General features: G+C 71.6%; 47 protein-coding genes and 2 pseudogenes (2 of these 49 cut by a window edge). 26 read left to right on the forward strand and 23 right to left on the reverse strand.

The window, feature by feature from the left end; translation table 11 throughout:
* From ACZ9QC_RS08745 to ACZ9QC_RS08775, 7 genes are all read left to right on the forward strand, one after another.
* A protein-coding gene (locus ACZ9QC_RS08745; RefSeq protein ID WP_472919633.1) for a non-ribosomal peptide synthetase crosses the window boundary here: on the forward strand, positions 1–379 show its 3' end. The gene continues 2,129 nt to the left of window position 1, outside the view; 379 of the gene's 2,508 nt are visible here — the last part of the coding sequence; its start codon lies off the left edge, out of view; the stop codon is at positions 377–379.
* Complete coding sequence (locus ACZ9QC_RS08750; protein ID WP_472919634.1) at positions 376–1,509, forward strand: TauD/TfdA family dioxygenase; 1,134 nt, start codon at positions 376–378, stop codon at positions 1,507–1,509. Before ACZ9QC_RS08745 ends, ACZ9QC_RS08750 begins: the two co-directional genes overlap by 4 nt.
* Complete coding sequence (gene sbnB, locus ACZ9QC_RS08755) at positions 1,506–2,549, forward strand: 2,3-diaminopropionate biosynthesis protein SbnB (protein WP_472919635.1); 1,044 nt, start codon at positions 1,506–1,508, stop codon at positions 2,547–2,549. The genes ACZ9QC_RS08750 and sbnB overlap by 4 nt, the downstream gene beginning before the upstream one ends.
* 45 nt (positions 2,550–2,594) lie before the next feature.
* Positions 2,595–3,605: a 2,3-diaminopropionate biosynthesis protein SbnA gene (sbnA, locus tag ACZ9QC_RS08760; protein ID WP_472919636.1), complete on the forward strand. Its 1,011-nt coding sequence runs from the start codon at positions 2,595–2,597 to the stop codon at positions 3,603–3,605.
* Positions 3,606–3,717: 112 nt separating this feature from the next.
* Positions 3,718–5,361: an acyl-CoA dehydrogenase family protein gene (locus tag ACZ9QC_RS08765; protein ID WP_472919637.1), complete on the forward strand. Its 1,644-nt coding sequence runs from the start codon at positions 3,718–3,720 to the stop codon at positions 5,359–5,361.
* A gap of 370 nt (positions 5,362–5,731) precedes the next feature.
* On the forward strand, positions 5,732–7,060 hold the full coding sequence (locus tag ACZ9QC_RS08770) for a helix-turn-helix domain-containing protein (protein WP_472921639.1): 1,329 nt from the start codon (positions 5,732–5,734) through the stop codon (positions 7,058–7,060).
* A gap of 193 nt (positions 7,061–7,253) precedes the next feature.
* Positions 7,254–8,654: a hypothetical protein gene (locus ACZ9QC_RS08775; RefSeq protein WP_472919638.1), complete on the forward strand. Its 1,401-nt coding sequence runs from the start codon at positions 7,254–7,256 to the stop codon at positions 8,652–8,654.
* Between the two features lie 19 nt (positions 8,655–8,673).
* Here the strand turns inward: ACZ9QC_RS08775 and ACZ9QC_RS08780 are convergent.
* The 9 genes and pseudogenes from ACZ9QC_RS08780 to ACZ9QC_RS08820 form a co-directional block, all read right to left on the reverse strand.
* Positions 8,674–8,878: pseudogene (locus tag ACZ9QC_RS08780) on the reverse strand (IS5/IS1182 family transposase); the annotation flags it as partial.
* A 98-nt stretch (positions 8,879–8,976) separates the two neighbouring features.
* A complete protein-coding gene (locus ACZ9QC_RS08785) occupies positions 8,977–10,512 on the reverse strand; it encodes a sensor histidine kinase (RefSeq protein ID WP_472921640.1) in 1,536 nt (511 codons plus the stop codon).
* Complete coding sequence (locus ACZ9QC_RS08790) at positions 10,512–11,255, reverse strand: response regulator transcription factor (RefSeq protein WP_472919639.1); 744 nt, start codon at positions 11,253–11,255, stop codon at positions 10,512–10,514. The genes ACZ9QC_RS08785 and ACZ9QC_RS08790 overlap by 1 nt, the downstream gene beginning before the upstream one ends.
* Before the next feature lie 50 nt (positions 11,256–11,305).
* Positions 11,306–13,489 (reverse strand): ArnT family glycosyltransferase, encoded by a 2,184-nt coding sequence (locus ACZ9QC_RS08795; RefSeq protein ID WP_472919640.1) that lies wholly within the window; start codon positions 13,487–13,489, stop codon positions 11,306–11,308.
* A gap of 17 nt (positions 13,490–13,506) precedes the next feature.
* A complete protein-coding gene (locus tag ACZ9QC_RS08800; RefSeq protein WP_472919641.1) occupies positions 13,507–14,796 on the reverse strand; it encodes a bifunctional glycosyltransferase family 2/GtrA family protein in 1,290 nt (429 codons plus the stop codon).
* A gap of 230 nt (positions 14,797–15,026) precedes the next feature.
* Positions 15,027–15,773, reverse strand: a complete 747-nt coding sequence (locus tag ACZ9QC_RS08805) for a response regulator transcription factor (protein WP_472919642.1) — start codon at positions 15,771–15,773, stop codon at positions 15,027–15,029.
* An 89-nt stretch (positions 15,774–15,862) separates the two neighbouring features.
* Positions 15,863–17,587, reverse strand: a complete 1,725-nt coding sequence (locus ACZ9QC_RS08810; protein WP_472919643.1) for a CotH kinase family protein — start codon at positions 17,585–17,587, stop codon at positions 15,863–15,865.
* On the reverse strand, positions 17,587–18,264 hold the full coding sequence (locus tag ACZ9QC_RS08815) for a DUF4956 domain-containing protein (RefSeq protein WP_472919644.1): 678 nt from the start codon (positions 18,262–18,264) through the stop codon (positions 17,587–17,589). Before ACZ9QC_RS08815 ends, ACZ9QC_RS08810 begins: the two co-directional genes overlap by 1 nt.
* Positions 18,261–19,103, reverse strand: coding sequence for a VTC domain-containing protein (locus tag ACZ9QC_RS08820; protein ID WP_472921641.1), 843 nt, complete (start codon positions 19,101–19,103; stop codon positions 18,261–18,263). Before ACZ9QC_RS08820 ends, ACZ9QC_RS08815 begins: the two co-directional genes overlap by 4 nt.
* Positions 19,104–19,723: 620 nt before the next feature.
* Here ACZ9QC_RS08820 and ACZ9QC_RS08825 point away from each other — a divergent pair.
* From ACZ9QC_RS08825 to ACZ9QC_RS08880, 12 genes are all read left to right on the forward strand, one after another.
* Positions 19,724–20,305: a GNAT family N-acetyltransferase gene (locus tag ACZ9QC_RS08825; protein WP_472919645.1), complete on the forward strand. Its 582-nt coding sequence runs from the start codon at positions 19,724–19,726 to the stop codon at positions 20,303–20,305.
* Positions 20,306–20,397: 92 nt separating this feature from the next.
* Positions 20,398–20,481: a putative leader peptide gene (locus ACZ9QC_RS08830; RefSeq protein WP_309486338.1), complete on the forward strand. Its 84-nt coding sequence runs from the start codon at positions 20,398–20,400 to the stop codon at positions 20,479–20,481.
* A 170-nt stretch (positions 20,482–20,651) separates the two neighbouring features.
* On the forward strand, positions 20,652–22,343 hold the full coding sequence (locus ACZ9QC_RS08835) for a nitrite/sulfite reductase (protein ID WP_472919646.1): 1,692 nt from the start codon (positions 20,652–20,654) through the stop codon (positions 22,341–22,343).
* The gene (locus tag ACZ9QC_RS08840; RefSeq protein WP_467339932.1) at positions 22,340–22,519 is read left to right on the forward strand and encodes a hypothetical protein; all 180 of its coding nucleotides are present in this window, start codon (positions 22,340–22,342) and stop codon (positions 22,517–22,519) included. Before ACZ9QC_RS08835 ends, ACZ9QC_RS08840 begins: the two co-directional genes overlap by 4 nt.
* Positions 22,516–23,286, forward strand: coding sequence for a phosphoadenylyl-sulfate reductase (locus tag ACZ9QC_RS08845; RefSeq protein ID WP_472919647.1), 771 nt, complete (start codon positions 22,516–22,518; stop codon positions 23,284–23,286). The genes ACZ9QC_RS08840 and ACZ9QC_RS08845 overlap by 4 nt, the downstream gene beginning before the upstream one ends.
* 83 nt (positions 23,287–23,369) lie before the next feature.
* Positions 23,370–23,915 (forward strand): adenylyl-sulfate kinase, encoded by a 546-nt coding sequence (cysC, locus tag ACZ9QC_RS08850; protein WP_472919648.1) that lies wholly within the window; start codon positions 23,370–23,372, stop codon positions 23,913–23,915.
* Positions 23,912–24,850 carry a sulfate adenylyltransferase subunit CysD gene (gene cysD / locus ACZ9QC_RS08855; RefSeq protein ID WP_472919649.1) on the forward strand — a complete coding sequence of 313 codons (939 nt, stop codon included), beginning with the start codon at positions 23,912–23,914 and terminating at the stop codon, positions 24,848–24,850. The genes cysC and cysD overlap by 4 nt, the downstream gene beginning before the upstream one ends.
* Positions 24,851–24,852: 2 nt before the next feature.
* A complete protein-coding gene (locus ACZ9QC_RS08860) occupies positions 24,853–26,187 on the forward strand; it encodes a sulfate adenylyltransferase subunit 1 (protein WP_472919650.1) in 1,335 nt (444 codons plus the stop codon).
* Between the two features lie 235 nt (positions 26,188–26,422).
* Positions 26,423–27,532 carry an aliphatic sulfonate ABC transporter substrate-binding protein gene (locus ACZ9QC_RS08865; protein ID WP_472919651.1) on the forward strand — a complete coding sequence of 370 codons (1,110 nt, stop codon included), beginning with the start codon at positions 26,423–26,425 and terminating at the stop codon, positions 27,530–27,532.
* A 35-nt stretch (positions 27,533–27,567) separates the two neighbouring features.
* Entirely contained in the window at positions 27,568–28,353 is a 786-nt protein-coding gene (locus ACZ9QC_RS08870) for an ABC transporter ATP-binding protein (RefSeq protein ID WP_472919652.1), read from the forward strand.
* Positions 28,340–29,254 carry an ABC transporter permease gene (locus ACZ9QC_RS08875; protein ID WP_472919653.1) on the forward strand — a complete coding sequence of 305 codons (915 nt, stop codon included), beginning with the start codon at positions 28,340–28,342 and terminating at the stop codon, positions 29,252–29,254. The genes ACZ9QC_RS08870 and ACZ9QC_RS08875 overlap by 14 nt, the downstream gene beginning before the upstream one ends.
* A 5-nt stretch (positions 29,255–29,259) precedes the next feature.
* Positions 29,260–30,003 (forward strand): sirohydrochlorin chelatase, encoded by a 744-nt coding sequence (locus ACZ9QC_RS08880; protein ID WP_472919654.1) that lies wholly within the window; start codon positions 29,260–29,262, stop codon positions 30,001–30,003.
* A gap of 113 nt (positions 30,004–30,116) precedes the next feature.
* Here ACZ9QC_RS08880 and ACZ9QC_RS08885 read toward each other — a convergent pair whose 3' ends face one another.
* The gene (locus ACZ9QC_RS08885; RefSeq protein ID WP_472919655.1) at positions 30,117–30,665 is read right to left on the reverse strand and encodes a DUF1697 domain-containing protein; all 549 of its coding nucleotides are present in this window, start codon (positions 30,663–30,665) and stop codon (positions 30,117–30,119) included.
* Between the two features lie 236 nt (positions 30,666–30,901).
* Here ACZ9QC_RS08885 and ACZ9QC_RS08890 point away from each other — a divergent pair, with 236 nt between their 5' ends.
* Positions 30,902–33,187, forward strand: a complete 2,286-nt coding sequence (locus tag ACZ9QC_RS08890; protein WP_472919656.1) for an MMPL family transporter — start codon at positions 30,902–30,904, stop codon at positions 33,185–33,187.
* Positions 33,188–33,296: 109 nt separating this feature from the next.
* Here the strand turns inward: ACZ9QC_RS08890 and ACZ9QC_RS08895 are convergent, their stop codons facing one another.
* The 5 genes and pseudogenes from ACZ9QC_RS08895 to ACZ9QC_RS08915 form a co-directional block, all read right to left on the reverse strand.
* Positions 33,297–34,241 (reverse strand): CDP-alcohol phosphatidyltransferase family protein, encoded by a 945-nt coding sequence (locus ACZ9QC_RS08895; protein ID WP_472919657.1) that lies wholly within the window; start codon positions 34,239–34,241, stop codon positions 33,297–33,299.
* Positions 34,242–34,478: 237 nt separating this feature from the next.
* Positions 34,479–35,712 (reverse strand): annotated as a pseudogene (gene mgt, locus ACZ9QC_RS08900) (macrolide-inactivating glycosyltransferase).
* 221 nt (positions 35,713–35,933) lie between these two features.
* Positions 35,934–37,217 carry an ABC transporter substrate-binding protein gene (locus ACZ9QC_RS08905; RefSeq protein ID WP_472919658.1) on the reverse strand — a complete coding sequence of 428 codons (1,284 nt, stop codon included), beginning with the start codon at positions 37,215–37,217 and terminating at the stop codon, positions 35,934–35,936.
* A complete protein-coding gene (locus ACZ9QC_RS08910) occupies positions 37,217–38,050 on the reverse strand; it encodes a carbohydrate ABC transporter permease (RefSeq protein WP_472919659.1) in 834 nt (277 codons plus the stop codon). Before ACZ9QC_RS08910 ends, ACZ9QC_RS08905 begins: the two co-directional genes overlap by 1 nt.
* Positions 38,047–38,994 (reverse strand): carbohydrate ABC transporter permease, encoded by a 948-nt coding sequence (locus ACZ9QC_RS08915; protein ID WP_472919660.1) that lies wholly within the window; start codon positions 38,992–38,994, stop codon positions 38,047–38,049. Before ACZ9QC_RS08915 ends, ACZ9QC_RS08910 begins: the two co-directional genes overlap by 4 nt.
* Positions 38,995–39,136: 142 nt before the next feature.
* Here ACZ9QC_RS08915 and ACZ9QC_RS08920 point away from each other — a divergent pair, with 142 nt between their 5' ends.
* Entirely contained in the window at positions 39,137–40,000 is an 864-nt protein-coding gene (locus tag ACZ9QC_RS08920; RefSeq protein ID WP_472919661.1) for a phosphotransferase enzyme family protein, read from the forward strand.
* A 54-nt stretch (positions 40,001–40,054) separates the two neighbouring features.
* On the opposite strand, the gene ACZ9QC_RS08925 is transcribed toward ACZ9QC_RS08920, so the two are convergent.
* From ACZ9QC_RS08925 to ACZ9QC_RS08935, 3 genes are all read right to left on the reverse strand, one after another.
* Positions 40,055–40,540 (reverse strand): GNAT family N-acetyltransferase, encoded by a 486-nt coding sequence (locus ACZ9QC_RS08925; protein ID WP_472919662.1) that lies wholly within the window; start codon positions 40,538–40,540, stop codon positions 40,055–40,057.
* The gene (locus ACZ9QC_RS08930) at positions 40,537–41,259 is read right to left on the reverse strand and encodes an exonuclease domain-containing protein (protein WP_472919663.1); all 723 of its coding nucleotides are present in this window, start codon (positions 41,257–41,259) and stop codon (positions 40,537–40,539) included. The genes ACZ9QC_RS08925 and ACZ9QC_RS08930 overlap by 4 nt, the downstream gene beginning before the upstream one ends.
* Before the next feature lie 148 nt (positions 41,260–41,407).
* A complete protein-coding gene (locus ACZ9QC_RS08935) occupies positions 41,408–42,655 on the reverse strand; it encodes an SAV2148 family HEPN domain-containing protein (RefSeq protein ID WP_472919664.1) in 1,248 nt (415 codons plus the stop codon).
* A 327-nt stretch (positions 42,656–42,982) separates the two neighbouring features.
* Here ACZ9QC_RS08935 and glgX point away from each other — a divergent pair, with 327 nt between their 5' ends.
* The 3 genes from glgX to ACZ9QC_RS08950 all read left to right on the forward strand — a co-directional run bounded on the left by glgX (position 42,983) and on the right by ACZ9QC_RS08950 (position 49,250).
* On the forward strand, positions 42,983–45,127 hold the full coding sequence (glgX, locus tag ACZ9QC_RS08940; protein ID WP_472919665.1) for a glycogen debranching protein GlgX: 2,145 nt from the start codon (positions 42,983–42,985) through the stop codon (positions 45,125–45,127).
* 177 nt (positions 45,128–45,304) lie between these two features.
* Positions 45,305–47,629: a malto-oligosyltrehalose synthase gene (treY, locus tag ACZ9QC_RS08945; RefSeq protein ID WP_472919666.1), complete on the forward strand. Its 2,325-nt coding sequence runs from the start codon at positions 45,305–45,307 to the stop codon at positions 47,627–47,629.
* Between the two features lie 361 nt (positions 47,630–47,990).
* Entirely contained in the window at positions 47,991–49,250 is a 1,260-nt protein-coding gene (locus ACZ9QC_RS08950; RefSeq protein WP_472919667.1) for a M14 family zinc carboxypeptidase, read from the forward strand.
* Between the two features lie 125 nt (positions 49,251–49,375).
* Here ACZ9QC_RS08950 and ACZ9QC_RS08955 read toward each other — a convergent pair whose 3' ends face one another.
* From ACZ9QC_RS08955 to ACZ9QC_RS08965, 3 genes are all read right to left on the reverse strand, one after another.
* The gene (locus tag ACZ9QC_RS08955) at positions 49,376–49,783 is read right to left on the reverse strand and encodes an SSI family serine proteinase inhibitor (protein WP_472919668.1); all 408 of its coding nucleotides are present in this window, start codon (positions 49,781–49,783) and stop codon (positions 49,376–49,378) included.
* A complete protein-coding gene (locus tag ACZ9QC_RS08960) occupies positions 49,780–51,171 on the reverse strand; it encodes a M14 family zinc carboxypeptidase (RefSeq protein WP_472919669.1) in 1,392 nt (463 codons plus the stop codon). Before ACZ9QC_RS08960 ends, ACZ9QC_RS08955 begins: the two co-directional genes overlap by 4 nt.
* 202 nt (positions 51,172–51,373) lie before the next feature.
* Positions 51,374–51,925 (reverse strand): FHA domain-containing protein, encoded by a 552-nt coding sequence (locus ACZ9QC_RS08965; RefSeq protein WP_472919670.1) that lies wholly within the window; start codon positions 51,923–51,925, stop codon positions 51,374–51,376.
* A 203-nt stretch (positions 51,926–52,128) separates the two neighbouring features.
* Between ACZ9QC_RS08965 and treZ the strand changes: the two genes are divergently transcribed.
* Entirely contained in the window at positions 52,129–53,874 is a 1,746-nt protein-coding gene (gene treZ, locus ACZ9QC_RS08970) for a malto-oligosyltrehalose trehalohydrolase (protein ID WP_472919671.1), read from the forward strand.
* A 219-nt stretch (positions 53,875–54,093) separates the two neighbouring features.
* On the opposite strand, the gene ACZ9QC_RS08975 is transcribed toward treZ, so the two are convergent.
* Positions 54,094–55,032, reverse strand: coding sequence for an aminoglycoside phosphotransferase family protein (locus ACZ9QC_RS08975; protein ID WP_472919672.1), 939 nt, complete (start codon positions 55,030–55,032; stop codon positions 54,094–54,096).
* A 48-nt stretch (positions 55,033–55,080) separates the two neighbouring features.
* Positions 55,081–56,193, reverse strand: coding sequence for an aminopeptidase P family protein (locus ACZ9QC_RS08980; RefSeq protein WP_472919673.1), 1,113 nt, complete (start codon positions 56,191–56,193; stop codon positions 55,081–55,083).
* 309 nt (positions 56,194–56,502) lie between these two features.
* On the opposite strand from ACZ9QC_RS08980, the gene ACZ9QC_RS08985 reads away from it, so the two are divergent.
* Positions 56,503–57,177 carry the 5' portion of a phosphodiesterase gene (locus tag ACZ9QC_RS08985; RefSeq protein WP_472919674.1) on the forward strand. It continues 81 nt past the right edge of the window, so 675 of the gene's 756 nt are visible here — the first part of the coding sequence; it begins with the start codon at positions 56,503–56,505; its stop codon lies beyond the right edge, outside the window.

Here is a 57,177-nt window from a genome sequence, read left to right on the forward strand (position 1 = left end):
GACCGCCAACGGCAAGACCGACCGTCGGACGCTGACCGCGCTGGCCGAGGAACTCGACGCGGCGCGCGGCGGGTCGGGGGACCCTCCGCTCACCCCTACCGAGGAGCGGCTGGCCGTCGTGTGGGCCGAGGTGCTCGGGGTGGAACGGGACCGGATCGGTCGGCACGACCACTTCTTCGACCGGGGCGGCACCTCGCTGTCGGCGGTGAAGCTGGCGATCGCCCTGGACCGGGCGGTGTCCCCCAAGGACGTGGCCGCGCATCCGACCCTGGCCGGGCTTTCGGGGCTGCTCGACAGGAGGGCCGGCGCCGACACCGTCGACGGGACGCCACGCTCCGCGTCCCGCTCCGCCACCGACACCACGGGGAGGTCGTCATGAGCTTTCTGAGCCGTCGACGCGGCGGAGCGCGCCGCGGGCGCGGGGACACGAGGGCGGAGACGGCGAACCCATCGACGCCGACACCGTCGCCGACGCTGTCGCCGTCTCCGGCCGCCGTCACCCTGCCGGACATCGAACTCTCCACCGACAAGCCGCCGCTCCTCACCGTCTCCCCCGCCGAACCCGCCGCCCACTGGGCCGCCGCTCACCGCGGTGCCCTGCGGGCCGCCGTCGCCGAGCACGGCTCGCTGCTGGTGCGCGGCCTCGGGCTGCGGGACGCGGCCGAGACCGGCGCGGTCTTCCACGAGGTGGCCGACACCCTGACGGCCGAGAAGGAGGCCTTCGCGCCGCGCCGGACGTACGCGGACGGGGTGCACTCCTCGACAACCTGGCCGTCGAACCAGCCGATGTGCATGCACCACGAGTCGAGCTACGCGCTGGAGTTCCCCGGCCTGCTGCTCCTCGCCTGTCTGCGGGCGGCCGAGCGGGGCGGGGCGACCGGGATCGCGGACGCCGAGGCCGTACACGCGGCGCTGCCGCGCGAGCTGACCGAGCGGTTCGAGCGGGAGGGCTGGCTGCTCACGCGTTCGTACAACGACGAGATCGGCGCGTCGGTCGCCGAGGCGTTCGGCACCGCCGACCGGACGGTCGTCGAGGCGTACTGCCGGGCGCACTCCATCGAGTTCGCCTGGCAGCCCGACGGCTCGCTGCACACCCGGCAGCGGCGGGCCGCCGTGCTCCGGCACCCGGTGACCGGCCGCCGCTGCTGGTTCAACCAGATCGCGTTCCTCAGCGAATGGACCATGGACCCCGAGGTCCGCGAGTACCTGGTGGACCTGTACGGGCCCGCCGGGCTGCCCTTCAACACCCGCTACGGCGGCGGCGATCCGATCGGCGCCGATGTCGTCGCGACGCTCAACGAGGTCTACGACAGGCACACCGTCCGCACCCCGTGGCGACCGGGCGACCTGCTGCTCGTCGACAACATCCGCTGCGCCCACAGCCGTGAGCCCTTCGAGGGGTCGCGCGAGGTGCTGGTGGGCCTCGCGGATCCCGTACGGCCGGCCGACCACTCCCTGCGGCACTCCCCACAGCACTCCGACGCGAAGGACGAGGTGAGCTTCACATGACCGAGGTTCCGGGTTTCGCCGTGATCTCCGGCGCCCAGGTGCAGCAGGCCCTGCGGGGCCGGGAACGGGAGATCGTGGAACTGGTCGAGTCCGCCTATCTGTTGCACGGCGACGGGGGGACGGGCGACACGGTCAACCCGCCGTCGTACTTCCTCCGCTTCCCCGACCGCCCCTCCTCGCGGATCATCGCGCTGCCCGCCTCGCTGGGCGGGAAGTTCCAGGTCGACGGGTTGAAATGGATCTCCAGCTTTCCGGAGAACACGTCGTCCGGGCTGCCGCGCGCCTCCGCCGTGCTGATCCTCAACGACCACGCCACCGGCTATCCGTTCGCGTGTCTGGAGGCCTCGGTCATCAGCGCGACCCGGACGGCGGCCTCGGCGGCCCTGGCGGCCGACCGGCTGAGCGCCGCGCGCCGGGGCATGCCGCGTCCGACGCGGGTCGGCTTCGTCGGCACGGGTCTGATCGCCCGGTACATCCACACGTTCCTCGCGGCGACCGGCTTCGCGTTCGAGGAGGTGGGGGTGCACGACCTGGCCGCGGACAGCGCGGCCGGTTTCCGGGGGTACCTGGAGCGGTCCGGCGCGGCCGGGCGGATGACCGTGTACGACGGCGCCGAGGACGTGATCCGGGCGAGCGACCTGGTGGTCTTCGCGACGATCGCGGGCGAACCGCACATCCGTGAACCGAAGTGGTTCGCCCACGATCCGCTGGTGCTGCACGTGTCGCTGCGCGATCTCGCGCCCGAGGTGATCCTCGCGTCGGCGAACTTCGTCGACGACGTCGAGCACTGCCTCAAGGCGAACACGTCACCGCACCTGACCGAACAGCTCACCGGAGCGCGGGACTTCCTCGACGGGACGCTCCACGACGTCCTCACCGGCCGGGCGACCGTGCCGACGGACCGTCCGGTGGTCTTCTCACCCTTCGGCCTCGGGGTCCTGGACCTCGCGGTCGGCGCTCAGGTCCACGAGGAGGTGGCCCGCTCCGGCGGGCTGCGGATCGTGGACGACTTCTTCCACGAGCTGCGCCGCCACGGCTGACCGCGGGGCGCAGCGAGTACGACACGCACAACCAGGGGGGCAGCGGTGCCAGTCATATCCGTTCCCACGGACTTCAACGAGGAGGAGCTGTACGTCGATCTGCGCCAGGTCGTCGGACAGCAGCTCTTCCTGAAGTGCGAGGGGTTCAACTTCGCCGGCTCGATCAAGCTCAAGGCAGCGTCCGAGATGGTGCGGGCCGCCGAACGGGAGGGGCGTCTCGGGCCGGGCTCGACGCTCGTCGAGTCGTCGTCCGGCAATCTGGGCGTCGCGCTGAGCATGATCGCGGCGAGCCGGGGCTACCGGTTTCTGTGCGTGACCGATTCCCGGTGCAATCCGCAGACCCGGCGCGTGATCGAGGCGCTGGGCAGCCGGGTGCACGTCATCTCCGAGCCGGACCCGCACGGCGGTTTCCTGGGGGCGCGGATCTCGTACGTCCGCGCGCTGTGCGCCACCGATCCTCGGTACGTGTGGCTCGACCAGTACACCAACGAGGCGAACTGGCGGGCGCACTACCGCACCACCGCGCCCGCCGTCGCCCGGCAGTTCCCGCGTCTGGACGTGCTGTTCGTGGGGGTCGGCACCTCCGGGACGCTGATGGGCTGCGCCCAGTGGTTCTGGGAGCGGCGGCGCCGGGTGCGGATCGTGGCCGTGGACAGTGTGGGGTCGGTCGCGTTCGGCGGGGCGCCGGGCCGCCGGATGATCCCGGGGCTCGGCACGAGCGTGACGCCGGCCCTCCTCGACGCGTCGTACGTCGACGACGTCGTCCGGGTGGAGGAGGTCGACACCGTACGGGCCTGTCACCGCCTGGCCCGCCGGGGCTTCCTCTTCGGGGGCTCCACGGGCACGGTCGTCAGCGGCGCCGGTGAGTGGCTGGCCCGCAACGGCTCGCCCGACACCACGGCGGTGGCGATCTCGCCCGACCTCGGCGAACGCTACCTGGACACCGTCTACCGGCCGGGCTGGCCGCTGGAGCAGTACGGCGAGGCCGTGCTCGACCGGGAGGAGGAGTTCGGAACGGGCGAGCTGGGGACGGGCGAGCTGGCGACGCCCGTCTGAGCCAGCCTGCGGGGTCCGGCGCCGAACGCTCCGTCCCGGCGCCGGACACCTGCCCACCGGACACCTGCGAGCGTCGCTGTGACGACGCGATACCCGGGGGTAGGTTCCCGATATGGCATCCAGCACCCACGAAGTGACCAATCAGGCTCCGCCCCTGGTGGACTACGACGTCTTCGCCGCCGACGAGGTCCTGACGGAGGCGGTCGAGCGGCATCTGGCGCCGGAGGTCCTGGAGGAGGCGCGGGACGAGCTGTCGGGGTTCGGCCGTACGGCGGGCTCGGCGCAGGTGCAGGAGTGGGGGCGGCTCGCGAACGAGAACCCGCCGAAGCTGCGGGCGTACGACCGGTACGGGAACCGGGTGGACGAGGTCGAGTTCCATCCGTCCTGGCACCGGCTGCTCGGCAAGGGGGTCTCGGCGGGGCTGACGGCCGCCTGGACCCGGCCCGGCGGTCATGTGCGGCGGGCGGCGGCGTTCGTCGTGTGGACCCAGGTCGAGGCCGGCAACGGCTGCCCGCTGTCCATGACGCACGCGGCGGTGCCCGCCCTGCGGACGGACCCGGCGCTCGCCGCCGAATGGGAGCCGCGGCTGACGTCGCTGCTCTACGACTGGGACCTGCGGCCCGCCGACCAGAAGGCCGGCGCCCTCTTCGGGATGGGCATGACCGAGAAGCAGGGCGGCAGCGACGTACGCGCCAACACGAGCACGGCGCGACCGCTGGCGGAGGACGGGACGTACGAGCTGACGGGCCACAAGTGGTTCTGCTCGGCGCCGATGTCGGACGGGTTCCTGGTGCTCGCGCGGGCGCCCGGCGGGCTGACGTGCTTCCTGGTGCCCCGGGTGCTGGCGGACGGTTCACGGAACGTGTTCCGCATCCAGCGACTGAAGGAGAAGCTGGGCAACCGGTCGAACGCCTCCGCCGAGGTCGAGTTCGACGGGACGTGGGCGCGCCGGGTCGGCGACGAGGGTGCGGGGGTGCGCACGATCATCGGGATGGTGGCCGCCACCCGGCTGGACTGCGCGCTGGGCGCGGCCTCGTTGATGCGGCAGGCGGTCGCGCAGGCGGTGCATCACTGCACGTATCGGGAGGCGTTCGGCGGGCGGTTGGTCGACAAGCCGCTGATGCGCAATGTGCTGGCCGATCTGGCGCTGGAGTCGGAGGCGGCGACGACGCTGGCGATGCGGCTGGCCTCCGCGTACGACGCGGCCGAGGCGGGCGACGAAGGCGAACGCTCCTTCTTGCGGCTCGCGGTGCCGGTCGCCAAGTACTGGATCACCAAGCGGTGCGCCCCGCTGGTGGTGGAGGCGTCCGAGTGTCTGGGCGGCAACGGCTACGTCGAGGAGTCCGGCATGCCGCGCCTGCTGCGCGAGTCCCCGCTCAACTCCATCTGGGAGGGCGCCGGGAACGTCCAGGCGCTCGATGTGCTGCGGGCCCTGCAGCGCGAACCGCTGGCCCTCGACGCCTACTTGCGGGAGGTGGGCCGGGCGCGCGGCGCCGACCACCGTCTCGACGGCGCGATCAAGGGCCTGTTGACCGAACTCGCCGATCTGAACGGCATCGAGGCCCGCGCCCGCCGGCTCGTGGAACGGCTCGCGCTCGTCCTCCAGGGCGCGTTGCTCACGCGGTACGCGCCCCCGGCGGTCGCCGACGCCTTCTGCGCCTCCCGGCTCGGCGGGGACTGGGGCTCGGCGTTCGGCACGCTGCCGCACACCCTGGATCTGGCCTCGGTGGTGGACCGGGCACGGCCGGTGAGCTGAGCAGCCGTACGGGGTACGCCCGTTCTCGCGTCGGGCGCCCCCTCTTTCGAGTGGTGCGGCCGGGCCGTCCGAGGCGGGGGTGGTGCTGCGCCGACACGGCACCACCCCCGCTTCTGTGGCCCCTCGGAGCGGAGCTCAGACGCCGCACCGGGCGACGTTGAACAAGTTTCAAGGAGCACGGGCCGGTCCGCCAGGGTTGCAGGGGGTTGCAACTCTTCCTCTCTGTGGCCGGAGGCCGCCCCTCCGTGGCCGAAGAGCGGCACACTGGGAGACCCGCAGTCGACGCCGTCGCGCGGATCCGGACTTCCGCGGCCACCAGGGGCCGCGGGGCGGACGGCCTGCCGGGGAGGAACGTGTGCCGCATTCGCCGATGGAAGTCTCGCGGCTGACCGCCACGGACGCCGCCCGGGCGGCCCGGGTCCTCGGGGAGGTGCGCGCCACCACCCTCGACGGGCGGACCTCGCAACCCGCCCCGCGCCCCGTGATCCGGGAGTCCTGGGGCCGCACGGCGCGCCGTGGCGTGGACCCCGACCATGATTTCCGGTCCGACCTGCTGGGCCGCGACGAGGTCGAGCGCCGTCGTCGGACCTCGCGGCTGCGCCATGTCCTGCCGGTGCTCCGCGAGGGACTGCTCTCCCTGGCGGACACCACGCAGCACATCATGATGGTCGCGGACGCGGACGCCCGGGTTCTGTGGCGCGAGGGCAGTACGGCCGTGCTCCGCAAGGCGGACGGGCACGGACTCGGGATCGGCTCGGACTGGCGCGAGGAGATCGTCGGCACCAACGGCGTCGGCACACCCCTGGTCTCCCGCCGTGCCGTCCAGGTGTTCTCCGCCGAGCACTTCGTACGCGCCCTGCACCCCTGGACCTGCACCGGCGCCCCCGTCATCGATCCGCGCGACGGCCGGCTGCTCGGCGCGGTCGACATCAGCGGCCCCCTGGAGACCCTGCACCCGTCCACGCTCGCGCTGGTGGACTCGGTCGCCAAACTCGCCCAGGCGCACCTGCGGGAGCTGCACCTCGCCTCGCTCGAACAGCTGCGCGCGGTGGCGGCTCCGGTGCTGGCCCGGATCGGCGGTCGCGCGATCGCCGTGGACCGGGACGGCTGGACGGCCGCGGTCACCGGGATGCCGTACACCAGCCGGGTCGCGCTGCCGAAGTCCCTCTCCCCCGGCCGTTGTCGGCTGCCGGCGCTCGGCCCGTGCATCGTCGAGCCGCTGCCGGCGGGCTGGCTGATACGGCCCGTGGCGGAGCCCGTGTCCGCCCCGACCGCCACTCACATCACGCTGGACGTCTCCCACCCGCGCAGCTGGACCGTGACCGTCGCCGGCGGGGCGGGTTCCTGGACGCATGAGCTCACGCCACGCCACGCCGAACTCCTGTACCTGCTCGCCCTGCACCGGGGTGGGCGCAGCGCCTCCGCGCTCGCCGACGACATGTTCGGCGATCCCGGGCGCACCGTCACGGTCCGCGCCGAGATGTCCCGGGTGCGCCGCTATCTCGGTGCCTTCCTCGACCACCGGCCGTACCGTTTCACCGAGCGCGCCGATGTCGAAGTCCTGCTGCCCGAGACCCCGTTGGACCTGTTGCCGCATTCGGTGGCGCCGGGGGTGGTGCGGTCGCGCGGTGGTGCGCCGGGTGGCCTCCTCCGGGTGGACGGGCCCGCGGGGCACGAGCGGGCCGGGCCGAACCTCTGAGCGCCTCGCCGAACATCCCCGCCCTCGTACCGGTGAACGGATCATGGTCTCGGGGTGAGGGATCTCCCTGTATTTCCCGGGACCTCGGCGTGACACGTGTCCCACTGACGTAGCATCGCTGCCAGGCCGCCCCACCTGCCTCTCCGTCAAGATCTTGTTCTGGGTAGGCAGTTGGCCGACCCCGGGAGGTTTCATGAAGCACCGCGGCAGGCACCGACGACGCAGAAGGGGGCGTGCGCTCCGCGCGTCCCTGGCGGGGACCGCGCTGGCGCTCACGGCGGCGGCCACCCTGATCAGCACGTCGCAGGCGGCGGGCGGCGAGACGCCGGGCGCCCTCTCCTCGATCACGTCGGCCGGTGGGCTGCGCGCGCTCCAGCTCCGGGAGACGTCGGCCGACGGCGTCGGGCTGCGCACCCTCACCGCGGAGATGGGCGGCGGGGTCGGTCTGGACGAGGTGCTGGGCAGCGCGAACCACGTGATGCGCGGCGAGGCCGACTGCTTCAGCACCGAGAAGGACAATCTGCCCGTCGAGCCGGTCGCCGCGCGGGCGTACTGCTGGGAGCCCGGTGACGCGGTCGACGACCGGTGGATCCCCCGTTCGGTCACCACGTCCCGGGACAACCGGGTGATCGCGTCCGGCTGGACGCACAGCGGCGCCGAGCGCGTCACACCCGACGGCACCGCGTCCGGCGCCGGCACGCGGACCGGCGGTGCCGACGACGAGGGGCTCGCCAGGGTCGCGTTCGTCGACGCCAGTGATCCGTCGAACCTCAGGTACCGCTGGGTCCTGCTGGTCGTGCCGACGGCCGGTGAGCGGGGCTTCGAGGGGTTGCGCGCCCGGCTCGGCGGCATGGCCTGGTACCAGGACAAGCTGATCGTCACCGCGCGGGGCCCGCGGAGCCGGGGTGGCCAGGACGACTCCCTGTACGTGTTCGACCTGGCCCGTTTCCTCCGCGCCGACGTGACCGACAGCGAGACCATCGGCAGGTCCGGCGACGGCTGGTCGGCCCACCACTACCGGTACGCGCTGCCGGCGGTCGCCTCGTACAGCCCGCCGAGGGGCCGCGGCTGCGACGCGCGGGACGACGAGGGCGTGCCCTGCCTGGGCTCGCTCTCCCTCGACCGGACGTCGACCCCGCCCAGCGTCGTCGCGAGCGAGCGGCCCGCGCCGGGCGGTGAGCGGCCCGCCCGGGTCTGGCGCTACGCCCTCGACGTCACCGCCGACCGCACCGGCCTGCTGGCCACGGGACGCGCGAGCAGGGCGGTCCCCACCGAGGCGTACGAGACCGAGGCCTCCGGTGTCCGGGGTGTCCTCGCCCACCAGGGTGACTGGTACGTCGACCAGGCCGCCGAGAAGCGCGAGGGCCACGGCACGCTCTGGCGGCAGGACGACGAAGGCGCCGAGGCGGCGAGGTGCGCGGCGGACGAGGCCGACGAGAAGTCGGGCATCCGCTCGTACGCATGCTGGGGACGGCACACCGCCTCCCTCTCCTACTCGCCGGAGAGCGACGAAGTCTGGACCCTGACCGACCCCATCCCGGAACGGGTGCTGTTCGCGGTGAGGCTGTCGGACGTCACCGGCACGCTCGACTAGGGCGGGTGTGACGTGGTGATCAGCCGGCCTTCAGGAGGTCGTTGATCCAGGTCATCGAGGCGCGGAGGTGGAGGCCCGCGAGGTGGCTCTCGGGTGTCGTCGTATCGAGTCGCGACGCCTCGCCATGGCTTCGACGTGTTGACGAGCCACTCGACGGCGTTCCGCGCTGCACGGAGATCGGCGTCGTGGCTGCCGGGGCGGCCGCCCCGGCCGCCCTTCCTCCGGCCGCATCGACCTCGGGGGGCGCTCCCGGTCCGGGCCATACGTTCGGGAAGCCGCTGTCCTTCTCGGTCCTTGAGGGCCGCACCCCGTACGCGCGGGATCAGCGGGGTTCAGGACCGCGGTCGGCTGCGGGCAGGACGAGGCGGAAGGTGCAGCCGCGGCCGGGAGCCGTTTCGAGTTCGAGGCGGCCGCCGTGGCCCTCGGCGATGGTGGCGGCGATGGCCAGGCCGAGGCCGCTGCCGCCATGGATGCGAGAGCGGGAGCGGTCGGCGCGGTAGAAGCGCTCGAAGACGAGCTCGGCGTCGACGGGTTCGAGGCCCGGCCCTTCGTCCGCCACCTCGATCACGCTGATCGGCAGGTGCTCCGGCAGGGGCGGTGACGCGGTGGTGCGTCCAGGCCGGTCCGTTCCGCCGGTTCCGGGACCCGCCTCGGTCGTGCCGACACGGACGTGGACGCGGGTGCCGGGCGGGGTGTGGATGCGGGCGTTGGAGAGCAGGTTCTCGAGGATCTGCCGCAATCGGTGTGGGTCGCCGAGAGTCTCGGCAACATCGAGTTCCTCGGTACCGGTGGGATCCGCCGCGGTGTGCAGCGGGCCGAGGTCGACGGGGTGGGACGCGCTGTGGACGGCGGACGCGGTGACGGCGTCCGCCGCCAGCGACAACAGGTCCACCCGTTCCCTCAGGTAGGACGGTTCCCTGTCCAGGGTGGCGAGCAGCTGGAGGTCGTCGACGAGCAGGCTCATGCGTTCCGCGTTCTGCGCGATGAACCGGTTGGCCTCCTGCAGTTCCTGCGCCGGGCGGTGCTCGGGGCGCAGTGCGAGTTGGGCGAAGCCCTGGATGGCGGTGAGCGGGGTACGCAGTTCGTGCCCCGCATCGGCGACGAACCGACGCATCCGGGCCTCGGAGGCCTCGCGGGCCAGCAAGGCCTTCTGGAGGCGGTCGAGCATGGAGTTCAGGACCCGGCCGAGCCGTCCGATCTCGGTACGCGGATCGGTATCGGGCAACCGCAGGTTGAGCCGGCCTTCGGTGATGTCCTGGGCGGTGCTTTCCATTCTGGTCAGGGGCATCAGGCCCAGCCGGACCACCCACCTGCCCAGAGCGAGCAGGGCGACGATCGTGACGGCGAGCAGGACGGCGTTCAGCCACAAGATCTTCGAGGCGGCGCCGTCGACGGTGTCGAGCGGCAGGGTGACCACCGCTTTCATACCGTCCGGGCCAGGGATGAGCAGCGCTCGCCACCGGCCGTCACCGCTCGTGGCAGGCACGGTTTCCGGATGCCCGTCCCGCAGACCGAGGTTCTGCACGTCGTCGGCCAACTGCGGTCCCGGCTTCGTTTCGGAGCCGAGGGAGTCGTTCAGTCGGTGCCCGGAGGCGTCGTAGAAGTAGACGCGGAAGTCCGAGGGCAGCACGTCCGGGTGTTCGCCCGGCGCCGGGAGTGTCCCGTCGAGAGAGTCGTGGAAGGCCGGCGCCGGCGGATGGAACTCGACGAGCTGCCCGTCGACGCGGTCCAGCAGCCAGGATCGCAGCACCACGAAGCCGATGGCCTGGGAGGCCAGGACGGCCGCGGTGGCGAGAACGGTGACGCCGAGGACAAGCCGTCGTCTCAGCGATCGGGGCGGCCGGGTCGGGAGGCGGATCACTGCTCCGGGGCCCCTCCGTGGTCACGGGGAAGACGGAGGCTGTAGCCGACGCCGCGCACGGTCTGGATGAGCGGCGGATCGAAGCAGTCGATCTTCTTGCGCAGGTAGCGGATGTACGTCTCGATGATCCGGACGTCCCCCGCGAAGTCGTAGCTCCAGACGTGGTCGAGGATCTGGATCTTGCTCACCACCTGCCCGGCGTTCGCCAGGAGGTAGGCCAGGAGCTTGAACTCGGTGGGTGACAGTGCGATGTACCGCCCCGCGCGGTGCACCTCGTGGGCACCCTCGTCGAGTTCCAGGTCGGCGTAGCTCAGGACACGCAGCGGGGGCTGCGCTGTGATGGCCGGCGCCGTCCGGCGCAGGATGGCCTCGATGCGCAGCAACACCTCCTCGATGTTGAAGGGTTTGGAGACATAGTCGTCTCCGCCGGCACTCAGGCCGCTGATGCGGTCGTCGGTGCCGGTGCGGGCGGTCAGGAACAGGATCGGACAGTCGTTGCCCGCCGCCCGCAGCCTGCGGGTCACTTCGAAGCCGTCCAGGTCGGGCAGCATCACGTCGAGCAGCACCAGGTGCGGGTCCAGGCGTTCGACCTCCAGGAGGGCCGACTGTCCGGTGTCGGTACTGCTCACCTCGTATCCGGTCAGGCGAAGCGTCGCCTCCAGCAGGGTGCGGATGCTGGGCTCGTCCTCGACCACGAGGAGCCGGTACCGCGGCCTCGCTGCCGCGGGCTGGTCGGTCATGACGCTGCTGGTCCGTTCTGCCGTCTGGCGGCGCTCGCTCCGGCCCCGGACTACTTGGCGGCGCAGTCGTGGAGCACGTTGCCTCCCACGAATCCCGTCACACCGTCGTCGTCCGCCTGGGAGGACGTGCCGCCGTACGACGACTCCGGAACCTTCGTGCAGTTGTCGGCGATCCAGTCGGCGCGCCGCTCGGCGTATCCGCCCGACAGGCCCGGCCGACCGCGGCCGGTGTCGGAACCCAGGATGTAGCGTAGTTCGCCGTTCTCGGTCCACTCCTTCAGCTGGGCCACCGACGGCGCGTTGTCGCTGTTCGTGAAGCCGCCCATGGCGATGACGGTCTCGTCGGTGTCCAGGATGAAGGCGCTGGCGGACAGGGCGCCGCCCTCGACGGCGAGCTTGATCCGTGCCTCGGGTGCGTGCTCGACGGCGTACTGCAGGATCTTGCGCTGGTCAGCGGTGAGTTCCCCGCCGCCGAAACCGCCGCGCCCGCCCGGGGCACCCGCCGAGCCACCACCGGGCATACCGTTCGCTCCCCCCGCGGGCATTCCGGAAGGCATCCCGCCGGACGAAGGGTCCTCGGACCGGTCCGAGGACCCGTCAGCTCCGGGGAGGCCCGGCATGTTCGACGGCATCCCGGACGGCATGCCCGACGGAAGCCCTCCGCCGTTCCCGCCCGGCCGGGGCATGCCGCCGCCTCCGCCGAGGCCGAACGTCTGCGGACCGGCCGTCGGGTTGGAGCCGCCCATGCCGGTGGTGCCGGGCACGCTCACCGCCCAGGCTCCCGGAGCCACCAGAACCGACGCGACCGCCGCGCCCACGGCCACCGTCAGCAGCCGACTGTGCCGTCGGGACAGCACCAGCAGGACGACGGCGGCGCAGCCCACGAGCAGCACCGGCCACACCAGCCAGCCGTTCCAGTCGGGTTCGCGGCGGACCAGCACCACCGCCCAGGCCACGCTCACCACGACCCCCGCCACGCCGACCAGGGGCGCCCGGCGCAGACCCGCACGGTGCACGCGGACCAGCCCGGCCGTCAGCCCGCCGCACAGGGCGGCGATGGCCGGAGCGAGTTGAGTGGTGTAGTAGGGGTGGAAAATGCCCTTCTGAGTCGAGAACACGGCAGCGCAGACCACCAGCCAGGTTCCCCACAGCAGCCAGCCGGAGGAGGGCAGCAGGGCGGAGGCGGGCGACTTCCCGCGTCGGTGCAGTACCGCCACCCCGACGGCGACGGCCAGAGCCAGTGCGCAGAGGGGCAGCAGCCAGCTGATCTGACCGCCCACCTGTGTGTCGAACATCCGGCCAAGGCCGGGCGCACCGCCGAATCCGCCGGCGAACCCGCCTCCGCCCCCCAGACCCTGGGGCGTGCCGTCACCGGAGCCGAAGACCCGTCCCAGCCCGTTGTAGCCGACCACGAGGTCCCAGGCCGAGCCGTCCTTGCTGCCGCCGATGTAAGGGCGCTCGCCGGGCCACAGGGCGACCAGGGCGACCCACCACAAGGAGGACGCCGCCAGGACGGCTCCCGCGCCCAGCAGACGCCGCACACGCGGTATCCAGGCGCCGCTTCCTCCCACGAGCCAGGCGACGGCGAACGCGGGGACGACCATCCAGGCGGCGAGCATCTTGGTGAGGAATCCGCACCCGATCAGGAAGCCGCTCGCGCACAGCCACCAGGTCGCGGCCCTGCCCTCCGTCCGCAGTGCGCGGGTGAGCGCGTACGCCGCGGACACCAGCAGCAGGACCAGCAGGGTATCGGGGTTGTTGTCCCGGTTGATGGCCACGGTGATGGGGGTGAGCGTCAGCACCAGGGCCGCGACCAGGCCCGCCGCCTCCCCCGCCCAACGGCGCACGGTGCGGTGCAGGACGAAGACCGCGGCCACGCCCTCGATCACCTGTGGCAGGAGCAGTGCCCAACCGTGCATCCCGAAGATCTTGCTGCTGATCACCTGTGGCCACAGAGCGGCCGGCGGCTTGTCGACCGTGACCACGCCCGCCGGGTCGAAGGAGCCGAAGAGGAAGTCGGTCCAGCTCGTCCCCATCGATTTCACGGCCGCCGAGTAGTAGCTGTTGCCCCAGCCAAGGGAGCCCAGCGCCCATCCGTACAGGACGGTCGCGAGCACGAGGACCGCGCCGAGTGCCGCGGGGGGAGCCCAGGCCGGCAGCGAGCGGACGGACGGACTCGTCCTGTCGGGTGTCGGGGTCGCCGATACGGACCGGAGGTGCGCGGAGTTGCTCATGTCGGGATTCGCTCTCGTCAGCGGGTACGGCCACGGGGGCCGACGAAGACGGCCAGCCGCAGGACGACGAAGCGCACGCCGGTGACGGCGACGGACGCCGCGGCGAGGACCGCGGTCTCGGCGGCCGGTGAGGCACCGGGATCGAGCCACTTGAACCCCAGTACCGCCCCGGAGGTGACCAGGTAGCCGAGGACGAACAGGCCCCCGGCACCGAGGTGGGCACGGGCGGGCGGGGTGGTGGAGTGCCGGAAGGTGAGACGCCGGTTCGCCTCGGTGTTGAGAACGGTGAGGAGGGACAGTGAGATCAGGTTGGCGACGGCCGGAGTCCACCAACCGCGCAGCAGCCAGTACAGCAGGGCCTGCCCGGCCGTGGAGAGGACACCGACCGCGACGAAGCAGCCGACCTCCCACGACAGCACGCCACGTCCCGTGGGGGGTGCGAGGACGGCGTCGGGGTGCTCGGCGGCCGGTGCGGGGCGCGGCCGTATGTCGACGCGGGCGTCGCCGGAGGCCTTGAGGCGCGCCATGCGCCACAGGCCCCGCAGGTCGTCCGTGGCGGTGCTCACCACGTCCACCCGGGTGTCGACGTCCTCGACCCAGTCGACCGGGACCTCGTGGACGCGCAGTCCATTGTGCTCGGCGAGCAGGAGCAACTCGGTGTCGAAGAACCACGCGTCGTCGCGGGTCACCTTCAGCAGTGGCCGGAGCACCTCGGTGCGGGCCGCCTTGAACCCGCACTGGGCGTCGGAGAAGCGGACGCCATGGGTGAGCCGGATGATGCCGTTGTAACAACGGGAGATGAACTCGCGCCGCGGCCCGCGCACCGTACGCGCGCCGGGCGCCAGCCGGGATCCGATCGCGATGTCGGAGTGACCGCTGGCCAGCGGGGCGACCAACGGGAGCAGCCCGTCGAGGCCGGTGGACAGGTCCACGTCCATGTACGCGACGATGTCCGCGTCGCTGGCGCCCCAGACGGTGCGCAGAGCCAGCCCGCGGCCCTTGCGGTCCAGGTGGACGACGCCCACCCCGGGCAGTTCGTCGGCGAGACGGCCGGCGGTGGCGAGGGTCTCGTCGGTGCTGGCGTTGTCGACGACGGTGATCCGCCAGGGGAACGGGAAGCCCTCGGACAGACGTCCGTGGAGGGTGCGCAGGCACCCGGGCAGGGCGCGCTCCTCGTTGTGGACCGGCACGACGATGTCCACCGTCGTGGTCCCGGCGTCCGGGAGAAGCGAACGGTCGACAGGCTGGAACGGGGCGGGCCGCTCCGTGCGGGCGGCGAGTCGGGTGAGGTGGGGGGTGGGAGTCATGGCTTCCTCAGGCATGAGGGGACGGCAGACTGCGGCTCACAGGCCCTGGTCAGGGCCGCGGCCTCACTGTTGCCGTCCCGCCTGTGGGGGTGGGGGGAGAATACCGAGAACTGACGGATAGTCAGATCAATGACCGAAAGCGCTCCCACGCTTCACTCAGCGCCCCGACGTCCGGGTACGGCAGCAGCACGCAGTGCTGCTTCTCCGGACAGCCGTGTCAGCCGCGTGCCTCACGGCGCCGCCGCTCCCGGTCCGGGGCGGGCGGTCCGCAGACAGTAGCCGACACCGCGGATCGTCTGGATGAGCTGCGGTCCGAACCGGTCTATCTTGCGTCGCAGATTGCGTACGTACGTATCGACGATGCGGGCGTCTCCGGCGAAGTCGTAGTGCCAGACCTCGGACAGAATCTCCTTCTTGCCCACGACACGTTCCGGCTGCGCCAGCAGACAGACCAGCAGCCGGAACTCGGTGGGCGACAGCTGGATCGGCAGGCCCGCCCGCCACACCTCGTGGGTCTGCTCGTCCAGCACCAGATCGGCGTACCGCAGGGGCGGCCGCCTGGCCCCGCCGCCCGGTGGCATGTCACTGCGCCGCAGGATCGCACGGATGCGCAGCAGTACCTCTTGCACATGGAAGGGCTTGGTGACGTAGTCGTCCCCGCCGGAGCTGAGGCCGATGATGCGGTCCTCGACATCGGTGCGGGCCGTCAGGAACAGAACAGGGACATAGACGCCCTCCGCGCGCAGGTGACGGGTCACCGAGAAGCCGTCGATGTCAGGGAGACCCACGTCCAGCAGGATCAGATCCGGTTGGCGGCGGCCCGCCTCGAACATGGCCGTCTGCCCGGTGTCGGCGGTGTTCACCGCGTATCCGGCGGCGTGGAGAGCGGACGTGAGCAGGGTGCGGATGCTGGGGTCGTCCTCGACCACGAGCACGTTGTGTCTGGGCGGCGCCGGTGCTGAGGGCGCGACGGGCATGAAGATTCCTTCGTCGGTGCGGGGTTCGGATTTCACCGAACGCCCCGGGCGGCGTCCCACGGAGGAACTGCCGTCCGGGGCGCCGAAGATCAGCCGGTCACCTCCCTGTTGTCCCTCAGCGCCTCAGTACGCTCGGTGACCGTCCTGCGCAGCTTCTCGACGGCGGCGTCCAGCTCTTTCCCGTCGGCACCGGCCCTCCCCGCCTGTTCGGCGATGTCGTCCAGCGCCTTCCGAGCGCTCCCGGAGCCGTAGAACTTCTCGTACAGCTCCTTGTAGGCCTTCTTGTGGACGGGATCGAAGGTGTCCGAAGCCAGGAAGCGTTCCTTCAAGGGGTGGCCCATGAAGCTGCCCCGCCCGCCGCCTTCGCCCTGGCCGCCCGGACCGCCCGGGATCTCCGACGGCATTCCCTCAGGCACGCCCTCCGGCAACCCCGACGGCACACCCCCCGGCGCGCCTTCCGGCATCCCCGACGGCGCTCCGGAAGGTACCTTCTGAGCCTCCTGACCAGCTGCGCCCTGGCCGCCTCGGCCGCTCTGTCCGTTGGCAGCGCCTCCGCCAGCACCGAGGGCGCCGCCCATGCCCATGTCGTCGTCCGGGCCCGACGTAGCGTCGCCGGTGAAGGTGAGGTTGTAGTCCCAGCCGAGGACCGAGAACTTCTTGGTGTCCAGGTCGTACCACAACAGGTAGTTCTTGCCCGGTCCGGCCATGTCGTCGAAGTTCATCAGCAGGTTCTGCGCGGCGAGGTACGTGGCCAGTGACTCGATGTCCACGTACTGGTCGAGTTCCTTCTCGAACTCCTCGTCCGATGCCTTGTTCGCCCATTTGATGAGCTTCATGACCGGCTCCAGGTCCTGGCTGCCGACTTTGTTGAGCTGCTCGAACGAGTTCTCGTAGTCGCTGGGGTCGTCACCCCTGTACTCGAAGCTGCCGCCGGCCCGCGCCTTGTACAGGACTCCCCGGCCGTCACCGATGGATTCGGCGTACTCCGTGTCCGGGCTTTCGACCATCAACCTGGTGGTGGCCGGGCGGTTGTTGACCTGCACCGAGGCGAAGGCGTACCGCTCGTTCTTCTGGCCGGTGGTGTCCGTGAGGCTCAGTGAGAGCGCCTCGTTCACCGGTACCTGGCCGTCGCTGCCGGGCCGCAGCGAGATCTCACGCTCGCCCTGGTAGGCGCGGCCCTCGATGAACTCGTCCATCTTGATGAGCCACGGCAGCTCCTCCGGCTTCTTCTCGGAGAGGTTGTACTGCGTGATCCCGCCCATGGCACCGCCGGCTGCGCCGGGACCGCCGCCGTTGGCCCGGCCGCGGTCCCGGCTCCCCGTCCCGCCGTCCTGGGGCAGGTCCGGGGCGCCCTGCGCGGCTCCTTCGGGCATGGTCCGGCCGCCACCGGGCACGCCCTGGCCGCTTCCGCGCAGGGACATCAGTGTGGAGTTGCCCTTGAGGCGGATCCCGACGTCTTCGAGGTGGACCCCGTCGACGGTGAGGTCCGCTTCGATGTAGTCCTTGGTTCCGTCCTCGCGGAACTCCTTCATCGTCTTGGTGAAGTCGGTCTGGTCGTATTCCAGTTGGATGGAGTGGGACACCGAGGTGTCGTACAGGTCGACCGTGCCTTCGACGTTCTCCGTGATGGTGTCGGCCTCCACGCGGGAGGAGGAGGTGACGTACGGCGAGACGCGGGCGTCGCCGAAGAAGAAGACCATCACCGCCAGTCCGGCGCACAAGGCTCCGGCCGGCTTCCAGTGGTGCCGCAGCCGTACGGGGATCCGGTCCCGAAGCCGCCGTCGCCGAGGGGCAACCTCGCTGCTCGCGCGCATCACAGGTCGGTCGAGTCGTATCCGGTCAGGACAGTCACCCGCTGGCCCGAGGTACGTTCCTGGAGCGCGGTCACGAGATCACTGGGCTCGGTGCCCTTCTTCATGCGAACCGTGTAGAACACCTCGTTCAGCGCGCCGCCGCGGATCGTCTCGGTGCTCACCAACTCGAACTCGGTGGTGTACCGGATGAGGACGTCGCGGATGGCCGACGAGTAGTCCTCGCCCGCGGGGACCTGGACCTTGACGACCTGGCGCTGGACGTTCAGGGCGAACCAGTCGAACTTGAACATCACGACGACGACCACACAGATCACGACGGCCGCGACAGCCGCGAGAGTGTAGAAGCGGGCTCCGCAGGCCATGCCGATCGCCATCGCCATGAAGACGAAGCCGACATCCCTGGTCTCCTTGATGGCGTTCCGGAACCGGATCACCGACAGGGCTCCGACGAGTGAGAACGCCCGGGCGAGGTTGGACCCGACCACCAGCATGATCAACGCGACGACCATGCCGACGATGATCAGGGTCTGGACGTAGGACTGGCTGTAGGAAACGTTGCGGTGCGTGTACCGGTAGACATGGCCGATCAACGTGCTCAGGACGAACGACAGCGCCATGGCCACGACGACGTCGGTGACGCTGAACGTACCGCTGAGTTCCTGCAGTTCGAGGTTCACTGTGCTCCTGCTTTCAAGGGCGCGTGTGCGCCGGCCACTGCTCCAGCGGTCGATGGAGGGGTGGGGGTGAGAGGCGGCAGCCACTCCGCCTCGGGGATGTGGAAGACGGACCGGGGTGCCATGCCGAACGCCTCGACGGACTGCACGTACTTGGAGACCCGGATGAGATGGAGATTCCGGCGGGCGGCCAGGTCCGTGATCCAGTACGGCGTGCGTTCATTGACCTTGATCTCCATCACCGACAGGTGCGGCGGGATGGTGAAACGGTTCTCCGGGCTCGGCGTGCCGAAGTGGAAGTCCCGGTCCCGGCCGCGGATGCGGCGGTCGAAGGTCACCCGCAGCCCGGTGTCCGCGGCGCGGCCGACCAGCGCCTCACGCTGGTACCCAGTGATCGCGGTGGGCCGCAGGTTCAGCCGTACGACGAGGTCCAGCACCTCCTGGATGAAGGCGCTCTCGCCGGCCGAGTGCTCCACCATCTCCCGGTTGTCGCACAATCGGCGGGCGACGCCGTACGGAAGGGTGATGCGGCGCTTCTGCGTGACTCGGTTGACGCGTTGCTTGATCTCCACGCACACCGGGGACTCGTCGGTGATTCCGTCCAGGTTCCCGTAGTGGCGGATACGCAGCTTTCGCCGGAACTTCAGACCCTCGATCTTCTCCCAGTAGAAGCGCAGTTGCGGGGTGTCGTAGTACAGACTCCACACGCCGTAACCGCCGACCGGGCTGTTCAGATCACGGTCCATCCGCTCGGCCAGCTCGTCCCGGATGTCGGCCGCCTCCTCGACCGGCACGAGGTACTTCAGCTCGAACCGATTGAACGCATGCAACCTGCTGGCCACGTGCAACGGCTGTTCCTCCGCCAGGTCCCGGTCCTCCTCCCGGCTCGTGGACTTCCGCTGTGTGGTCACCGGTAGCGCCACCATGCGCCTCCTTCGTCGTACGGCCCCATCGGGCGACACGGCACACGAAACCGGCGGGACGTGAGAAGCTGCTGAGAATTGCGAGGTAATTCCAGGAGTACTTGAGATGTCCTCGAAGTGAACTGCTCGCGTTGACATGCGGTCGCCGGCGGTCACCGACCTGTACTGGGCCGAGCAGCGGAAGGGTCACCTCCCGGACGCCAAGCACGTGGCGCGGGACGGCGACGCGTCGGCGCCGCGATGAGCGTGGTGACCCACTCGACCGGGACGCGGAGAGATCCGAGTGCGGCAGAATCCGGAGCCGACGAGGCTCCCACGCCGGCGGCTCGGGCGTGAAGGTCACCACCGCCGAAGCCGTGAAGCCATGTTCGCAGCTGAGAGCTGCTGCCGTGACCACTGTTCCGATCGCCGGCGACCAGCCCCCGCAACCAGCACGACATCGCACAGGCCCTGGTCCCGCGCCACCGCGGGCCGGGTCCGCCCCGGAGGGACCCGGCCCGGCCTTGGAGGTGGGTCGGCGCGCGTGATTCCCTGGGCCCATGAGCAGCAGTCCCGTCACCACCTGGTCCCTGGAGCAGACCTCGCCGAGCGATCTGCTTCCCGCCGCGGCGCCCGAGGGCGACGACGTGCGTATCGTGCGCGCCGAGGTCCCCTCCCCCGAGTTCAGCCGCTTCCTGTACGCCTCGGTCGGCGGGGACGTCCTGTGGATCGACCGGCTGTCGTGGTCGTACGCGCGGTGGCGGGAGCACCTGGAGCGGCCGGGCGTGGAGACCTGGGTCGCCTACGACCGGGGGACGCCCGCCGGGTACGTGGAGATGGAGCCGCAGGACGGCGGCGTCGTGGAGATCGTCTACTTCGGGCTGATCCCCGGGTTCCGGGGGCGGCGCATCGGCGGGCACCTGCTGTCGTACGGCACGGCACGGGCCTGGGACCTCGCCGAGCGGTGGCCGGGGCTGCCGCCCACCAAGCGGGTCTGGCTGCACACCTGCTCCCGGGACGGCGAGCACGCCATGGCGAACTATCTGCGGCGCGGTTTCACCCTGTTCGACACCAAAGTGACCGAGGAGGCCGACGCCACGGCGCCGGGACCCTGGCCCGGCGCGACCCCACCCACACCATGACTCACATCACATCGTCTCGCGATGCGAGACATCCTTGTCCGGAATGTGGATGACGGTGGACTCGGTCTAAAGAGGCGTGCCACGCTTCCGTCATGTCTGGAACTGGAATTGCCTTGGTGAGTCGGCGGCACGTCGACCTCGGCCGCATGTCCAGCGCCATCTGTCCGGCGAGCTGAGCCCGACCGCGAGGGGTTGGACGACCCCGGGCCACACCGCCGCACCCTCCTCTGTTCCAGCCCGCGCAAGGACGCGCAGGCGCCGCACATGCTGCCCGCGTGTGCCCGCATGCGCGCGCAAGCGCGGGTCAGAGCCGCTTCCACTGCCTTTCCCGAAGGACATACACGCCATGGCCGCCACCCCGCAGAACCCCGCCACGCCCCGCCGCAAGGTGAGCCGTCACCGTGGCGAGGGACAGTGGGCCGCGGGTCACTTCACCCCGCTGAACGGCAACGAGCAGTTCAAGAAGGACGACGACGGTCTCAATGTGCGGACACGCATTGAGACGATCTACTCCAAGCGCGGCTTCGACTCGATCGACCCCAACGACCTGCGCGGCCGTATGCGCTGGTGGGGCCTCTACACCCAGCGCAAGCCCGGGATCGACGGCGGCAAGACCGCGATCCTGGAGCCGGAGGAGCTGGACGACAAGTACTTCATGCTGCGGGTGCGGATCGACGGCGGTCGGCTCACCACCCAGCAGCTGCGGGTGATCGGCGAGATCTCGCAGGAGTTCGCGCGGGGCACGGCCGACATCACCGACCGGCAGAACGTGCAGTACCACTGGATCCGCGTCGAGGACGTGCCCGAGATCTGGGAGCGGCTGGAGGCCGTCGGGCTGTCCACCACCGAGGCCTGCGGTGACACCCCCCGTGTGATCATCGGCTCACCCGTCGCCGGGATCGCCGCCGACGAGATCATCGACGGCACGCCCGCGATGGAGGAGATCCACCGCCGGATCATCGGCAACCCGGACTTCTCGAACCTGCCCCGGAAGTTCAAGTCCGCGATCTCCGGCTCGCCGCTGCTCGACGTGGCGCACGAGATCAACGACATCGCCTTCGTCGGTGTCCGCCACCCCGAGCACGGCCCCGGCTTCGACCTCTGGGTCGGCGGCGGTCTGTCCACCAACCCCAAGATCGGGCAGCGGCTCGGCGCCTGGGTGCCGCTGGACGAGGTCGCGGACGTGTACGAGGGCGTCATCTCGATCTTCCGTGACTACGGCTACCGGCGGCTGCGCACCCGCGCCCGGCTGAAGTTCCTGCTCGCCGACTGGGGTACGGAGAAGTTCCGGCAGGTCCTGGAGGACGAGTACCTCAAGCGGAAGCTGGTCGACGGCCCGGCGCCGGACCAGCCGGTGGCCCGCTGGCGCGACCACGTGGGTGTGCACCAGCAGAAGGACGGCCGCTACTACGTCGGGTTCGCCCCGCGTGTGGGCCGGGTGGACGGCACCACGCTGACGAAGATCGCCGACCTCGCCGAGGCGCACGGCTCCGGCCGGGTCCGGACCACCGTCGAGCAGAAGATGATCGTGCTCGACGTCACCGAGGAGCAGGTCGACTCGCTGGTCGCGGGCCTGGAGGCGCTGGACCTCACCGTGCACCCCTCGCCGTTCCGGCGCGGCACGATGGCCTGCACCGGCATCGAGTACTGCAAGCTCGCCATCGTCGAGACGAAGGCGCGCGGCTCCCTGCTGATCGACGAACTGGAGCGCCGGATCCCGGAGTTCGACGAGCCGATCACCATCAACATCAACGGCTGCCCGAACGCCTGTGCGCGTATCCAGGTGGCGGACATCGGTCTCAAGGGCCAGCTGGTCCTGAACGACGCGGGCGAGCAGGTCGAGGGCTACCAGGTGCACCTGGGCGGCGCGCTCGGTCTGGAGGCCGGCTTCGGCCGCAAGGTGCGCGGTCTGAAGGTCACCGCCGACGACCTCCCCGACTACGTCGAGCGCGTGCTCAAGCGCTTCCAGGAGGAGCGCGAGGACGGCGAGCGCTTCGCCACGTGGGTCACGCGCGCCAGCGAGGAGGCCCTCTCGTGAGCGAGCGAGCCGCCCCCTTCTACTGCCCCTACTGCGGTGACGAGGACCTGCGCCCGAACGAAGAAGGTCACGGGGCCTGGGAATGCGGAGCCTGCAATCGAGCCTTCCAGTTGAAGTTCCTCGGGTTGTTGACCCGGGGGCTTCGGCGAGCCGACAGCGGAGGGGATCAGATATGACTGCCGTCAAGGCGGATTCCGACACATCCGCGTCCCAGGCGGACGCGGCCGATCAGGAGGCGACCGACCCGGACGTGGCGAAGCGCGCCGAGCTCAAGGCGCTCGCCGAGCGGGCCGGCCGTGATCTGGAGGACGCCTCGGCCCTGGAGATCCTCCAGTGGGCCGTGGACACCTTCGGCAACCGCTTCTGCGTGACCTCCTCCATGGAGGACGCGGTCGTCGCGCACCTCGCCTCCCGCGCCAGGCCCGGCGTCGACGTCGTCTTCCTGGACACCGGCTACCACTTCCCGGAGACCATCGGCACCCGGGACGCCGTCGAGGCCGTGATGGACGTCAACGTCATCACCCTCACCCCGCGCCAGACGGTCGCCGAGCAGGACGCCGAGTACGGCCCCAGGCTGCACGACCGCGACCCCGACCTGTGCTGCTTCCTGCGGAAGGTCAAGCCGCTCGAAGAGGGCCTGACCCGCTTCGACGCCTGGGCGACCGGACTGCGCCGCGACGAGTCCGCGAGCCGGGCGAACACCCCGGTCGTCGGCTGGGACGAGAAGCGCGGCAAGGTCAAGGTCTCCCCGATCGCCCGCTGGACGCAGGACGACGTGGACGCGTACGTGGCCGAGCACGGCGTGCTCACCAACCCCCTGCTGATGGACGGCTACACCTCGGTGGGCTGCGCCCCCTGCACCCGGCGGGTCGCCCCCGGCGAGGACGCACGGGCCGGCCGCTGGGCCGGGAACGCCAAGACCGAGTGCGGGCTGCACCTGTGATCGACACCGCCGAGACAGCCGACACCGTCGGGAACACCGGCCCCGGGACGGGCCGTGCTCCCGCGACGAACCAGGAGAACCAAGTGACGACCGGAGCCACCGGAGCCACCGTCTGGCTCACGGGTCTGCCGAGTGCCGGCAAGACCACCATCGCCTACGAACTCGCGGGCCGCCTGCGCGAGGAGGGCCACCTCGTGGAGGTCCTCGACGGTGACGAGATCCGCGAGTTCCTCACCGCGGACCTCGGCTTCACCCGCGCCGACCGGCACACCAACGTCCAGCGCATCGGCTTCCTCGCCGACCTGCTCGCCCGGAACGGCGTCAAGGCGCTCGTGCCGGTCATCGCGCCGTACGCCGACAGCCGCGAGGCGGTCCGCAAGCGCCACGCGGCGAGCGGGGCCGCATATGTCGAGGTGCACGTGGCGACGCCGGTCGAGGTGTGCTCCGAACGCGATGTGAAGGGTCTGTACGCCAAGCAGGCGGCCGGTGAGATCTCCGGGCTGACCGGCGTCGACGACCCGTACGAGGCTCCCGAGACGCCGGACCTGCGCATCGAGTCGCAGGACCAGACGGTCCAGGAGTCCGCGGCGCTGGTCCACAAGCTGCTCACGGAGAGGGGTCTGGCATGACGACGACCGTCGCCGCCGTCTCCGGGGAGACCGGCACCCCGTACACGCTGTCGCACCTGGACGCGCTGGAGTCCGAGGCGGTCCACATCTTCCGCGAGGTCGCGGGCGAGTTCGAGCGGCCGGTGATCCTCTTCTCCGGCGGCAAGGACTCCATCGTCATGCTGCACCTGGCGCTGAAGGCCTTCGCCCCCGCCGCGATCCCCTTCTCCCTCCTCCACGTCGACACCGGGCACAACTTCCCCGAGGTCCTGGAGTACCGCGACCGCACGGTGGCCCGCCACGGCCTGCGGCTGCACGTGGCCTCCGTCCAGGACTACATCGACCGCGGGGTGCTGCGCGAACGCCCCGACGGCACCCGCAACCCCCTGCAGACCGTGCCGCTCACCGAGCGGATCCAGGCGGAGAAGTTCGACGCCGTCTTCGGCGGCGGGCGCCGGGACGAGGAGAAGGCGCGTGCCAAGGAGCGGGTGTTCTCGCTGCGCGACGAGTTCTCCCAGTGGGACCCGCGCCGCCAGCGCCCCGAGCTGTGGAACCTCTACAACGGCCGCCACGCACCCGGCGAACACGTCCGCGTCTTCCCGCTGTCCAACTGGACCGAGCTGGACGTCTGGCAGTACATCGCCCGCGAGGGCATCGAGCTGCCGGAGATCTACTTCGCGCACGAGCGTGAGGTGTTCCAGCGGGCCGGGATGTGGCTGACCGCCGGCGAGTGGGGCGGCCCCAAGGACGGCGAGACCGTCGAGAAGCGCCTCGTCCGCTACCGCACCGTCGGCGACATGTCCTGCACGGGCGCGGTCGACTCCGACGCGACCACGCTGGACGCCGTGATCACCGAGATCGCCGCCTCCCGGCTCACCGAGCGGGGCGCGACCCGCGCCGACGACAAGATGTCCGAGGCCGCGATGGAAGACCGTAAGCGCGAGGGGTACTTCTAGGCATGAGCACGATCACCGCCGAGGAGCTCTCGGCCACCACGCTGCTGCGGTTCGCGACCGCCGGTTCCGTCGACGACGGCAAGTCCACACTCGTCGGACGCCTGCTGCACGACTCCAAGTCGATCCTCACCGACCAACTGGAGGCCGTGGAACGGGTCTCCGCGAGCCGCGGCCAGGAAGGCCCCGACCTCGCCCTGCTCACCGACGGCCTGCGCGCCGAGCGCGAACAGGGCATCACCATCGACGTCGCCTACCGCTACTTCGCCACCACCCGCCGCCGCTTCATCCTCGCCGACACCCCCGGCCATGTGCAGTACACCCGCAACATGGTCACCGGCGCCTCCACCGCCGAACTGACGGTGATCCTGGTCGACGCCCGCAACGGCGTCGTCGAGCAGACCCGTCGGCACGCCGCGATCGCCGCGCTCCTGCGGGTCCCGCACGTGGTCCTCGCGGTGAACAAGATGGACCTGGTCGCCTACGAGGAGCAGGTCTTCGCGCGGATCGCCGAGGAGTTCACGGCGTACGCGTCCGAGCTGGGCGTCCCCGAGATCACCGCGATCCCGATCTCGGCGCTGGCCGGCGACAACGTGGTGGAGCCGTCCGCGAACATGGACTGGTACGGCGGCCCCACGGTCCTGGAGCACCTGGAGACCGTGCCGGTCAGCCACGACCTGGCGCACTGCCACGCCCGGCTGCCCGTGCAGTACGTGATCCGTCCGCAGACCGCCGAGCACCCGGACTACCGGGGCTACGCGGGCCAGATCGCGGCCGGCACCTTCCGCGTCGGCGACTCGGTGACGGTGCTGCCGTCCGGCCGGACCACGAAGGTCACCGGCATCGACCTGCTCGGCAAGCCGGTCGACGTGGCGTACACCCCGCAGTCGGTGACCCTGCTGCTGGCGGACGACATCGACATCTCGCGCGGCGATCTGCTGGTGCCCAGCAAGGACGCGCCCGCGACCACGCAGGACATCGAGGCGACCGTCTGCCATGTGGCGGACCAGCCGCTCACGGTGGGCCACCGGGTGCTGCTCAAGCACGGCACCCGTACGGTCAAGGCGATCGTCAAGGACATCCCGTCCCGGCTGACGCTCGACGACCTGTCCCTGCACCCGCACCCGGGACAGCTCGTCGCCAACGACATCGGCCGGGTGAAGGTCCGCACGGCCGAGGCGCTGCCGGTCGACTCCTACGCCGACTCCCGCCGCACCGGCTCGTTCATCCTGATCGACCCCGCCGACGGCACGACCCTGACGGCCGGCATGGTCGGCGAGTCGTTCGCCTCCCCGGAGCCCGTCAAGGACGAGGCCGACGACGACGGGTGGGACTTCTGACATGAACTCCCTGGACTTCTACGCGACGTTCGCGAAGGAGGGCGGCCGTGTCGGCAGCGGCGCCCTCGGAAGCGGGCAGGGCGGCGTGGCGCGATGTGTGCGATGACGTACGCGCACCGCTTGCGCGCCCCGTCCCCCCACCCGACGTCCCGGTTGCGACGAAGACCCTTTTCCTGAATTCCCGGCCACGACATACGAGTTCGTGACCGCCGGGCCTCCGAGAGGACCACCTCCCGTGCCTGCACACCGCTCCGCCGCATTCCGGCGCACCTTCGCAGCCCTCACCGCTCTCCCCCTGCTCACCCTGGCCGCCTGCGGCTACGGCTCCGAGTCCAAGGACGACGAGACCACCAAGGTCGCCGCCGGCGCCGAGAAGATCGAGGGTCTCGACACCGTCAAGATCGGCTACTTCGGCAACCTCACGCACGCCACCGCCCTGGTCGGCCGGCAGGAGGGCATCTTCCAGAAGGAGCTCGGCGCCACGAAGGCCGAGTACGCGATCTTCAACGCCGGTCCCTCCGAGATCGAGGCGCTGAACTCGAAGTCGATCGACATCGGCTGGATCGGCCCCTCCCCGGCCATCAACGGCTACACCAAGTCCGCGGGCAAGGGCCTGCGCATCATCAGCGGTTCGGCCTCCGGTGGTGTGAAGCTCGTCGTCAACCCGGACAAGATCAAGTCCCTGAAGGACGTCAAGGGCAAGAAGATCGCGACGCCGCAGCTGGGCAACACGCAGGACGTGGCGTTCCTCAACTGGATCGCCGAGCAGGGCTGGAAGGTCGACGCCGAGAGCGGCAAGGGCGACGTCTCCGTGGTCCGCACGGACAACAAGATCACCCCGGACGCCTACAAGTCGGGCTCCATCGACGGTGCCTGGGTGCCGGAGCCGACCGCGTCCAAGCTGGTCGCCGAGGGCGCCAAGGTGTTGCTGGACGAGGCCGACCTGTGGCCGGACAAGAAGTTCGTGATCACGAACATCATCGTGCGGCAGGACTTCCTCGAGGAGCACCCCAAGGTCGTCGAGGCCGTGCTGCGGGGCGCGGTCAAGACGAACGCCTTCATCAACTCCGACACGGAGAAGGCGAAGGAGGCGGCCAACGCCCGGCTGAAGGAGGACTCCGGCAAGGCGCTGGACGCCAAGGTCCTCGACCCGGCGTGGACGTCCATCCAGTTCACCAACGACCCGCTGGCGTCCACCCTGCAGACCGAGGCGGACCACGCGGTCAAGGCCGGTCTGCTGAAGGACCCGCTGCTCGACGGCATCTACGACCTGTCGATCCTCAACAAGGTCCTGAAGTCCGAGGGCGAGTCCGAGGTCGACGACGCCGGTCTCGGCGCCAAGTAACGCGGTAGACCGACGAGTCCCAGGAGGTGACGACCATGGCCACCACCCTCGCCAAGGCCGAGGACACCGAGGCAGTGGAGCACGCAGCCCGCATCGAGCACGTATCGAAGTCCTTCGCCGGGCCGACCGGGCAGCAGCTCGTGCTCGACGACATCACCCTCGATGTCGCTCCGGGCGAGTTCGTCACCCTCCTGGGGGCCTCGGGCTGTGGCAAGTCCACCCTGCTGAACCTGGTGGCGGGTCTCGACGACCCGTCCCAGGGCAGCATCTCGACCGACGGGCGCCCCGCTCTGATGTTCCAGGAGCACGCCCTGTTCCCGTGGCTGACCGCGGGCAAGAACATCGAACTCGCCCTGAAGCTCAGGGGAGTTCCGAAGAACGAACGGCGCGAGCGCGCCGAGGACCTGCTCACCCTGGTCCGGCTGAAGGGCGCGTACGGCAAGCGGGTGCACGAGCTGTCCGGCGGTATGCGTCAGCGCGTGGCGCTGGCGCGGGCCCTCGGCCAGGAGAGCAAGCTCCTGCTGATGGACGAGCCGTTCGCGGCGCTCGACGCCATCACCCGGGACGTGCTGCACGACGAGCTGACCCGGATCTGGGAAGAGACCCAGGTCTCCGTCCTGTTCGTCACGCACAACGTGCGCGAGGCGGTGCGGCTCGCGCAGCGCGTGGTGCTGCTGTCCTCGCGCCCGGGCCGGATCGCCCAGGAGTGGCGGGTGGACATCCCGCAGCCCCGCCGTATCGAGGACGCTCCGGTGGCGGAGCTGTCCCTGGAGATCACCGATGTCCTTCGTGAGGAGATCCGCCGTCATGGCCAGCAGTGAGACGAGGGCGACGGACACGATCGACGCCCCGGCCGCCGACAAGGACCGGCTCGGGGCGGTGGAGGCGGGCCTCGACGCCCTCGAGACGCCCGGCGCGGGCCGGCCTCCGTTCAGCCAGACGTTCCGGCAGAAGATCGTGCCGCCGATCACCGCGGTCGTGCTGGTGCTCGCGGTGTGGCAGGGACTGGTGTCGTTCGGCGTCGTCACCGACCCGGGCAAGCTGCCCCCGCCGTCCGCCGTGTGGGACGCGGCGGAGCAGGCCTGGCTGGAAGGCAAGCTGCTCGGCTATGTCTGGACGAGTGTCTCGCGCGGTCTGTTCGGCTTCCTGATCGCGCTGGCGATCGGCACGCCGCTCGGCATCCTGGTCGCCCGGGTGCGGTTCGTGCGGTCGGCGATCGGTCCGATCCTCTCCGGTCTGCAGTCGCTGCCGTCGGTGGCGTGGGTACCGCCGGCCGTGGTCTGGCTGGGTCTGACCGACGGGATGATGTACGCGGTGATCCTGCTCGGTGCGGTGCCCTCGATCGCCAACGGGCTGGTCTCCGGCATCGACCAGGTGCCCCCGCTGTATCTGCGGGCGGGCCGCACCATGGGCGCCACCGGGCTCCAGGGCGCCTGGCACATCGTGATGCCGGCCGCGCTGCCCGGCTATCTGGCCGGTCTGAAGCAGGGCTGGGCGTTCTCCTGGCGTTCGCTGATGGCGGCGGAGATCATCGCCAGCCACCCCGATCTCGGTGTCGGTCTCGGCCAGTTGCTGGAGAACGGCCGCACCAACATCGACATGGCCACGGTGTTCCTCGCCATCTTCCTGATCCTGCTGGTCGGTATCGCCATCGACCTGCTGCTCTTCAGCCCGTTGGAGCGGCGGGTGCTGCGCGGCCGCGGCCTGCTGGTGAAGAGCTGATCCACATGGTCAGGAAGCCGGTTCTCCTCGTCGTCGCCCACGGCAGCCGCGACCCGCGGCACGCCGCGACCGTGCACGCCCTGGTGCGGCGGGTGCGGGCGCTGCGCCCCGGGCTGCGGGTGGAGACCGGCTTCCTGGACTTCAACGTCCCCTCGGTGCAGGGGGTGCTGGAGTCACTTGCGGCGGAGGGCGTACGGGACGTGGTGGCGCTGCCGCTGCTGCTGACCCGCGCCTTCCACGCCAAGGCCGACATCCCGGCGGTCCTGCGCGAGGCCCCGCCGGCTCTGCGTGTCCGCCAGGCGGAGGTGCTCGGCCCGTCGCCCCTGCTCCTGTCGGCCCTCGAACGCCGGCTGTACGAGGCGGGGCTGCACCCCGCCGACAAGTCCTCGACCGGGGTCGTACTGGCCTCGGCGGGGTCCACCGACCCGGAGGCGATCGCGGTGATCGCAGAAATCGCGCGGGAGTGGCGGCACACCGGCTGGTGCGCCGTGCGACCCGCGTTCGCCTCCGCGTCCCTCCCTCGCACGGAGGACGCCGTACGGGAGCTGCGGGCGCTCGGCTGCGCACGGGTGGCCGTGGCGCCGTACGTCATCGCGCCGGGACGGCTGCCCGACCGCATCGCCACCGGCGCGGCCGAGTCGGGCGCGGACATCCTCTCCGAGGTGCTCGGCCCCGCCCCCGAACTGGCCGCGCTGCTGCTGCGCCGGTACGCCGACGCACTCCGGCAGGGGCAGCTCACCGCCGCCTGAGCCGGCGCCGGAGGCCGCCGGGCACTGCCGACAACCGCACGATCGGTGCACCCATCACCAGGTCACTGATCGCCTACGACCACCGAGCCGCATCGGAACCACTCGTCCAGTCGTCAGCCGGCCCGTGTCAGTTCCGCCAGTTTCACCACCGTGTTCCAGTTGCGGGTGGTGGCGGTCAGGCCCTTCAGGAGCCGGGGCTTCGACAGGGTCTCCGCGAGCTTGGAGCGGCCCAGGCCCTCGGGGACGTACAGATACAGCGCCCGGTCCCCGATCCTGAACTCCTCGGGCAGGAAGGCCGGTTGGTCGATCCCCTCGAAGCGGCCCGCGTCCACGGTCTCCGACAGGTACGTCACATGGAGCTGCTTGCCCTCCAGCTCCGCCGCCGGGAACGGGCACGCCTCGCGGACGGCCTCCAGATACGTGTGGTCGCGCACCAGGACGTCCACGCTGAAGCCGAAGTGCTTCCCGATGGCGGTCGTGATCTCGGCGGCCAGGGAGTCCTCGTCGCCGTGGTCGCTCGTGAAGACCGCGTTGCCGCTCTGGAGGTAGGTGGCCACCCCGTCGTGGCCGAGGCCGGTCAGCAGGGTGCGCAGGTCGGCCATGGGGACCTTCTTGCTGCCGCCCACGTTGATCCCGCGCAGGAGCGCCGCGTACGTCGTCATGGGCCCACGATAGGCGCCGGACGGCGCGGCCACCCTGAGGTCCGGCCCCGAGAACCAGGGATGGGTGTAAGGGGCCACTGTCCTCCCTGATGGGGAGGGAGCGGGGTCCGAGCGGAGGACCCGGGGGCGATGGGGTTCACCGGAGAGCACGACGAGATGCCCTTATCCAGCTCATACCTTCGAATCGAAAGATGGCGGCAGGGCGTCGCCATCGCATACGAGGGGGCTGGCCCGTCATGGGGAACGGAGAGGTACGGGTGCGGGGAATCGCTGCCCGGGCGGGCGGCTGGAGCGCCCAGCACCGCTGGGCAGCCGTCGGGATCTGGCTGCTGTTCGTGGTGCTGACCATGGGGATCGGCTCGGCGATGGGCTCGGTCGAGGTCAAGGACAGCGATCAGCTCAAGGGGGAGACCAGCACGGCGGCGCACATCGTCGAGGAGGCGGGGATCGAGGAGCCCGCCGGTGAGACGGTGCTGATCCAGGCGAGGGACGACCGCACCCGGGCCACGGACCCCGCGTTCCGGGCCGCCGTCGACGACGTGATGAAGGCCGTCGGGAAGACCGGTGAGGTCGCCGACGTGACCTCACCGTACGACACGGGGACCATCTCGAAGGACGGCCGCAGCGCGCTGGTGCAGTTCGACGTGCGGGGCGCGTCGGACACGGCGGGCGAGCGGATCGAGCCGGTGCTGAAGGCCGTCGCGGAGGTCCAGAAGGAGCACGGGACGCTGCGGATCGAGGAGATCGGCGGCGCCTCGATGATGAAGACGTTCGACGACGCCTTCGGGGACGACTTCCAGAAGGCCGAGTACTCGGCCGTGCCGGTGGCCCTCGGCATCCTGCTGATCGCGTTCGGCGCGGTCGTCGCGGCGCTGGTGCCGGTGGCGCTGGCGATCACCGCGATCATCGCGACGATGGGGCTGATGGCCATCGTCAGCCATGTGATCCCGATGAGCGACACCGCCAACTCCGTGATGCTGCTGGTGGGTCTGGCCGTCGGTGTCGACTACTGCCTGTTCTATCTGCGCCGTGAACGCGAGGAGCGGGCGGCGGGCCGGGACGCGCGGACCGCGCTGCGGGTGGCCGCCGCGACCAGTGGCCGCGCCATCATCGTCTCCGGTGTCACGGTGTGCGTGGCCATGGCGGGCATGCTGTTCACCGGGCTCGCCGAGTTCGAGGCGATGGGCCTGGCGTCCCTGATGGTCGTGGCCGTCGCGATGGTCGGTTCGGTCACGGTGCTGCCCGCGCTGCTGTCGCTGCTGGGCGGGCGGGTCGAGAAGGGCCGTATCCCGTTCCTGCACCCGGACAAGCGGCGCAAGAGCGGCCGCTCCGGGGGCGGCGCGGAGAGCCGCTTCTGGAACGCCGTCCTGCGGGTCGTGCTCGCCAGGCCGGCGCTGTCGCTGGTCGTGGCGACCGGCGCGCTGCTCGCCGTGGCCGCGCCCGCGCTCGGGATGAAGACGCAGAACCTGACCCTGGACCAGGAGTTCGGCGACTCGCTGCCGATCGTGCAGACGTACAACCGGGTCAACGACGCCTTCCCCGGCGGTTCCGAGCCGGCCGAGGTGGTCGTCAAGGCGAAGGACATCGACGCTCCCGAGGTGCGGGCGGCGCTGGCCGACTTCAAGGCGGAGGCCGTCGCCTCGGGTGCTTCGCGCGGGCCGGTGGAGATCAAGGTGCACGACGAGCGGAACGTGGCGTTCGTGTATGTGCCGCTGGTCGGCGGCTCCGACCAGGACAAGGCGGGCGCCAGCCTGGACAAGCTGCGCGACGAGGTACGGCCCGCCACGCTCGGCAAGGTCGAGGGTGTCGAGGCGCCCGTCACCGGACAGGTCGCGGGCAACCAGGACTTCAACGACCAGCTGGTCGGTTCCGTGGTCCCGGTCTTCGCCTTCGTCGTGGTCTTCGCCTTCCTGCTGATGCTGCTGTCGTTCCGCTCGCTGACGATCGCGGCGACGTCGATCGTGCTCAACCTGCTGTCGGTGGGCGCCGCGTACGGCATCCTCGTCGCGGTCTTCCAGCACGGCTGGGGTGCCTCGCTGGTGGGCGCGGAGGGTGTGGGCGCCATCATCACCTGGCTGCCGCTGTTCCTGTTCGTGATCCTGTTCGGGCTGTCGATGGACTACCACGTGTTCGTGGTCTCGCGGATCCGTGAGGCGCGGCTGCGGGGCCGTACGACGAAGGAGGCGATCCGGCACGGCGTGGTCACCACGGCCGGGGTCGTGACCAGCGCGGCCGTCATCATGGTCGCCGTCTTCGCCATCTTCGGGACGCTGTCCATGCAGTCGATGAAGCAGATGGGCGTGGGCCTCGCGGCCGCCGTCCTCATCGACGCCACCGTCATCCGCGGCGTGCTCCTGCCGGCCGTGATGGCCCTGCTGGGCGAGCGCAACTGGTACCTGCCGAAGTGGCTGAACCGGCTGCCGGACCTCACCCACGACGAGTCCCCGGAGCCGGGACCCGGAACGGGAACGGGGCCGGAGTCGACGCCGCCGGCGGCCCGGGACCAGCAGGTACGGGTCTGATCGGGTCCTGGCGCGGTCGTGGGCCGGGGCGGCATCGCCGCCCCGGCCCACGACCGTGTCCGTGCACGTGTCCTCGCACCTGTCCGTGCACCTGTCCGTGCCCGGTGGCTCAGGCCGCCGCGGCGACGTCACCCCGGTCGAAGGAGTCGAGGGTCCGGGTGAAGTCGCGGGTGGAGAGCAACAGCTTGTAGACGATGGCCAGTTCGAAGACGAGCAGCAGGACACCGGAGACGACGGTCGCCGTCATCACCGAGTCGACGATCGGGCCGATCATGAAGACACCCATCTGGAACTCGATGCCGCTGATCAGATGCGGGCGGACCCGGTGGCGCAACAGGAAGGACCGGACGCGCAGATAGAAGGGGAAGCGGCGGCGGAACTCCTGGTGCAGGTCGACGACCTGGGCCTGCGGCGCCGCCTGGGTGACCTCGGCGGCGGCCGTGCGCAGGTCCTGTTCGATGTCGGCCTCGGGGTTCTCGCGCAGCAGGTCCTCCATGAAGGCGAGTTCCCGCTCGTTCTCGGCGCGGCGGGCCTCGCGGAGCCGGGCCTTGATCTGCTTGCGCATGGTGTGGCGGACCTTGAAGGTCTCCAGGGAGTTGATGTAGCGGAGCGCGTCGCAGCCGATGACGGCGGCGGCGAGCCAGATGTAGAAGGTCTCCCCCGTGCGCTGGTACTGCCCGGCCATCAGGGCCACCGAGCACGCCGCGACCCGGACGCGGTCGAAGACGAAGTCGAGCCAGGCACCGAACACGGAACCCTGGCCGGTGAGGCGGGCGACCTTGCCGTCCATGCAGTCGAGGATGAAGCTCAGGTGGTAGACGACGGCGCCGGCGATCAGCCAGCGCCAGTCGCCCAACGCGAAGAAGGCGGCCGAGACCAGACCCAGCAGGAAGGCGCCCCACGTCAGTTGGTTGGGCGTGATCCTCGTGTACTTCGCGGTCAGCCGCACCAGGGGGGTGGCGACCGGGTCCACGAGCAGCACGGTCCACCAGGCGTCCCGCTTCTTCTGGGTGACGCGGCGCACTTCCGCGAGGTCGGGTATGTCTCGGCGCATGGGTCAACTTCCTGGCGTTCGAAATGAGTTCACCATCAGCTTGGAAGTCGTTCACCCGAGGCACAAGAAGCGCCGAACACAACCTTTCGGAGGGGGTAACGGTCGAACCCGGTAACAGAGTCAGTACGCGTTCCGCGCGGACCCGGCGTTATCTGAGCGTTACCGAGTGACCTGATCGTGACCTGAAAAGTGCCGTGATTTCACGACAGGCATGGAACCAACCGGCTTGCCCGGCTATCAGGGGGTTCCCAGTTCCGCCTCGATGAGGTCGGCGGCCCGTCGGGTGCCGCCCTCGCCCGCCATCTCCCGCTGGATCTCCTTGAGTCGGCGTGCCACGTCGGGGTCGTCGACGAGGGAGAGGACGGCCTCGCGCAGGGCCTCGGCGGTCGCCTCCTCCATGGGCAGATGGCGGGCGACACCCAACGACTGGAGCATCTCGGCGTTGCCGAACTGGTCGACGGCCTGCGGTACGGCGACCATCGGGGTGGCGGTGGCGAGTCCTTCCTGGCTGCCGCCGGCGCCCGCGTGGGTGATGAACGCGTCGGCCTGCCGGAGGACCGCCAACTGCGGCACCCAGTCCCGCACCTCCACCCGGTCCGGGATCTCCCCCAGCTCCGCCGGGTCGACGTGCCTGCCGACCTGGAGCACCATGTGCCAGCCGGGCAGCTCACCGAAGGCCCGCACGCACGCGCGGTAGAAGTCGGGCTGCTTGGTGAAGGCCGACCCGAGCGAGACGAGCAGCACCTTCTCCGCGCCGGCCGGCCGCTGCCAGTCGCCCTGCGCCGAGCGGTCGCCCTGGCAGGCGCCGACGAAGGTGTGGCGGCTCTCGTCGACCCGGTCGGCGTGCGGCTGGAGCACCTTCGGGATGAGGACGAGGGAGCGGGCGGGCCTGCCGACGAACGGGTCGGGGTGCTCGGTGATCCCGTTCTCCTCCAGCCAGGCCCGGAACCGGGCGTAGTACGCCTTGCCGCGTTCCGTCTTCTTCGGTTCGGCCCACATGGGCTCGGCGACCTCTTCCTCGTAGCCGTCCCAGGCGACCAGGTTCGGGGAGAGGGAGATCGCCTTGACGCCCCAGCGGTGGGCGAGGACGCGGGCCGGGTACGAGGTGATGTCGTGCAGCACGAGGTCGGGCTCGTCGCCCTCGTAGGCCGCGACGAGCTGCGGCAGAGCCTGGATCGCGTCCTCCAGGAAGGGCTCGACGTTGTCGAGGAGCGTGGTCCCCCACGCCTCCGGGTCGGCGTCGGGGCCGGGCAGCGTGGAGTGCCAGGGCTTCGGCTCGGCGCCGGTCTCGGCGACCTTCTCCGCGAAGGCCGGCGGGATCGCGTACGTGACGCGGTGCCCCCTGGCCACCAGCTCCCGGATCACTTCGAGGCTCGGGTTCACGTGACCGTGGGCGGCGATGGAGAACATGGCGATGTGGGAGGTCATGAGTCCGACCGTACGCGAGACGATACGTCTCGTGCAACTTCATTTCGGTGGCCGTGGGGGGTGCGTTGTCGGGTGCGGGTGAGTGGGGGCTGGTCGCGCAGTTCCCTGCGCCCCTGAAAAGACCATGCCTCCGGGGCCCTGAAGGGCGACCGGCGGCGGGCCTGAAAAGCACGGGGCGCAGCCCCTGGTCTTCAGGGGCGCGGGGAACTGCGCGAGAAGCCCCACCGGAGCCGCACCCGACAACGCACCCGACCACCCACCCCCTCACCGCTGATACCGCGCCAGCACCCGGTTCCCGTCGTCCTCCAACCGTTCCCGCAGCTCACCCACGCCGATCGCACCGCTGTAGTACTCCTGGTACGCGGGGGTGGCCACCTTGTCCTTCCACTCCGGATAGCCCCGCACGGACTGCGCGGGCGCCGGCCGGAGGTGCCCGGCGAGCGCGGTCCCCGTGGCCCAGTCGTGCTCGGTGGTGCGCAGGGCGGGATCCCGGAGGGCCTCCGTGCCGGTGGGGAGCATCCAGTCGCCGAGGGCGAGACGGACCATGTTCTCGGGACGCAGCAGGAAGTCGATGAACGCGGCGGCCTGCTCCTTGTGCGGGCTGTCCTCGGCGACGGAGAGCGTCTGCGGGCTGACGCCCTGGGTGAGCCCGCCGGCGCCGGCGGGAGCGGGCAGCACCTGCCAGTCGAAGCCCTTCGGCGCCTGCTGGACGATCTGCTGACGGTACGAGAAGCCGAGCGGCACCATCGCGTACCGGCCGCCGAAGAAGCCGGGCAGCGTGTCGGAGCCGCCCATGCCGAGGGTGGTGGCGGGCGCGCTCCCGTCGGCGTTCACCGTGTCGCGCACGGTCTTCGGGACGACCGCGTCGGCGCCCTCGAACCGGACCTCGACCTTGCCGTCCGCGCCCCGGTGGAACAGCTGTCCGCCCGCCGAGAGGGAGAGGTTCAGCGTGGCCGACACCGGTTCCTTCAACGGCCAGGCCACGCCGTACTTCCCGGGGCCGCTCAGCTCCTTCGCCACCTCGCGGAACTCCGTCCAGCTCCACGGGTCCTCGGGGGTCGGAAGGCGCACTCCCGACTCACGCAGCCGGTCGGCGTCGGCGATGAGGACCCGGGGTTCCTGGAGGAACGGCACCCCGTAGATCCCCTCGCCGAAGGTCGTCGTCTCCCAGCTGTGCCGCGGGATGTCCTTCCTGAGCCGTTCGGACAGCAGCTCGCGCAGATCCGCGAGGTAGCCGCCGTACGCGAAGTCCGCGAGGTCGTCGGAGGCGTCGTGGATGATGTCCGGCGCCTCACCACCCTCGAAGGAAGTGAGGAGTTGGTCGTGGACACTGTCCCAACTGCCCTGGACGTACTCGACCTCGACGTCGGGATGGGCGGCGTTCCACTCCCGCACCAGCTCCTTGTTGACGGCGACGGACTCCTCCTGCCAGGCCAGGGACTGGAAGCGGAGGGTGATCCGGCCGTCGTCGGAGGTCCCCCCGCCGTCGGTGCAGCCGGCGACGAGGAGGCAGAGCAGCAGAGCCGCGACGAGCCGTCGTGCGCGCATCAGTTCTTCACCGCCCCGGCGAGCATGCCGCCCGTGATCCGTTTCTGGATGACCGCGAAGACGACCAGGGACGGGAGCGTCGCCAGGAAGGCCGCCGCCGCCAGCGGGCCCAGGTCGGCCACACCCTCGGCGCCGATGAAGTGGGTGAGGACGACCGGCAGCGTCTGTTTCTCCGGTGTCTTCAGCAGGACCAGCGCGAAGAAGAACTCGTTCCACGCGGTGATGAACGCGAACAGGGCCGTCGCCACGATGCCCGGCGCCAGCAGCGGCGCCGTCACCGACACCAGGGTGCGCAGCCTCCCGGCCCCGTCGACCGCCGCCGCCTCCTCCAACTCCGCGGGCACCGCCCGGACATAGCCGACGAGCATCCACAGCGCGAACGGCAGCGCCCACACCACGTACACCATGATCAGTCCGGGCACGGAGTTGATCAGCCGGAGGTTCTTCAGCACCAGGAAGAGCGGAATGATCACCAGCACGAACGGGAACGCCTGGCTGACCACCACCCAGCCGCTCGCCATCCGCGACAGCGTCGTGCGGTGCCGGGCCATGACGTACGCCATCGGGGTCGCGATCAGTACGGCGACGACGGCCGCGCCGACCGCCGCGACCAGCGAGTTGAGCGCGGCCTCGATCAGGGGCTGCTCGTCGAAGGCCTGCCGGAAGTTGGCGAGGGTCGGGTCCTTCGGGATCCAGGTCGGGTGGAGGCTGCCCAGTTCGCGGGCCGGTTTGAAGGCGGTCGAGACCAGCCAGAGGAAGGGGAACGCGAGGAACACGAGATACGCGACCAGGGCCAGGTACTGCCCGGTGCGTGCCGCCCTGCCACTCCTCATGAGCCCTCCCCCCGCCGCAGCCGACCGACCAGCACGAACGCGAGGACGGTCGAGATCACCGCGACCATCACGCAGCCCATCGCCGCCGCGTACCCGAACTGCCCGTAGCGGAAGGCCTCCTCGTAGGCGAAGAGCATCGGCAGACGGGTACGGCCGCCCGGACCGCCGTTGGTCAGGACGTACACCAGGGCGAAGGAGTTGAAGTTCCAGATCAGGTTGAGCGCCGAGATGGCGAGGGCGATGGGTCTGATGGCGGGCCAGGTGACCGTCCGGAAGCGGCGCCAGGCGCCCGCGCCGTCCATCGCGGCGGCCTCGTGCAGTTCGCGCGGGGTGTTCTGCAGCCCGGCGAGCAGGGCGACGGTCGTCTGGGGCATGCCCGCCCAGATGCCGACCAGTACGACGGCGGGGAGGGCGGTGGCCAGTCCGCTCAGCCAGTCGCGGCCGTCGCCCAGGCCCAGGTCCCGGACGGTCTCGTTGAGGATGCCCGCGTCGGGGTTGTAGACGAGCCGCCACATGATGCCGACGACCACCTCGGGCATCGCCCAGGGAATGATCGCGAGCGCGCGGGCCAGCCAGCGCAGGCGCAGGGGCTGGTTCAGAAGGAGCGCGAGGCCGAGGGCCAGCAGGAACTGCGGGACGGTGACCCCCACCGCCCACACCAGGCCGATGCGGAACGAGTCCCAGAAGAGGGTGTCGTGCAGCAGGTCCTGGAAGTTGAGGGTGCCGATCCAGCGGGTGGGTTCGGTGCGGCCGGACTGGGCGTCGGTGAACGCCAGCGCGATCCCGTACAGCAGCGGTCCGACGCTCAGCACCAGGATGGGGATCAGCGCGGGCAGCACCAGGAACCAGGCGCCGTGGTCGATCAGGCGCCGGTCCCGGCCGTCCGCCGGGGTGCGCCGCTTGGCCGGTCGCGGGCGTTGCGGCTTCGCGGTCGCCAAGGTCATGTCCGTCATGGTGCTGAGGGCATGACAGGGCGTCAAGACACCGCGCACACGGTCCGACCTGTGCGAATGCGAGACTGGCCGCTGGATGGCGTGAAGCCGACGCCGCGAGCGCGCGTCGGCGGTGCGGACAGGGAGGCGACGGATGGACGAGGCTCGGGCCCGGGACGTGGTGGTCGCGGCCGGCGTGCTGCCCGGTGCGGCCGGGGAGGCGCGGCTGCTCGCGCTGGGCGAGAACGCGGTGTTCGCCGCCGGTGACCTGGTGGTCAAGGTGGGCCGTGACGCCGAACTCCTCGACCGGGCCCGGCGCGAGGTGCGCATCGCGGAGTGGCTGGCCGCACAGGGCGTCCCGGCGGTGCGGCCCGCCGAACCGGATGCCCTGCTCGTCGAGGGGCACCCGGTGACGGTGTGGCACCGTCTGCCCGATCCCGTACGCCCCGCCGGGCCGCGCGATTTGGCTGAACTCCTTCGCCCGGTCCACGCCCTTCCCACTCCCTCCTTCGCCCTTCCCCGCCGTGAACTGCTGGGCGGTGTGGAGCGCTGGCTGCGGCTCGCCGGTGACGCGATCGACCCGGCGGACGCGGCGTATCTCCGGGAACGCCGCGACGGCTTCGCGGCGGCCGCGGCCGCTCTCACCCCGCGTCTGCCCCGGGGCCCGATCCACGGCGACGCGCTCCCCCGCAACGTGCACATCGGCCCGGACGGCCCGGTCCTGGTCGACCTGGAGACCTTCTCCGGTGACCTCCGCGAGCACGACCTCGTCGTCATGGCCCTCTCGCACGACCGCTACGGCCTGCCGACGCAGGAGTACGACGCCTTCACGGCCGCGTACGGCTGGGACGTGCGGGAGTGGGACGGCTGCTCGGTGCTGCGGGGTGCCCGTGAGACGGCCAGCTGCGCCTGGGTCGCGCAGCACGCGCCGAGCAATCCCAAGGCGCTGGCCGAGTTCGAGCGCCGGGTCGCCTCGCTGCGCGACGGGGACGAGACGGTTCGCTGGTATCCGTTCTGACCCGCGCGGGACCTGAGCGGGCCGCCGGTGTCCTTCCCGCCCCCCGCGCGGTGCCTAGCCGGCCCGGAGTATGAGCGCCACCTCGTCGATCTCGGCGTCGCGGGCCAGGGCGAAGCCGCGCTCATGGCCCGTGACGACGAAGCCGCACTTCTGGAGGACCCGGACCGAGCCCGTGTTGTCGGCGGCGGCGCGGGCGTACAGCGGACGGGTCGGGTCGAGGGCGATCAGCGCGGTGAGGGCGGCGGTGGCGATGCCCCGGCCCCAGTGGGCGCGGTCGATCCAGTAGGTGACCTCGCGTTCGTCCGGCGGGCCGTAGACCGCCGCGTTGCCGACGACCTCGCCGCCGGCGACCACCGTGCGCGCCAGGATGTCGGGGTTGGCGCGGATCTTCGCCCAGTGACCGTCGAAGAGGTCCCGGTCGGAGTGGTACTCCCCGGTGAAGGCGGCGATCCGCTGTGCCTCGGGGTCGCGGGCGTGGCTCCAGAAGAACGGCAGGTCGCTGTCGCGGACTTCGCGCAGGGAGATCTCCGTGGCGGTCATACCGTCTCTTCCTCCAGTTCGCGCAGCGGCCAGATCGCGTCCACGACCGCTTCCGGGTTGCCCTTGCGGCGGAGGAACGCCTGGAAATCGGCGGCCCACTCCGCGTACCACTCGATCTGGCGGCGGTGCAGCTCGGCCGGGCCGAGGGCGGCGACCTTCGGGTGGCGCTGGGCTATCGCACGGGCCAGGCGGGCGGCGGCCAGGGCGTCGGCGGAGGCGTTGTGCGCGGCGTCCAGCGGGACACCGTACTCGCCGCAGACCGCTTCGAGGTTGCGTTTGCCCCGGCGGTAGCGCTCGACGGAGCGGTCGATCGTGTAGGGGTCGACGACGGGCGCCGGGTCGAGTCCGCCGAGCCGGTCGCGCAGGGACGGCAGGGCGTACCGGCGCAGCTCGGCGGAGAGCAGGGTCAGGTCGAAGGCCGCGTTGTACGCCACGACCGGGACGCCCGTCCTCCAGTAGGAGACGAGGACGTCGGCGATGGCGTCGGCGACCTGGTCGGCGGGTCTGCCCTCGGCCGTCGCACGGGCGTTGGTGATGCCGTGCACCGCCACCGCCTCCTCCGGGATCTCCATGCCCGGGTCGGCGAGCCATTCCCGGTGTCCGACCGGCTCCCCGTCCTTGACCTCGATGACCGCGCCCGTGACGATGCGCGCCTCGCGCGGGTCCGTCCCGGTGGTCTCCAGGTCGAAGCCGATCAGCAGCTGCCGGTGCCAACCCATGCTGGCCCCCCTCCTTGGTGGTGCTTTCCCCCAGTGACCACCACCATCGCACGGGCCACTGACAATCCGAGGACCGCATTCCGCTTCGCCGTGCCCCGGGTGTGCGGGCACTGCGTCGCGGCCCTCCGCACGGCCGCTTTCAGGGCCGTCACGACACCGGTCGGGAGTCCGCCCACGCCACTTCGAACTCCTCGCGGTATGTATCGAAAAGGCCGACTTCGCCGTTCTCGTCCGCCTTGAGGACCCGGTTGCCGCCGCGCAGGACGAGGACGGGCGCCTCCATGCCCCGGGTGCGCCGCAGATAGGTCTGGACGACCGCGACCCCGTCCGTGCCGTCGCCGTCGACGAGGTACGCGGTGAAGCGCGGGGTCTCGTCGAAGACCTGGATCTCGAAGGCGCCGGGGTCGCGCAGCTTGGAGCGGACCCGGCGCATATGGAGGATGTTCATCTCCACGGCACGGCTCAACTCGCCGCGCTTTATACCGAGTTCGCGCTCACGCCGCTTCACGGCACTGGACGCGGGGTTGAGGAAGAGCAGCCGCACGCGGCAGCCGGAGTCGGCGAGCCGGACCAGCCGCCGCCCGGAGAAGTTCTGCACGAGGAGGTTCAGGCCTATCCCGATGGCGTCCAGGCGGCGGGCCCCGCCGAAGAGGTCCTCGGCGGGGAACTGCCGCAGCAGCCGCACCCGGTCGGGGTGGACGCCGACGACGTCCGCGTACCGGTCGCCGACGAGGTCCTCGACCGCGTCGACGGGCAGTCGGCGCGCGGAGGGCACGTCGCTGCCGGCGCCCAGGATCTCCAGCAGCTTCGCGGAGGCGCGCTCGGCCTGGGCGAGGACGGCCTCGGACAGGGCCCGGTTGCGGGAGACGACGTTGCGGGTGACCTCCAGCTCGTCCAGGTTCAGTTCCACGTCGCGCCGCTCGTCGACGTACGGCTCGAAGCAGGGCCAGTGCTGCACCATCAGCTCGCGCAGTTGCGGCAGGGTGAGGAAGCTCAGCACGTTGTCGTCGGCCGGGTCGAGCAGATAGCCCTTGCGGCGGCTGACCTCGCGGACCGCGACGGCCCGCTGCACCCACTCCTGTCCGGCGGGTCCGGCGGCGGCGACCACCCAGTCGTCGCCGTGGACGGGCTCGTAGATGGGCCGCAGCACGGCGGCCACCACGGCGCGCAGCCGCTGCTCGACGAGGTTCAGCCAGATGTAGGCGCGGCCGGCCCGCTGGGCGCGTGTACGCACTTCGAGCCAGGCGTCGGCGTTCCAGTCCAGTTCCGGGCCGATGGAGCCCCGCTCCATCGGCCGCGCCAGGGACACCGCGCCGGGTGGGACATCCGTGGGGTCCCCCTCGTGACCCGTGTCGCCCGCGTCACCAGGAGGCAACTCCAGCCCTCCCGAGCCCACCCACGCACCGCCTTCCGCTCCCCCGAGCCGACCCCTACGCAACGATCAAGGAAGGGTACTCCGGTAGCGGGTGACGATACAGCCGGATGGGCAGGTCGTTTCTCAACTACCGCACGTGACTTGGCCGTTCCGGGGCGCTACCGCGCGTGGAGTGAGCCGATTCATAGCGATCGGGCCACCGGGACCCGACTCCGGGGGCACTCGGGGCGTCACGATGTGTCCACTCTGGGCAGGAGGGACGTATGTCCTAGGAGGTTCCATCAGATTGAGGGAGACTCCACCCGGAGTCGCCCCCAGCGGCGCGCGACAACTGGAAGAGTCGTATCCATGCAGGTCTGGCCTGGACAGGCGTATCCGCTCGGCGCCACGTACGACGGCGCCGGTACCAACTTCGCGGTCTTCTCGGAGGCCGCGCACCGAGTAGAGCTGTGTCTGCTGGACGACGACGGCTCCGAGACGGCGGTGGAACTGCGCGAGACGGACGCGTTCGTGCGGCACGCGTACCTGCCCGGCGTGATGCCGGGGCAGCGGTACGGCTTCCGCGTGCACGGCCCGTACGCGCCGGAGCGGGGGCTGCGCTGCAACTCCGCGAAGCTGCTGCTCGACCCGTACGCACGCGCCATCAGCGGCTCGATCACGTGGGGGGAGGAGGTGTACGGCTACCACTTCGGGGCGCCCGAGAAGCGCAACGACCTCGACTCGGCCCCGCACATGATGACCTCGGTCGTGGTCAACCCGTACTTCGACTGGGGCGACGACCGGCGGCCCCGGACCGAGTACCACCACACGGTGATCTACGAGGCCCATGTGAAGGGTCTCACCATGCGGCACCCGGGGCTGCCCGAGGAGCTGCGCGGCACCTACGCGGCGCTCGCCCACCCGGCGATCATCGAACACCTGACCGAACTGGGTGTCACGGCACTGGAGCTGATGCCCGTACACCAGTTCGTGAACGACCACCGGCTGGCCGACATGGGCCTCAGCAACTACTGGGGCTACAACACCATCGGCTTCTTCGCCCCGCACAACGCGTACGCCTCCTGGGGCGACCGGGGTCAGCAGGTGCTGGAGTTCAAGTCGGCGGTCCGGGCCCTGCACGAGGCCGGGATCGAGGTCATCCTCGACGTGGTCTACAACCACACCGCCGAGGGCAACCACCTGGGCCCCACGCTCTCCTTCAAGGGCCTCGACAACCCGTCGTACTACCGGCTGACGGACGACCCCCGCTACTACATGGACACGACCGGCACGGGCAACTCCCTGCTCATGCGGTCCCCGCACGTGCTGCAGCTGATCATGGACTCGTTGCGGTACTGGGTCACCGAGATGCACGTCGACGGGTTCCGCTTCGACCTCGCGGCGACCCTGGCCCGGCAGTTCCACGAGGTGGACCGGCTGTCCTCGTTCTTCGACCTCGTCCAGCAGGACCCGGTGGTCTCCCAGGTGAAGCTGATCGCCGAGCCCTGGGACGTCGGCGAGGGCGGCTACCAGGTGGGGAACTTCCCGCCGCTGTGGACCGAGTGGAACGGCATGTACCGGGACACGGTGCGCGACCTGTGGCGGGGCGAACCCCGTACGCTCGCGGAGTTCGCGTCCCGGCTGACCGGTTCCTCCGACCTCTACCAGGACGACGGGCGCCGCCCGCTGGCCTCCATCAACTTCGTGACCTGCCACGACGGGTTCACGATGCGGGACCTCGTCTCCTACAACGAGAAGCACAACGCGGCCAACGGCGAGGACAACCGGGACGGGGAGAGCCACAACCGGTCCTGGAACTGCGGGGCCGAGGGCGAGACGGACGACCCCGGGGTGACGGCGCTGCGGGTCCGGCAGATGCGGAACCTCATCGCGACGCTGATGCTGTCGCAGGGGGTGCCGATGCTCAGCCACGGCGACGAGTTCGCGCGGACCCAGGGCGGCAACAACAACGCGTACTGCCAGGACAACGAGGTGTCCTGGGTGCCGTGGCCCTCCGGTGCGGACGGCGACGAGGGTGACGAGGGTGACGGTGGCGTCTTCGGGGATCTGCTGGAGTTCACCCGGGCGATGGTGTGGCTGCGGAAGGACCACCCCGTCTTCCGGCGCCGGCGCTTCTTCCACGGACGGCCGGTGGAGGGCACGCACGACGAGCTGTCGGACATCGCCTGGTTCACGCCCGAGGGGCGGGAGATGGTGCAGCGGGACTGGGACTCCTCGCAGGCGGGGGCGCTGAGCGTGTTCCTGAACGGGAACGCGATCTCGGAGCCGGGTCCGCGCGGCGAGCGGATCAGCGACGACTCGTTCCTCTTGATGGTCAACGCGTCCGCGCAGGCGCTGGAGTTCGTGGTGCCGGTGAACCACGGGCCGCAGTGGCAGATGGTGGTGGACACGGGGCGGGAGGACGCGGTGCCGGTGGACGGGCCGAAGGTGGCGGCCGGGGAGCGGGTGGAGTTGGTGGACCGGAGTCTGGTGGTGTTCCGGAGGCCGGCGTAGGTGCGGGGTTCGCCGTAGGGGTGGCCGTTCGTTGCGGGGTGCGGGTTGTCTTGTGGCTGGTCGCGCCCGCGCGGCGGAGCCGCAAAGTGATACAGCCCCGCGCCCCTGACGGGGCGCTGCCCTCCACCTTGCGTGTCAAGTCGCACGAAAACCTGCCCAGCGGGTACGTAGGTCTGCATGACCTCTGTCGTGCCTGCCGCCACCTACCGGCTTCAGCTTCAGCCCGGTTTTCCCTTCTCCGCCGCTTCGGCCGCCGTGCCGTACATCGCCTCGCTCGGTGTGTCGCATCTGCACCTCTCCCCCGTGCTGGAGGCCGTACCGGGGTCGTCGCACGGGTACGACGTGGTCGATCACGGGCGGGTGCGGGAGGAGCTCGGGGGCGAGGAGGGGCTGCGGGAGCTGGCCCGGACCGCGCGCGACCACGGGCTCGGGCTCGTCCTGGACATCGTCCCCAACCACATGGCCATGGCGCCCCGGCACAACCGGGCCCTGTGGGAGGTGCTGCGGGAGGGGCCGGAATCGGCGTACGCGCGGTGGTTCGACATCGACTGGGAGGCGCAGGGCGGCCGGGTGCTGCTGCCGGTGCTCGGCGGGCCGCTGGGCGCCGAGATCGAGCAGTTCGTGGTGGACGGGCGGGAGCTGCGGTACTACGACCATGTGTTCCCGCTGCGGGAGGGCACCGAGAAGCTGCCGCTGCCTCAGCTGCTGGACGCGCAGTGGTACCGGCCGGTGTGGTGGCGGCTGGCCCGTACGGAGCTGAACTACCGGCGGTTCTTCAGCATCTCCGAGCTGATCGGGGTGCGGGTCGAGGAGCCGGAGGTCTTCGACGCGACCCATGCGAAGGTCCTGCGGCTGCTGGACGAGGGCGTCGTCGACGGGCTGCGGGTCGACCACCCCGACGGGCTCGCCGATCCCGACGCCTATCTGCGGCGGCTGCACGAGGCGACCGGCGGACGGTGGACCGTCGTGGAGAAGATCCTGGCCGACGGGGAGGCGCTGCCCGGGGCCTGGCCGGTCGCGGGGACCACCGGCTACGACGCGCTGCGGCACATCGACGGGCTGTTCACCGATCCGGCGGGAGCCGGTGAACTGCTGGGCCAGTACGGGCGGTTCACGGGTGCGCAGTCCGACCGGGGCGGGGAGTGGGACGCGACCGTGCGGCGGGCCGCGTACCGGGTGCTCACGCACGAGCTGGTCGCGGAGGTGGAGCGGCTCACCCGGGTGGCGCACCGGCTGTGCGAGCGCTCCCCGGACCTCTCGTTGCGCGACCAGGCGCCGTGGGCGCTGCGCACCGCGCTGTGCGAGCTGCTCGCACGGATGGAGGTGTACCGGCCGTACACCTCCCAGGACCCCTCCCTCGTCGTCACCGAGGAGGCCGCGGCCGAGGCGCGCGCGCTGTTCGTGGTGCCCGAGGAGGCCCGGTCGGTGGACGCCGTACGGGACCTGGTGCTGGGCCGGGGGGACGGGCCGGACGAGGTGGAGTTCCGGGCGCGGTTCGCGCAGACCTCGTCGGCGCTGCGGGCGAAGTCGGTGGAGGACACGGCGTTCTACCGCTATGTGCCGCTGCTGTCGGCGAACGAGGTGGGGGGCGATCCGGGGAGCCCGGCCGTGTCGCCCCAGGACTTCCACGCCTACTGCGCGCGGGTGCAGCGCGACTGGCCGGCCACCGGGACCGTGCTGTCGACCCACGACACCAAGCGCAGCGCGGACGTACGGGCGGCGATCGCGGTGCTCGCGGAGTGCCCCGGGCGGTGGGCCGAACTGCTGACGGAGGTGACGCGGGACGGCGCTGGGGTCCCGGATCCGCAGCTGGCGTGGGCGGCCTGGCAGACGGCGTTCGGGCTCGGCCCCGCCGCCGAGGAGCGGCTTCAGGGGGCCCTGCTGAAGCATGTGCGGGAGGCCGGGCTGCACACCTCCTGGACCGAGCAGAACCCGGCCTACGAGCGGGAGGTGGCGGAGTTCGTCGCGCGGGGGCCGGCCCTGGACGCCCGGGTCGCCGCGCTGCGCGAGGAGTTGGCGCCCCATGTGCGGGCGAACGCTCTCGGCGCGGCCCTGGTGCAGCTGACGATGCCGGGGGTGCCGGACGTGTACCAGGGGACGGAGGCCGAGTACCGGGCCCTGGTGGACCCGGACAACCGACGGGCCTTCGCTCCGCACGAGGAGGGGTCGGAGAAGTTCCGGCTCACCGGGGCGGCGCTGCGGCTGCGCACGCGGCGGCCGGAGGTCTTCGGGGAGACGGCGACGTACGCGCCGCTGGCGGCGGAGGGGACGGGCGCCGGCCACTGTGTCGCCTTCAGCCGCTCCGGGGAGGTGGTCACGGCGGTGACCCGGTTGTCGCTGCGGCTGGCGCAGGCCGGGGGCTGGGGTGACACCCGGCTGCCGCTGCCCGAGGGGCGGTGGGCCGAAGTGCTGGGCGGGGAGCGGGAGTTCACGGGTGAGGTGCGGCTGGCGGAGCTCTTCGAAGCCCTGCCGGTGGCCCTGCTGGAGCGGGTCGGCGCGTGACGCGCGTACCGGGTGGCGGTGGGCCCGGACCGGGTGCGGCGACCCCGAACCAGGCGACGGCCAACCCGAACCAGCTACGACGGCCCCGAACCAGGTTGCGGCGGAGCCCAACCGGCGACCACCACGCCCAACCAGGTTGCGGTCGGTTCGAATCGGGTGCGGTCGGCCGGACCTGGTGGCGGGAACCCCGTGCCGGGTAGGGGTGAACCCCGTTCCGGGGAGCGGTGAGCCTCGTGCCGGGGAGCGGTGAATGCGACTGGGCGCCCCTGGGAGCCGCCCCTGCCGCGCGGGGACACTGGGTATGTCCCCCGCTCGGCCCGGCCGGGCGCGTGGACTTGGGTGCCAGGCGGACGGGACGGGGGTGGGTCTGCTGTCGGAGCTCGGTTATCCCACGGTGGCTGAACTGGAGTCGGCGGCGAGAGCCCTGACGGTCCGTCGGCCGGGACTGTGCGCGCTGCGGAGCATCGGCTCCTCGCGTGCCGGCCGCCCGCTGCGTCTGCTGTCCGTGGGGCGTGCGAGACGTGCCGTCCTGGTCGTCGCGGGCGCCCACGCCAATGAGCCGACCGGCGGCTCCACGGTGCTCGCCCTGGCCGAACGGGTGGCGCGGGACGGGCGGTTGCGGTCCGGCGTGTCCTGGCACTTCGTGCTCTGCGCGGACCCGGACGGTGCGAGCCTGCACACCACTCCCCTGCCGCGCACCCTGCTCGACTACCACCTCGGGTTCTTCCGGCCGGCCGGTCCTGAACAGCCGGAGTGGTCGCCGTCCGTGCTGCCGCCGGACCGGCTGCCGCCCGAGACATACGCCCTGATGGGTGTGCTGGACGAGCTGCGGCCCTACCTCCAGGTGACCCTGCACGGCACCGATCTGGGCGGCAGCTGGGTGCAGTTGACGAAGGACGTGCCGGGGCTCGCCGAGCCGTTCGCCAAGTCCGCGGCCGAGCTCTGCATACCGGTGGAGAGGGGCGCGTCCGACGCCGCCGGCTGGCCCGTGTCCGGGCCCGGGGTGTTCGTGATGCCGCGGCCCGGCGGCCTCGCGGCGTACCCGAGCATGCCGGACGACGCCCGGCGCAGCACCTGGTACCACGCCCACCGGTACGGCGGTCTGACGGCGGTCGTCGAGGTGCCGATGTGGGCGAGCGACCTGGTGGACGACACCGCCCCGCACCCGGCCCCGGCGGCGGCCCTGCGGCACCTGTCCCGGCGGCTGCTGACGGACGCGGGCCGGGTGGAAGGGGTCCTCGCCGAGGCGCTGCCCCGGCTGCCGGGCCCCGAGGGGCCGCTGCTGCGGGCCGCCCGGTGGGCGCTGGCGCTGGTGCCGGGGCTGGCCCGGGACTGGAGGGACGGGCCGCCGGCGGATCTGTCGACGGCGTACGTGGGCAGTGTGGACGCGTTCGGGCGGCGGCTTCCGCTGCGGGCGGCGGCGATGCTGCTGCGGGTGCTGAGGGAGGCCGACGACCCGGGGGCGCCGCTCCTGGAAGGGCTCGTCGCCGAGTGGTGCGAGTCCTTCACCGAGCGGTTCCGTGCGCGGTGGGTGCCGGTGGGCGACCAGGTCGAGCACCAGGTGCGGACGGTGTTGGCGGCGGCGGCGTGTGCGCGGGGTGGGGTGGGAACGGAGGGCTGAGGGCGGCGCCCGGTGCGCCTACGGGGCCCGGTGCGCCTACGGGGGTGCCGCGTCGTCCGTCGGGCGGGTGCGGGTTCGTCGTGGCTGGTCGCGCGGTTCCCCGCGCCCCTTCGGGCGCCCGGCCCCTAGCTCGACAGCGCGAACACCGCCCCCGTGCGGGCCGCCATCACGCACGGGTTGGCGAACGTCTGCTCGTAGGTGACCGGTCGGCCGCTCCACTGACCCTCCGCCGTCGCCCGCACAGGGGCGTAGATCTCGGTGCAGAGGGCGTTCCGGTGGGGGATGCGGGTGATGTCGCCGTCGGTCCGGCGGAGTTCCGCGCACGCCTCGGCGGCACGGCCGTGGCCCTGGGGAGGGTCGCAGAGGAGGAGGGTGCCGCGGGTGTCGGAGGAGCGGGCGTCGCCTCGGGTGAGGGTGACGTAGAGCCAGTCGCCCTGCACGGCGGTCGTCCGGTCCGGGGCGGAGGCGCCGAGGGTGAGGAGGGCGAGGGCGGCGAGCAGGCAGCCGCGTACCGCGTGGGTGGGGTTCGTCATTCCCGGTGCATCGGCACGGCGGGCTCGGAACTCCATCCCTGCTCACCCGAATGGGAATCCGCACGGGAATCCGCATTTGAGTTCGAACGGGAGTCCGGGCGGGAGTCCGGGCAGGGCCCCTGCGGAGCGGGCCCCGGCGGGTGCGGGCGCCCGGCCGCCAGCTCGAACGCGGCGAGGACCACACGGGCCTGGTACTCCGCCTGGCGGGCCACGGGGATCCAGCGGGCCCCGTACCCGTCGCGGTAGTCGGCGCACCACTCGTCGATCAGGCGGTCCAGTTCGGGCAGCACGCCGGCCGGGTCGCGACCGGCACGGGTCACCAGCTGGTGCAGCAGCCCGGCGGTGCGCAGGGCGACCCGGCGGCCGGAGAGGGCGAGGGTGGCGAGCCGGGCGGTGTCGAGCGGGGGCAGTGGCCGGGCGGTGGCGTGGACGTCGGGGTCCCAGGAGTCGGCGAGGCCCGGCCCGACCAGGACGTAGTCGTCGACCGGGGCGAGCAGCCGGGCCGCGTCCGGGGTGCGGCTCACCGAGGGGCGGACGCGGGTGAGGAGGCTCTCCAGGAGCCGGGTGTCCTGGCGCAGGGCACGGCTGACGGTGCGCAGTACGGCGTCGGCGTCCGGCGCCGGGGAGGCGTCCTCGACGGCGGCCACGCCCCACATCGGCGCCTCGACGACGGCGGTGACCGTGCCGTGGCGGTGCGGGTGGAACCAGGTGGACTCGACGGCCGCCTCGGTGATGGCGGCGGCCAGGTCGCCCCGGCGCGGGGGCGGGATGCGGTAGACGGCGGGGCCGAGGCAGGGCCAGTACAGGGTGTCGTACGGTCTCAGCTCGCGGGGGATGCCGAGGCGGGCGGCGATGCGGGCGACGCGTTCGGCGAGGCCCGGCAGGTCCCGGGTGAGTTCGACGAATCCGCCGCCGACGTCGACACCGTGCAGGGAGCACTGGAGGAAGGGCCGCAGTTCGTCCTGGAGGTCGAGCAGGGCGCGGGTCTCCGGCAGAACGGCGCCGGCCGCGCCGTCGGGCAGCCATTCGGGCTGTTCCAGGAAGCCGGGGCGGAAGAAGTGCCGGAAGTGGTGGCCGAGGGTGTACGGGCCGCGGAGCCAGCCCTCGTTGCGGCGGGAGCCGTCGGGGTCGAGGCTCAGCAGCAGGTTCCAGGTGGTGTCGGCGGCGTCGCTCAACCGGGGGTCGGCCAGGGCCCGTTCGGCGAGCCGGAGGACGGTGGCGCCGCCCACGGGCTCGTTGGCGTGCGGGCCGGCGACGATCAGGGTGTGGCGGCTGCCGTGTCCGACGGAGAGCAGCCACATCGGGGTGCCCGCCCGTGAGGTGCCCACAGGGCGGAGTCGGGCGCGGTGCGGATGGCGGGCGACGAGGGCGGCGGCGCGGGCGGACAACTCGTCGACGGTCGGGTAGCGGAGGAGTGGCGGCAGGGCGCACCTCCACGAATGTGGTGCCGTCGGTTCACCTGGTGTGCATGGTGTAAGCACAGTCAGTCATGGCCGAGAACATACGTCAACACCCCGGAACGGAAGGGAAGTTGACAAACTCGCTGCGTAAATCCCAGGCCAGAGCTTTGCCGTGGGGTCGGTCACAAGGTCATTCGGAGGAGAGACGGAAGACCATCCGGCCGAAACTCACCTGGTCGCCGTCGCGGACGACGGCCGCGCCGATCACCCGACGGCCGTTGACGGTGGTGCCGTTGGTGGAGCCGAGGTCGCGCAGGATCCACATGCCGCCCTGCCGGCTCAGTTCGGCGTGCACCCGGGAGACCGTCTCGTGGCTGAGCCGGAGCCCGTTCGCCGGGTCGCGGCCGATGCGCAGGGCGTGGCCGCCCGCCGGGTGCGGCAGCTGGAGCTTGGGGAGCCGCTCGGCCTGCCAGGCCCGGCGCAGCTTCACACCGAAGCCGGAGACCGCGCCCACGGTGCCGAGCACCAGCCGGGACCAGCGGTTCTCGGCGGGCAGGTCGGCGGTGAGCGCGGCGAGTTCGTCGGAGCGGCGGGCGGTGAGGGCCAGCTCCATCCGGCGGATGAACGTGTCGTGCGACAGACGGCCGAGCGCGACGCCGTCACGCAGCACCCTCAGCGCGCGGTCGCGCTCCGCGTCCGACAGCCGCGCGGGGTACGTGTGGAACTCGAAGGACGACGTCACGCGTGTGATTGTCGGTCAGCGAGGCGGGAGGTGTCCAGACGACCCGTAAACGGTGACCATCTGCGGACATGCGGAGGGGGACGGTACGACGCACGCGGCAAAAGCACCGATCCGAGCGCGCGACGATCTCGTTTGCTCCACGATGGACGAGCAACCCCCTGACTACCCAGGACCACGACCGGCAGCCGAGGGAGAACCGTTCCGTGCAGTTCGAGGTGTGGGCACCGCAGGCCGACCGTCTGACCCTCCACCGGGCGGGCGCCACGCACGCCATGGAGCGCGATCCGGAGCGGCCGGGCTGGTGGACGGCCGAGGCGGAGGCGCCGGACGGCACGCGCTACGGATTCGCCGTCGACGACGGTCCGGTGCGCCCCGACCCGCGCTCGCGCCGGCAGCCGGACGGCCCCGACGGGCTGAGCGCGGTCGTCGACCAGGGGCGGTACACCTGGCGGTCGGAGTGGCCCGGACGCGGGCTGCCGGGCGCGGTCCTCTACGAGCTGCACGTCGGCACGTACACGCCCGAGGGCACCCTGGACGCGGCGGCCGGACGTCTCGGGCACCTCGCCGAACTGGGCGTCACACATGTGGAGTTGATGCCGCTGTGCCCCTTCCCCGGGACGCACGGCTGGGGTTACGAGGGCGTCTCGCTGTGGGCCGTGCACGAACCGTACGGCGGTCCCGAGGCGCTGAAGCGGTTCGTGGACGCGGCCCACGGGCTGGGCCTCGGGGTGGTGCTCGACGTCGTGCACAACCATCTGGGCCCCTCCGGCAACTACCTGCCCGTCTTCGGGCCGTACTTCACCGAGCGGCACCACACGCCGTGGGGCGCGGCGGTGAATCTGGACGCGCCCGGCTCGGACGAGGTGCGGGCGTACTTCCGGGAGAGCGCGCTCGCCTGGCTGCGCGACTACCGCCTCGACGGGCTGCGGCTGGACGCGGTCCACGCGCTCAAGGACACCCGTGCCCTGCACTTCCTGGAGGAGCTGTCGACGGCGGTGGACGCGCTCGCCGAGGAGGTGCGCCGACCGCTGTTCCTGATCGCCGAGTCCGACCTCAACGATCCGCGCCTCATCACGCCGCGCGCACACGGCGGACTGGGCCTGCACGCCCAGTGGAACGACGACTTCCACCACGCCCTGCACACCACGCTGACCGGGGAGTCCCAGGGCTACTACGCGGACTTCGCGCACGCGGGCCCGGCGGGCCTGGCAAAGACCCTGACGGGCGGCTTCTTCCACGACGGCACGTACTCGTCCTTCCGGGAGCGCCGCCACGGCCGCCCCCTGGACCGTACGCGCGTGTCCGCGCACCGGCTGCTGGGCTACACCCAGACCCACGACCAGATCGGCAACCGCGCCCAGGGCGACCGGCTCGCGGCGACCCTCTCCCCCGGCCTGCTGGCCTGCGCGGCGGCGCTCGTCCTCACCGGCCCCTTCACGCCCATGCTCTTCATGGGCGAGGAATGGGCCGCGTCCACGCCCTGGCAGTTCTTCACCGACCACACCGATCCGGAGCTCGCGGAGGCCGTACGGCAGGGTCGGCGCCGGGAGTTCGCGGAGCACGGCTGGGCCGAGGAGGACGTCCCCGACCCCCAGGATCCCGCGACCCGCGACCGCTCCTGCCTCGACTGGTCCGAGCCCGCGCGCGAGCCCCACGCCCGGATGCTGTCCTGGTACCGCGCCCTCGTCGCCCTGCGCCACTCCCTGCCCGATCTCTCCGACCCCGACCTCTCCGACGTCAAGGTCGCCTTCGACGAGGAGGCCAGGTGGTTCGGCTTCCGCCGGGGCGATGTCCTCGTGGCGCTGAACCTGGGCAAGGAGACGACCGAGATCCCGGTCGGGGTGCCCCACGCGCACGTCCTCGCGGCATGGGATCCGGTGGAGGCGCCGGGGGCCGACGGGGTGCTGGCCCTGGGCGGGGAGTCGTGCGTGGTGCTGACGGTGGCGTGAGGCGACCAGGGGCCGCAGGCCCGCTCGGGGCCGCAGGCCCGCTCGGGGCCGCAGGCCCGCTCGGGGCCGCAGGCCCGCTCGGGGCCGCAGGCCCGCTCGGGGCCGCAGGCCCGCTCGGGGGCGCAGGCCCGCTCGGGGGCGCGGGGAACCGTGCGATCAGCCACGTCCGGCCCGCGGTCGCCCTGTGACGCGCACCCCGAGCCCTGACGGGCTCCCTCGTCAGTCCTCGCCGCGCAGATCCGTCACCCTCTCCAGCAGGATCGGCTCCCACGCGCGACGCAGCCGGTGGCGGAGGACGGGGAGGGGCACGGCGGCGCGCCCCTGAAGGCCCTCCGCGAGGGTGACGACCGTGTCGCAGCGGGCCAGCCAGAGTCCGCGCAGACAGGGGCGGACGCCGTAGCCGGCCAGCGTCGCGGCACGGACGGCGGCCGGTGAGCCGACGGCCGCGGCGAGTCCGGCGATGTCCTCGGCGGGGTCGCCGACGGCCGCGTCGGTCCAGCCGAGCACCCCCCGGACCCGGCCGTCGGCGCTGACGACGAGGTGGTCGCCGGTGAGCCCGCGGTGGACCAGGACGGCGGCCGGCGCCGTCAGCTGCGCCGCCGTCGCCGACGTCAGCTGCCCGAGCCGCCGCGCGTCGAACTCGTCGGCCTCGGCGAGCAGCCGCGCCGCCCGCCCCGCCGCCGCCCGCAACGCCTCCAGCGGGCGCGGGGCGTGCCGCGGCACCCCGAGCGCCTCGGCCTGCCGCGGCGGCACCTCGCGCAGCCCCGTGAGGAGCGCCGCCAGGTCGGCCTCGCCCACGGCGGACACCTCGTGCTCCTCGGCCGTGCCCCCGGCCAGCCGCGTGTCCAGTGTGTAGGTGAGCCCGCCGGACCACTCGCCGTGCGCGACGCTCACCGGGACGGCGACGCCGATGTGCGGGCGGACCAGGTCCCGCAGCCGCAGTTCGCGCAGTTGCCGCCCGACGCCGTGCCGGTCGGTCACAAGGCGAAGGACATGGCGGGTGCCGACCCACCAGGTGCGGTGCGTGTCGTCCCCGGCGACGGGGCGCACGTCGGGGCCGCCCGCGCCCGTGCCGCCGGGCCTGCCCTCCCCGTTCTTCAGCAGGGAACGGACCAGCCTGCGGACGCTGTCCGCGGTGGGTGTCGGTGCCTGGGTCATGGTCGCGCCGTCGTCCGAGGGGTCAGGGGAGCGGGGGTACGGGGAGGGTCACTCGACCACCGCCATCTCCCGCGATGTGTTGTTGAGGCGCCTGCCGCCGTCCTCCGTGACCGTCACGATGTCCTCGATGCGGACGCCGAAACGGCCCGGCAGATAGACACCGGGTTCGACCGAGAAGCACATGCCGGGCACCAGGGGCCGTTCCTCCCCCTCGATCATGTACGGCGGCTCGTGGGTGGTGACGCCGATGCCGTGCCCGGTGCGGTGGATGAAGCGGTCGCCGTACCCGGCCTCGACGATGACGGCGCGGGCGGCCCGGTCGACGTCCTGGCAGGCCGCGCCGGGACGTACGGCGCGGAACCCCGCCTCCTGGGCGGCCCGCACGAGGTCGTGCACCTCGCGCTCCTCGGCGGCCGGTTCGCCGACGTGGACCGTACGGGAGGTGTCGGAGCCGTAGCCGTCCTTGAGGCCGCCGAAGTCGAGGACGACCATGTCGCCGTGCCCGATGACCCGGTCGCCCGCCTCGTGGTGCGGGTTGGCGCCGTTCGGGCCCGAGGCGACGATGGTGAAGTCCACCTGGGAGTGCCCGAACCGCCGCAGCAGTTCGGCGAGGTCGGCGGCGACGTCGCTCTCGCGGCGCCCGGCGAAGGGGACCTGCCGGATCTCCTCGTACGCCCGGTCGGCCGCCGCGCCGGCCGCCGCCATCAGCTCCAGCTCCGCCGCGTCCTTCACGGCCCGGAGCATGGGCAGCGCCTCGGTGAGCGCGACGAACGCCGTGCCCGGCAGCCGACGCTGAAGGCCCAGCAGGTGCAGGGCCCAGGCGTTGTCGCTGACGCCGAAGCGGCCGCGGGGCCCGAGGACGGAGACGGCCGCCTCGTAGGGGTCCTGGCCGTCGGTCCAGTCGCGCAGGGTCAGCGCGGGTCCGCCGGGTGCTCCGGCGGCGTCGGGGGCCTCCAGGGTGGGGACCACCAGCACCGGCTCCTCACCGTCGCGCAGCACCAGCATCGTCAGCCGCTCGGTCTCGGGCGGCCGGTGCCCCGTCAGCCACACCAGGTCCGGGCCGGGCGCGACCAGCAGCCCGTCGAGCCCGGCGTCCGCCGCGGCCCGCGCCGCGCGCCGCATCCGGGCCCGGTGGTCGTCGGCGGTGAAGGGGGCGCTCATCCATGCCTCCGCGTGCTCGGAGTTCCCTGGGGCTACGGGCAGCATCCTCCCCCTCCGCCGCACCGCACGCGAGCCGATTGGCGCGTGGCGTCAACTGTCGTACGGCCCGCGCGTCAGCTCTCCGGCGCGAGACGGGCACCGAGAGGCGGCAGCACACCGCCGAGACCGCTCCGAGCGCCGCCGCATGCCCACGGCGACAGCACGGCCTCCCTCCGACCGAAGCTAATGCCTGCAGGTTGCTTCCCCATTAGAACTAATGCTTGGATTCGAGTGTTCCATTAAGGCGACGCCCGAGGGAGGCGTACGACGATGCTCGTACTCGCGCACATCAGTGATCTGCATCTGGACGGGACCGACCGGGCCACCCGGCGGGCCGAGCAGGTGCGGGATCTGCTGTGGGGGCTGCCGGGACCGGTGGACGCGCTGCTGGTGACGGGGGACATCGCGGACCACGGCACGGAGGCCGAGTACGAGGAGGCGGCCCGTCTGCTCGGGCTGCGCGAGGGCGGGGCGCCCTTCCCGGTGCTGACCTGTCCGGGCAACCACGACAGCCGGGCCCCCTACCGCAAGGCGCTGCTCGGGGAGCCGCCCGCCGACGGACCGGTCAACAGCGTGCACGTCTTCGCGGACGCGGCCGTCCTGATGTGCGACACCAGCATTCCGGGGCAGGACGAGGGCGCACTGGACGCGCAGACCCACGCCTGGATCGAGGAGACCCTGGACGGGCTCGACGGCGACCGGCCCGTCCTGCTCGCCTTCCACCACCCGCCGGTGGCGCTCCACCACCCGCTCCCGGACCGGTACCGGCTGGGCCGGCCCGCGAAGCTCGGCCGACTGCTGGAACGTCGGCCGGAGATCGCGGGGATCATCACCGGTCACGCCCACACACCGGCCGCGACCACCTTCGCCGGGCGTCCGCTGGTCGTCGGACCCGGGGTCACCTGGACGCTGCGGCTGCCCTGGGAGGGCGACGCGGTCGCGGAC

It is taken from the genome of Streptomyces sp. HUAS MS02, from assembly GCF_055702265.1.

Bases quoted from the DNA above. Each gene is read 5' to 3' on its own strand.
- ACZ9QC_RS08750 (WP_472919634.1), top strand. From the start codon at position 376: ATGAGCTTTCTGAGCCGTCGACGCGGCGGAGCGCGCCGCGGGCGCGGG.
- ACZ9QC_RS08915 (WP_472919660.1), bottom strand. From the start codon at position 38,994: ATGACCTTGGCGACCGCGAAGCCGCAACGCCCGCGACCGGCCAAGCGG.
- cysD (WP_472919649.1), top strand. From the start codon at position 23,912: ATGACGACGACCGTCGCCGCCGTCTCCGGGGAGACCGGCACCCCGTAC.
- ACZ9QC_RS08805 (WP_472919642.1), bottom strand. From the start codon at position 15,773: ATGCCCGTCGCGCCCTCAGCACCGGCGCCGCCCAGACACAACGTGCTC.
- ACZ9QC_RS08830 (WP_309486338.1), top strand. From the start codon at position 20,398: ATGTCTGGAACTGGAATTGCCTTGGTGAGTCGGCGGCACGTCGACCTC.
- ACZ9QC_RS08770 (WP_472921639.1), top strand. From the start codon at position 5,732: ATGGAAGTCTCGCGGCTGACCGCCACGGACGCCGCCCGGGCGGCCCGG.
- sbnB (WP_472919635.1), top strand. From the start codon at position 1,506: ATGACCGAGGTTCCGGGTTTCGCCGTGATCTCCGGCGCCCAGGTGCAG.
- ACZ9QC_RS08885 (WP_472919655.1), bottom strand. From the start codon at position 30,665: ATGACGACGTACGCGGCGCTCCTGCGCGGGATCAACGTGGGCGGCAGC.
- ACZ9QC_RS08845 (WP_472919647.1), top strand. From the start codon at position 22,516: ATGACTGCCGTCAAGGCGGATTCCGACACATCCGCGTCCCAGGCGGAC.
- ACZ9QC_RS08875 (WP_472919653.1), top strand. From the start codon at position 28,340: ATGGCCAGCAGTGAGACGAGGGCGACGGACACGATCGACGCCCCGGCC.
- ACZ9QC_RS08920 (WP_472919661.1), top strand. From the start codon at position 39,137: ATGGACGAGGCTCGGGCCCGGGACGTGGTGGTCGCGGCCGGCGTGCTG.
- ACZ9QC_RS08955 (WP_472919668.1), bottom strand. From the start codon at position 49,783: ATGACGAACCCCACCCACGCGGTACGCGGCTGCCTGCTCGCCGCCCTC.
- ACZ9QC_RS08775 (WP_472919638.1), top strand. From the start codon at position 7,254: ATGAAGCACCGCGGCAGGCACCGACGACGCAGAAGGGGGCGTGCGCTC.
- ACZ9QC_RS08930 (WP_472919663.1), bottom strand. From the start codon at position 41,259: ATGGGTTGGCACCGGCAGCTGCTGATCGGCTTCGACCTGGAGACCACC.
- ACZ9QC_RS08890 (WP_472919656.1), top strand. From the start codon at position 30,902: ATGGGGAACGGAGAGGTACGGGTGCGGGGAATCGCTGCCCGGGCGGGC.
- ACZ9QC_RS08860 (WP_472919650.1), top strand. From the start codon at position 24,853: ATGAGCACGATCACCGCCGAGGAGCTCTCGGCCACCACGCTGCTGCGG.
- ACZ9QC_RS08790 (WP_472919639.1), bottom strand. From the start codon at position 11,255: ATGACCGACCAGCCCGCGGCAGCGAGGCCGCGGTACCGGCTCCTCGTG.
- ACZ9QC_RS08980 (WP_472919673.1), bottom strand. From the start codon at position 56,193: ATGAGCGCCCCCTTCACCGCCGACGACCACCGGGCCCGGATGCGGCGC.
- ACZ9QC_RS08880 (WP_472919654.1), top strand. From the start codon at position 29,260: ATGGTCAGGAAGCCGGTTCTCCTCGTCGTCGCCCACGGCAGCCGCGAC.
- ACZ9QC_RS08765 (WP_472919637.1), top strand. From the start codon at position 3,718: ATGGCATCCAGCACCCACGAAGTGACCAATCAGGCTCCGCCCCTGGTG.
- treY (WP_472919666.1), top strand. From the start codon at position 45,305: ATGACCTCTGTCGTGCCTGCCGCCACCTACCGGCTTCAGCTTCAGCCC.
- ACZ9QC_RS08925 (WP_472919662.1), bottom strand. From the start codon at position 40,540: ATGACCGCCACGGAGATCTCCCTGCGCGAAGTCCGCGACAGCGACCTG.
- ACZ9QC_RS08825 (WP_472919645.1), top strand. From the start codon at position 19,724: ATGAGCAGCAGTCCCGTCACCACCTGGTCCCTGGAGCAGACCTCGCCG.
- ACZ9QC_RS08810 (WP_472919643.1), bottom strand. From the start codon at position 17,587: ATGCGCGCGAGCAGCGAGGTTGCCCCTCGGCGACGGCGGCTTCGGGAC.
- glgX (WP_472919665.1), top strand. From the start codon at position 42,983: ATGCAGGTCTGGCCTGGACAGGCGTATCCGCTCGGCGCCACGTACGAC.
- ACZ9QC_RS08895 (WP_472919657.1), bottom strand. From the start codon at position 34,241: ATGCGCCGAGACATACCCGACCTCGCGGAAGTGCGCCGCGTCACCCAG.
- ACZ9QC_RS08870 (WP_472919652.1), top strand. From the start codon at position 27,568: ATGGCCACCACCCTCGCCAAGGCCGAGGACACCGAGGCAGTGGAGCAC.
- ACZ9QC_RS08910 (WP_472919659.1), bottom strand. From the start codon at position 38,050: ATGAGGAGTGGCAGGGCGGCACGCACCGGGCAGTACCTGGCCCTGGTC.
- ACZ9QC_RS08795 (WP_472919640.1), bottom strand. From the start codon at position 13,489: ATGAGCAACTCCGCGCACCTCCGGTCCGTATCGGCGACCCCGACACCC.
- ACZ9QC_RS08975 (WP_472919672.1), bottom strand. From the start codon at position 55,032: ATGACCCAGGCACCGACACCCACCGCGGACAGCGTCCGCAGGCTGGTC.
- ACZ9QC_RS08800 (WP_472919641.1), bottom strand. From the start codon at position 14,796: ATGACTCCCACCCCCCACCTCACCCGACTCGCCGCCCGCACGGAGCGG.
- ACZ9QC_RS08835 (WP_472919646.1), top strand. From the start codon at position 20,652: ATGGCCGCCACCCCGCAGAACCCCGCCACGCCCCGCCGCAAGGTGAGC.
- ACZ9QC_RS08905 (WP_472919658.1), bottom strand. From the start codon at position 37,217: ATGCGCGCACGACGGCTCGTCGCGGCTCTGCTGCTCTGCCTCCTCGTC.